This window comes from Agathobaculum sp. TL06 (assembly GCF_054658635.1).
Genome location: NZ_BAAGGY010000010.1, coordinates 56293 through 113963, shown reverse-complemented (window position 1 = coordinate 113963; position 57671 = coordinate 56293). Strand labels below are relative to the sequence as shown.

Annotated in this window: 54 protein-coding genes and 1 other annotated feature (2 of these 55 only partly in view); of the genes, 42 read left to right on the top strand and 12 right to left on the bottom strand. The window is 60.2% G+C overall.

Translation table 11 applies throughout. The features are described 5' to 3' along the window. From ACYQ3S_RS07770 to ACYQ3S_RS07760, 3 genes are all read right to left on the bottom strand, one after another. A protein-coding gene (locus tag ACYQ3S_RS07770) for an S-layer homology domain-containing protein (protein ID WP_459688314.1) crosses the window boundary here: on the bottom strand, positions 1–3044 show its 5' portion. 2434 nt of this gene lie to the left of the window's left edge; only the first 3044 of its 5478 coding nucleotides appear in the window; its start codon is at positions 3042–3044; its stop codon lies beyond the left edge, outside the window. 15 nt (positions 3045–3059) lie between these two features. Next, positions 3060–3347, bottom strand: coding sequence for a hypothetical protein (locus ACYQ3S_RS07765; protein ID WP_459688312.1), 288 nt, complete (start codon positions 3345–3347; stop codon positions 3060–3062). 491 nt (positions 3348–3838) lie between these two features. After that, complete coding sequence (locus tag ACYQ3S_RS07760) at positions 3839–4684, bottom strand: tyrosine-type recombinase/integrase (RefSeq protein WP_459688311.1); 846 nt, start codon at positions 4682–4684, stop codon at positions 3839–3841. Positions 4685–4945: 261 nt separating this feature from the next. Between ACYQ3S_RS07760 and ACYQ3S_RS07755 the strand changes: the two genes are divergently transcribed. From ACYQ3S_RS07755 to ACYQ3S_RS07745, 3 genes are all read left to right on the top strand, one after another. Continuing rightward, entirely contained in the window at positions 4946–5257 is a 312-nt protein-coding gene (locus ACYQ3S_RS07755) for a helix-turn-helix domain-containing protein (protein ID WP_459688309.1), read from the top strand. Between the two features lie 4 nt (positions 5258–5261). Continuing rightward, on the top strand, positions 5262–5819 hold the full coding sequence (locus tag ACYQ3S_RS07750; protein ID WP_459688308.1) for an ImmA/IrrE family metallo-endopeptidase: 558 nt from the start codon (positions 5262–5264) through the stop codon (positions 5817–5819). A gap of 382 nt (positions 5820–6201) precedes the next feature. Further along, positions 6202–6474, top strand: coding sequence for a DUF2188 domain-containing protein (locus ACYQ3S_RS07745; RefSeq protein ID WP_459688321.1), 273 nt, complete (start codon positions 6202–6204; stop codon positions 6472–6474). A gap of 371 nt (positions 6475–6845) precedes the next feature. Here ACYQ3S_RS07745 and ACYQ3S_RS07740 read toward each other — a convergent pair whose 3' ends face one another. Both ACYQ3S_RS07740 and uxuA read right to left on the bottom strand, forming a co-directional pair. Further along, a complete protein-coding gene (locus ACYQ3S_RS07740; RefSeq protein ID WP_459688306.1) occupies positions 6846–8438 on the bottom strand; it encodes a mannitol dehydrogenase family protein in 1593 nt (530 codons plus the stop codon). Between the two features lie 3 nt (positions 8439–8441). After that, positions 8442–9518, bottom strand: a complete 1077-nt coding sequence (gene uxuA, locus ACYQ3S_RS07735; RefSeq protein WP_459688305.1) for a mannonate dehydratase — start codon at positions 9516–9518, stop codon at positions 8442–8444. Positions 9519–10399: 881 nt separating this feature from the next. On the opposite strand from uxuA, the gene ACYQ3S_RS07730 reads away from it, so the two are divergent. The 19 genes from ACYQ3S_RS07730 to ACYQ3S_RS07640 all read left to right on the top strand — a co-directional run bounded on the left by ACYQ3S_RS07730 (position 10400) and on the right by ACYQ3S_RS07640 (position 30908). Further along, on the top strand, positions 10400–11425 hold the full coding sequence (locus ACYQ3S_RS07730) for a zinc-dependent alcohol dehydrogenase (RefSeq protein ID WP_054327276.1): 1026 nt from the start codon (positions 10400–10402) through the stop codon (positions 11423–11425). Positions 11426–11494: 69 nt separating this feature from the next. Then, positions 11495–12799, top strand: coding sequence for an acetyl-CoA hydrolase/transferase family protein (locus ACYQ3S_RS07725; RefSeq protein WP_459688303.1), 1305 nt, complete (start codon positions 11495–11497; stop codon positions 12797–12799). Between the two features lie 3 nt (positions 12800–12802). After that, on the top strand, positions 12803–13609 hold the full coding sequence (locus ACYQ3S_RS07720; RefSeq protein WP_107631963.1) for an enoyl-CoA hydratase/isomerase family protein: 807 nt from the start codon (positions 12803–12805) through the stop codon (positions 13607–13609). A 78-nt stretch (positions 13610–13687) separates the two neighbouring features. Further along, on the top strand, positions 13688–14734 hold the full coding sequence (gene dctP / locus ACYQ3S_RS07715; RefSeq protein ID WP_459688301.1) for a TRAP transporter substrate-binding protein DctP: 1047 nt from the start codon (positions 13688–13690) through the stop codon (positions 14732–14734). Between the two features lie 222 nt (positions 14735–14956). Then, entirely contained in the window at positions 14957–15469 is a 513-nt protein-coding gene (locus ACYQ3S_RS07710) for a TRAP transporter small permease (protein WP_459688300.1), read from the top strand. Positions 15470–15508: 39 nt separating this feature from the next. Then, the gene (locus ACYQ3S_RS07705) at positions 15509–16801 is read left to right on the top strand and encodes a TRAP transporter large permease (RefSeq protein WP_459688298.1); all 1293 of its coding nucleotides are present in this window, start codon (positions 15509–15511) and stop codon (positions 16799–16801) included. 155 nt (positions 16802–16956) lie between these two features. Further along, positions 16957–17472, top strand: coding sequence for a YceD family protein (locus ACYQ3S_RS07700; protein ID WP_459688297.1), 516 nt, complete (start codon positions 16957–16959; stop codon positions 17470–17472). Between the two features lie 45 nt (positions 17473–17517). Further along, positions 17518–17703 carry a 50S ribosomal protein L32 gene (rpmF, locus tag ACYQ3S_RS07695; RefSeq protein WP_054327283.1) on the top strand — a complete coding sequence of 62 codons (186 nt, stop codon included), beginning with the start codon at positions 17518–17520 and terminating at the stop codon, positions 17701–17703. Positions 17704–17817: 114 nt separating this feature from the next. Next, positions 17818–19122, top strand: a complete 1305-nt coding sequence (locus ACYQ3S_RS07690; protein ID WP_459688295.1) for a DUF512 domain-containing protein — start codon at positions 17818–17820, stop codon at positions 19120–19122. Between the two features lie 30 nt (positions 19123–19152). Then, complete coding sequence (gene der / locus ACYQ3S_RS07685) at positions 19153–20478, top strand: ribosome biogenesis GTPase Der (protein WP_459688293.1); 1326 nt, start codon at positions 19153–19155, stop codon at positions 20476–20478. 24 nt (positions 20479–20502) lie between these two features. Continuing rightward, a complete protein-coding gene (plsY, locus tag ACYQ3S_RS07680) occupies positions 20503–21147 on the top strand; it encodes a glycerol-3-phosphate 1-O-acyltransferase PlsY (RefSeq protein ID WP_459688292.1) in 645 nt (214 codons plus the stop codon). Then, the gene (locus ACYQ3S_RS07675) at positions 21144–22157 is read left to right on the top strand and encodes an NAD(P)H-dependent glycerol-3-phosphate dehydrogenase (protein WP_459688290.1); all 1014 of its coding nucleotides are present in this window, start codon (positions 21144–21146) and stop codon (positions 22155–22157) included. Before plsY ends, ACYQ3S_RS07675 begins: the two co-directional genes overlap by 4 nt. 142 nt (positions 22158–22299) lie before the next feature. Beyond that, complete coding sequence (locus ACYQ3S_RS07670) at positions 22300–22785, top strand: DUF6376 family protein (RefSeq protein WP_459688289.1); 486 nt, start codon at positions 22300–22302, stop codon at positions 22783–22785. A 118-nt stretch (positions 22786–22903) separates the two neighbouring features. After that, positions 22904–23827 carry a UDP-N-acetylmuramate dehydrogenase gene (gene murB / locus ACYQ3S_RS07665; protein ID WP_459688288.1) on the top strand — a complete coding sequence of 308 codons (924 nt, stop codon included), beginning with the start codon at positions 22904–22906 and terminating at the stop codon, positions 23825–23827. A gap of 31 nt (positions 23828–23858) precedes the next feature. Beyond that, on the top strand, positions 23859–24716 hold the full coding sequence (gene rapZ / locus ACYQ3S_RS07660; protein WP_459688287.1) for an RNase adapter RapZ: 858 nt from the start codon (positions 23859–23861) through the stop codon (positions 24714–24716). Positions 24717–24738: 22 nt separating this feature from the next. After that, the gene (gene whiA, locus ACYQ3S_RS07655) at positions 24739–25632 is read left to right on the top strand and encodes a DNA-binding protein WhiA (RefSeq protein WP_459688285.1); all 894 of its coding nucleotides are present in this window, start codon (positions 24739–24741) and stop codon (positions 25630–25632) included. After that, a complete protein-coding gene (locus ACYQ3S_RS07650) occupies positions 25633–29148 on the top strand; it encodes a DNA polymerase III subunit alpha (protein ID WP_459688284.1) in 3516 nt (1171 codons plus the stop codon). 70 nt (positions 29149–29218) lie between these two features. Beyond that, positions 29219–30193 carry a 6-phosphofructokinase gene (pfkA, locus tag ACYQ3S_RS07645; protein WP_459688283.1) on the top strand — a complete coding sequence of 325 codons (975 nt, stop codon included), beginning with the start codon at positions 29219–29221 and terminating at the stop codon, positions 30191–30193. A gap of 1 nt (position 30194) precedes the next feature. Beyond that, the gene (locus ACYQ3S_RS07640; protein WP_459688281.1) at positions 30195–30908 is read left to right on the top strand and encodes an SDR family NAD(P)-dependent oxidoreductase; all 714 of its coding nucleotides are present in this window, start codon (positions 30195–30197) and stop codon (positions 30906–30908) included. A gap of 53 nt (positions 30909–30961) precedes the next feature. Here ACYQ3S_RS07640 and ACYQ3S_RS07635 read toward each other — a convergent pair whose 3' ends face one another. The 7 genes from ACYQ3S_RS07635 to aroF form a co-directional block, all read right to left on the bottom strand. Beyond that, a complete protein-coding gene (locus tag ACYQ3S_RS07635; RefSeq protein WP_459688280.1) occupies positions 30962–33964 on the bottom strand; it encodes a phosphodiester glycosidase family protein in 3003 nt (1000 codons plus the stop codon). Positions 33965–34250: 286 nt separating this feature from the next. Then, positions 34251–35636 (bottom strand): shikimate kinase, encoded by a 1386-nt coding sequence (locus ACYQ3S_RS07630; protein ID WP_459688278.1) that lies wholly within the window; start codon positions 35634–35636, stop codon positions 34251–34253. Positions 35637–35640: 4 nt separating this feature from the next. Next, a complete protein-coding gene (gene aroA, locus ACYQ3S_RS07625; RefSeq protein WP_459688276.1) occupies positions 35641–36912 on the bottom strand; it encodes a 3-phosphoshikimate 1-carboxyvinyltransferase in 1272 nt (423 codons plus the stop codon). Between the two features lie 6 nt (positions 36913–36918). Further along, positions 36919–38058 (bottom strand): prephenate dehydratase, encoded by a 1140-nt coding sequence (gene pheA / locus ACYQ3S_RS07620; protein WP_459688274.1) that lies wholly within the window; start codon positions 38056–38058, stop codon positions 36919–36921. Then, complete coding sequence (gene aroC / locus ACYQ3S_RS07615) at positions 38051–39142, bottom strand: chorismate synthase (protein ID WP_459688272.1); 1092 nt, start codon at positions 39140–39142, stop codon at positions 38051–38053. The genes pheA and aroC overlap by 8 nt, the downstream gene beginning before the upstream one ends. A gap of 14 nt (positions 39143–39156) precedes the next feature. Beyond that, entirely contained in the window at positions 39157–40197 is a 1041-nt protein-coding gene (gene aroB / locus ACYQ3S_RS07610) for a 3-dehydroquinate synthase (RefSeq protein ID WP_459688271.1), read from the bottom strand. 164 nt (positions 40198–40361) lie between these two features. Beyond that, complete coding sequence (aroF, locus tag ACYQ3S_RS07605) at positions 40362–41378, bottom strand: 3-deoxy-7-phosphoheptulonate synthase (protein WP_459688269.1); 1017 nt, start codon at positions 41376–41378, stop codon at positions 40362–40364. 80 nt (positions 41379–41458) lie between these two features. Beyond that, positions 41459–41713, bottom strand: a binding site (T-box leader). Positions 41714–41859: 146 nt separating this feature from the next. Between aroF and ACYQ3S_RS07600 the strand changes: the two genes are divergently transcribed. The 20 genes from ACYQ3S_RS07600 to recN all read left to right on the top strand — a co-directional run. After that, positions 41860–42765: a stage III sporulation protein AB gene (locus ACYQ3S_RS07600; protein ID WP_459688267.1), complete on the top strand. Its 906-nt coding sequence runs from the start codon at positions 41860–41862 to the stop codon at positions 42763–42765. Beyond that, entirely contained in the window at positions 42753–43271 is a 519-nt protein-coding gene (locus ACYQ3S_RS07595; protein ID WP_459688266.1) for a stage III sporulation protein AB, read from the top strand. Before ACYQ3S_RS07600 ends, ACYQ3S_RS07595 begins: the two co-directional genes overlap by 13 nt. 14 nt (positions 43272–43285) lie before the next feature. After that, entirely contained in the window at positions 43286–43480 is a 195-nt protein-coding gene (gene spoIIIAC, locus ACYQ3S_RS07590) for a stage III sporulation protein AC (RefSeq protein ID WP_107631977.1), read from the top strand. Beyond that, positions 43477–43866, top strand: a complete 390-nt coding sequence (locus ACYQ3S_RS07585) for a SpoIIIAC/SpoIIIAD family protein (protein WP_459688264.1) — start codon at positions 43477–43479, stop codon at positions 43864–43866. The genes spoIIIAC and ACYQ3S_RS07585 overlap by 4 nt, the downstream gene beginning before the upstream one ends. Before the next feature lie 14 nt (positions 43867–43880). Then, a complete protein-coding gene (locus tag ACYQ3S_RS07580; protein WP_459688262.1) occupies positions 43881–44984 on the top strand; it encodes a stage III sporulation protein AE in 1104 nt (367 codons plus the stop codon). Beyond that, on the top strand, positions 44981–45457 hold the full coding sequence (locus tag ACYQ3S_RS07575) for a stage III sporulation protein AF (RefSeq protein WP_459688260.1): 477 nt from the start codon (positions 44981–44983) through the stop codon (positions 45455–45457). The genes ACYQ3S_RS07580 and ACYQ3S_RS07575 overlap by 4 nt, the downstream gene beginning before the upstream one ends. Continuing rightward, positions 45454–46005: a hypothetical protein gene (locus ACYQ3S_RS07570; protein ID WP_459688259.1), complete on the top strand. Its 552-nt coding sequence runs from the start codon at positions 45454–45456 to the stop codon at positions 46003–46005. The genes ACYQ3S_RS07575 and ACYQ3S_RS07570 overlap by 4 nt, the downstream gene beginning before the upstream one ends. A 34-nt stretch (positions 46006–46039) precedes the next feature. Then, positions 46040–46561, top strand: a complete 522-nt coding sequence (locus tag ACYQ3S_RS07565) for a SpoIIIAH-like family protein (RefSeq protein ID WP_459688257.1) — start codon at positions 46040–46042, stop codon at positions 46559–46561. A gap of 65 nt (positions 46562–46626) precedes the next feature. Next, positions 46627–47040, top strand: a complete 414-nt coding sequence (locus tag ACYQ3S_RS07560) for an Asp23/Gls24 family envelope stress response protein (RefSeq protein WP_459688255.1) — start codon at positions 46627–46629, stop codon at positions 47038–47040. Between the two features lie 145 nt (positions 47041–47185). Then, on the top strand, positions 47186–47662 hold the full coding sequence (nusB, locus tag ACYQ3S_RS07555; protein WP_459688254.1) for a transcription antitermination factor NusB: 477 nt from the start codon (positions 47186–47188) through the stop codon (positions 47660–47662). Continuing rightward, complete coding sequence (locus ACYQ3S_RS07550) at positions 47655–48593, top strand: tRNA (adenosine(37)-N6)-threonylcarbamoyltransferase complex transferase subunit TsaD (RefSeq protein ID WP_459688252.1); 939 nt, start codon at positions 47655–47657, stop codon at positions 48591–48593. Before nusB ends, ACYQ3S_RS07550 begins: the two co-directional genes overlap by 8 nt. Further along, complete coding sequence (gene xseA / locus ACYQ3S_RS07545; protein ID WP_459688250.1) at positions 48590–49864, top strand: exodeoxyribonuclease VII large subunit; 1275 nt, start codon at positions 48590–48592, stop codon at positions 49862–49864. Before ACYQ3S_RS07550 ends, xseA begins: the two co-directional genes overlap by 4 nt. A gap of 1 nt (position 49865) precedes the next feature. Beyond that, positions 49866–50102 (top strand): exodeoxyribonuclease VII small subunit, encoded by a 237-nt coding sequence (gene xseB / locus ACYQ3S_RS07540; protein WP_459688249.1) that lies wholly within the window; start codon positions 49866–49868, stop codon positions 50100–50102. Then, positions 50099–50983: a polyprenyl synthetase family protein gene (locus ACYQ3S_RS07535; protein ID WP_459688247.1), complete on the top strand. Its 885-nt coding sequence runs from the start codon at positions 50099–50101 to the stop codon at positions 50981–50983. The genes xseB and ACYQ3S_RS07535 overlap by 4 nt, the downstream gene beginning before the upstream one ends. Positions 50984–51761: 778 nt before the next feature. Continuing rightward, entirely contained in the window at positions 51762–52355 is a 594-nt protein-coding gene (locus tag ACYQ3S_RS07530) for a hypothetical protein (protein ID WP_459688245.1), read from the top strand. 25 nt (positions 52356–52380) lie between these two features. Continuing rightward, positions 52381–54249 carry a 1-deoxy-D-xylulose-5-phosphate synthase gene (dxs, locus tag ACYQ3S_RS07525; RefSeq protein WP_459688243.1) on the top strand — a complete coding sequence of 623 codons (1869 nt, stop codon included), beginning with the start codon at positions 52381–52383 and terminating at the stop codon, positions 54247–54249. Continuing rightward, positions 54242–55039 (top strand): TlyA family RNA methyltransferase, encoded by a 798-nt coding sequence (locus ACYQ3S_RS07520; RefSeq protein WP_459688242.1) that lies wholly within the window; start codon positions 54242–54244, stop codon positions 55037–55039. Before dxs ends, ACYQ3S_RS07520 begins: the two co-directional genes overlap by 8 nt. After that, a complete protein-coding gene (locus ACYQ3S_RS07515) occupies positions 55032–55895 on the top strand; it encodes an NAD(+)/NADH kinase (RefSeq protein WP_459688240.1) in 864 nt (287 codons plus the stop codon). Before ACYQ3S_RS07520 ends, ACYQ3S_RS07515 begins: the two co-directional genes overlap by 8 nt. A gap of 24 nt (positions 55896–55919) precedes the next feature. Further along, positions 55920–56375: an arginine repressor gene (locus tag ACYQ3S_RS07510; protein WP_054327316.1), complete on the top strand. Its 456-nt coding sequence runs from the start codon at positions 55920–55922 to the stop codon at positions 56373–56375. Between the two features lie 15 nt (positions 56376–56390). Continuing rightward, positions 56391–57671, top strand: the 5' portion of a protein-coding gene (gene recN, locus ACYQ3S_RS07505) for a DNA repair protein RecN (protein ID WP_459688239.1). Its footprint extends 405 nt past the window's final position; the window shows 1281 of its 1686 coding nt (coding positions 1–1281); the start codon lies at positions 56391–56393; its stop codon lies off the right edge, out of view.

Below are 57671 nucleotides of genomic sequence, written 5' to 3'. Positions count from 1 at the left end.
CCAAGTGCATAAGTGCCGCTGTCAGATGGCAGCATGTCTGTAATCTCTTTGCTCGGGCTTGCCCCTCTGGTACCGTATTTGAACTCATATAGAACACCATAGGTTTCCGGCGTTGGGTCTTTCGCCACCTGCCACATGTCGTAGCCACGTTTTACAGACTCCGCCCTTGCGTCGGTGAGTTTCTTGAAATAATACCCGCCTGCTTTGGCATTTTGATTTGCAAGTTTGAACACATCGTCGCTGCTGCTCTGAGCATTGATATAGTTATGCCCCTCAACTGGCTGCCCTTCTGTTGTGAAGTCGCCGGACTTCTGCACCAGAGTGACCTGCGTTTCGCCGGAGGCCGTCCCGCCGATCTCCAAAGGAATGAACTTGTCCGGGTAATTTTCGTCTGCGGAGAACGCGGGCAGGCTTATGGTCGTGCCGCCCTTGTTGTTGTAATTGCCCCAAATGGACAGGTTGTCCATCAAGACCAGCCTCGTGTTACTAAACTCGGCGTTCCCGCGGACGAAGTAGTAAACATCGGTATCTTTTTCAGTGTCCGCCACCTTATTGTCCGTGATGGTCACCGTGTCGCCGGTGCTGGACCACATCGTATTGCTTGTGGCTACAGCGGGTCCTGTAACATTCTGGCCGAATTTGAACGACCGGTCAAACCGGAACGTCGTATTGGAAGAGGTCACTTCGTCGCCCACAAAGAACTTCAGGTCGGAGGTCAGTGTGCTGTCGCTGATGGTCATGCTGCCCTTGATATTGAACTGCTTGCCCTCGGCGGCCGCTTCCGTTGTCACTTCACCGTTGCCCGTAATTGTGCTGCTGCTAGAAACGGTGAGGTCGCCGTCCACAGTGCTGGAGGTATTCTCATTTTTCCAAGTGCTGCTCGTAACAGACATATCGTCATAGGTTCTGAAACTGCCTGTCTGGTTCAGCTCCGCACCGTTTTGCAGGGTCACGGGGCCGTACACATATGCGGATTTTTGGTCATTCCATGTGCTGTTATCAAAACTGGCGCTCGTGTATGTGCCACTTTGTCCGATAATCACCTGCCCTTTGGAGGTAAACGTGCTGCCGTCCTGAGCTGTGAATGTACCATTCACATTGACATTGGCGTCGGCAATCCAAGTACCATTGTTCATATTCACGTTTCCCAAAAGGGTCGCCTTATTTGTACTTTGCGTGTGCAAGCTTCCACCGGACAAGACAGAAAGGTTCTTTGTGTCATAAAATGGAGAGTGATTTGTCTCGAACATTGCAGAGTCTATGATAACATCCGCATTGTCCTGCACTGTTACCTGATCAAACCAGCGCACATAGCGGGTTTTGCTTTCGCCGTTCCCGGTGAAAACGACCGCTACCGTATCGCTACCCTCGCTGTCCTCATAATTTCTCTTATGACCGTAGATCGTCCGGACGCTGCTGTTTGTAATCTGGATGGTGCTGTCCCCGTTCAAACTGGCATAGCCGCCAGCGCCATTGGTCGTTGTGCCGCCAATGGTAGCCTGATAGACCTCGCTGTCGATGATCTCCACCAGCACATTGCCGTTTATCACATCGTCGTAACTCTGAGAACCGTAGCCCTGTCCCAAAGCGTCCAAGAACTCGATCTCCGCGTTTTTCACAACGAGATGGACGGCGTTTTCCTGTTCATCCTCATTGAGCACCTGGTTGCGGTGGCCGCCAATTAGAATTGGGTCGTTCAAGCCTTCAAGACCTATGCCATAGAGTCCGCTGATGTTGCCGCCGTCTACCAAGATCTCAATGGTCCCTTTGATGGTGTCGTTGTAACCCGCGCCTGCAATGTCAAGTGTGGGAACATAACTCCCCTCAAGGAGTTTCATCACCACATTCCCGACCGTCGAGTTTTCGGACCCCGCGCCGCTTCCATCGGCATTACTCAGTTTCATGGACTCATCGGGCGCACCCTCATACCCAGTGGTGAGGTAGACCGTGCCAGTCACGCTGGCGGGCGTCCGATCCGTTGTCGGAGAATAAGCGTTTTTTCCGCCGCCCAAAAGGCTGCCGATGGTGCCGCTTTTCAACTCCAGATAGACGTCGCCGCCCACGGTGCCACTGGCAGTATCCTTGGCGTGGCCGCCGCCGTAGAAGTTGCCGACAGAGGCTCCATCCATAGCGACATGGACGTCGCTTGTTACGGCGCTGTCGTAACCGCCGCCATAGACATTTTCAAATCGCCCGCCGTTGAGCACCAGATCGGTGCTCTCCACGTCGTTTCCACTGGAACCGCCGCCGTACAGGGTATGGATCAAGCCGGTATCCTTGTCTGTCAGAAAATTCTCTGTGGTTTCAAAACGGTGGCCGTTGGCGTACACCGGACTGCGTTCGCCGGTCTGTACGGACACATTGTCCAGCGTGATGTCGCCCTCTAACTCTTGGCCCAAAGAGATGGAGTATGGGCCGCCGTCGTTGCTCTTCAGCGTGATGTGCTTGTCCTCAACACCTACAAACGAAACTCCAGAAATGTTGGCTTCCAAGGTTATCACAAACTCGGTCTGGTTCGATTGTGCTCCAATGGCTGTAATCACATTGTTAAAATCTTGAGTTGTGCCCGCGCTGTACTCGGTTGCCGCCAGCAACGATACACCGTTCGCCGGTGTGCTGGGACCTGCTTCCTCTATGGGCTGTGCCGGGGCCAGTTCGGTCCAGGGGATCGTCGAACTGCCCTCTGTCCCGTTCGCGTTGTCCAGTTCTGTGTACCCGCAGTCCGCAAAGGCCTCCGCACAGACAGGGCAGTCGGTGTTGACATTTCCCTCCTCACAGAGTTCCGTGCAGATACAGGACGGTTCTTCGGGATCGCCATCTGTACCGCCATCGTTTGGCTCCGTGTACGCGCAGGCCATAAAGTCCCCAGCGCAGACGGGGCAGTCAGGGTCGGCGTTTCCTTCCTCACAACGCGATGTGCAGACGCACTGCACATCCTGCGGTATGCCGTTTAAGTCCGGTTCGTCCACGGCAAACGCTGCTGTGGGCAGCATGGACACGACCATGACAGCCACCAGCAGAGTTGACAATATTCGTTTTCTCATGTCATTCGTTTCCTTCTATGGTTGATTTTTTCTCGCGTAGTCATTTAGCCTCTCTGCCAGCATGGCAAGAAGTTGCTCACGGGCGGCCTGGGCCGTTTCTTCCGGCGGTGCCTGTACCAGATAGTCCAGCGCGTCGTTCCAGTCGTGGAGGCTGGCAGCTTCCGGCGGGATCTTCTCCAGCGCCCGCACCATCCGTACCCGCTGCCAGCCGGTGGCGTGGGGCAGGTCGGAGAGGTATTCACACCTCGCCTGATAGGCCAGAAAATCCAGCAGCGGCAGGGCAAGGGCATTTGTCGTGCTCACTGGTCGTTCACCTCCTCCCAGCCGGTGATCTACACCTGTTCCGGTAACCGTTTATAGGCTTGCTCCAACAGAGCGCAATGGTGCCGCAGATTTCTCCTGTACAGGTGATGGCTTGTTCTTCCCGTAATTCTGCCGTATACAACATGTGGATCACCTCCATTCCTCGCTCTGCCAGCGACAAACTTCACAATTTGTCGTGTGCGCCATGCCAGCTTGACTGTGACAAATTCACAATTCGTCCATAATAGCAGCATTATTCCCCGGCAAGGGCTGCGGTGGAGGGTATAAAAAGGCCCCATGCGGTGCATGGGACAGTAAAGCGGGCGCGCAAAACAAGGCCAATCAAAAAAGAGGCTTGATTGGCCTGCTTTGCTATGCCCAAAACCGGCAAATCCCTTGCACATTCGAGGCTTTCATGCTAAAATACCTTTATCAATATGTACTCTGCCGGTTGGTTTTCTGCCGGTCCGGGACAAACTGTGAAGTTTGTCCTATACGACTAAGCCCAGGCGGTCTAACTGTTTTTCATGCTCCGCGCCAGTGGAGATCAGGTAGATCCGGGTGGTTTCTATGCTGGAGTGGCCCAACACATCTGCCAATTTCGCCACGTCCCGGCAGACCTTGTAAAATGTCCGGGCGAACAGGTGGCGCAGATTGTGGGGGAACACCTTGGAAGGGGACACCCCTGCCGCCTTGCAGATGGCCTTCATTTCCGCCCAAATCTGTTTCCGACTTAGCCCTTTTCCGTTTCTGGTGAGAAAGATCTCGCCGGAGGCGGTTTTATTTTTTCGGGCGAATTTGAGCAGTTTCTTCCGCAGTTTGCTGGGGATGAGGATGGTGCGTATCTTCCCCTTGAGGGTGATTTCCGCCTTGCCTTGCTCTGCGGCTTTCACAGTGAGATATTGCACCTCGCTGACGCGGATACCCGTGGCACAGATGGTTTCCATCAGCAGCGCCAGCCGCTCCCGGCCTTGGGCGCGGGCGGTGTTCAGCAGGCGGTCGTACTCCTCACGGGTCAATTCCCGGCTGTCATCCCGGAATAAGCGACGCTGGAGCCGCAAGGCTTTGACCTGGCACTCCCGCCAGCCTGCAAAGGAAAAGAAACGGTTTAGTCCGCCCAGCATGGCGTTTATGGTAGCCGGGGCGTAGCCCGCAGATAGGAGGTGTGCTTTCCATTCCGCCGCCGCCTCTTTTGAAACAGTCCTACCGCCCAGCCACGCGGCAAAGGTTTGGACATGCCGCAGGTAATTCTCTATGGTGCCGCTGCTCCGTTCCATTTGGCGCAGGTGCTTGGCAAAAGCCCTGATTTGTTCCGTCAAGATTTTTCTTTCTGCCATCTTAAGGCCTCCAGTTCGATTGATATAGATATTGTACCTGAACGCAAGGTCCTTATGCGGAAGGCCAAAACACGATCATCTTTACTGGAATGAAATCAGGACGAAAAAAAAAGTCCAGCAGCGAAACCTGCTGGACTTAATAAAAGACATGGATCAACTATGTTCTCAGAAAGATATCGGAAATTATACTTGACAATTTGGTAAGAATGGGGTATGATGTTTTTACAAGCTCGGACATCGGGCATTAAAGGAGGACTCCATATGGGCAAAGAACTAGGGGTACGAATATCAGAACAACTAAAAGCAAGGGGCATGCAGCAGAAGGAATTGGCAGAACGCATTGGTTTGACAGAGGCCACACTGTCCAGGTACATCTCCGGAGACCGAGACCCAAAACCGGAGGTGATTGCTAATATGGCAACGGCACTCCATACCACCTCTGATTATCTCTTGGGGATTGAACATGACGATTTTGATTATCCAAGAATTCGTCGTATGATTGCCCGCAACGCATCAGCGATGTCAGACCAGGATAAGAAGGATCTGATCAACGCATTATTCGGGGGTGAATAAGGTTTTGGGTATTAAGCTATCCGACAGTAGGTATGAGGAAATCAAACAGGCCGTCGTCAAGATGTTTGCAGACTATGAGGTCTCCTGTGTACCCATCAGCGGATTTGAGATTGCCAAGAAGATGGGTGTCAAAGTAATCCCCTACTCTGCACGACCAGAAAGTGTCCAACAGCTAATGCGCAAGGAGAGCATGGACGGCTTTTCGATAGAGAGGGAAGATGGCGGGTGGTATATTTTCTATAACGACGATGATGAACACGACTACGGACGAATCAACAATACGATCATGCATGAGGTCGGTCACATTGTTTTGGATCATTCAGAGGACAGCGAGTTAGCTGAAAAGGAAGTCAAGTTCTTTGCCAAGTATGCTCTGGCACCTCCCGCTCTCATTCATAAACTGAAGCTCGATGATGCCCAGGATATAGCGGACATCTTCGAGATCAGCTACGAGGCTGCCGGGTATGCTTTGAACTACTACAACAAGTGGCTGAATTATGGCGGTGTCTACTACAAGGACTATGAACTTCGGATGTTGCAGTTATTCGCTGCTGTAGGTTAAGGGGGTGGCCGACTTGGATGTTCAAAGAAAAACGCATTGAAAAGCTGTTTGCGGCAGCAATCCAATGCGTTTCGGAGTTAAATCTGCTGTGCAAATTCAACCCTTTAACCGAGGTAAGCATAGCAGATTCCTGGTAAAAATGCAATAGGCAAATACTATAAAACTGTCTATTGTCAATCTGTTTCCCTGATTGGGTAGAAAGGACCTGTTATGAAACATTATTACATTAACAACAATTCGACTTGCAATCCCGGACTTCACCATGAAGTTCATACCCAGGAGCACGCGCAACAGCTGAGAATCGCCAATACGACATACCTCGGTATGTTCTCCAGTGAGACAGAAGCTGTGCAAGCAGGCAAGCAATACTACAGCGACGCAGATGGATGTGCCGTCTGCTGCCCGAAAGCGCACAAGGGGTAAGAACATGGCAAGACAAACTCATCATGTTGTCCACAACAGCAAGGGTGGCTGGGATGTTAAGCGGGGTGGAGCTCGACGTGCCAGTGGACACTACACCACAAAAGAAGCCGGTGTCAAAGCAGGGAGAACTATTAGTAGGAACCAGAGGACCGAGTTCCTGATCCACGGAAAAAATGGGCGTATTCAATCTGCTGATAGCCATGGGGGAGACCCGTTCCCGCCGAAAGGGTGATATAAATACGAAAGGTGTAGCCTGTAGCCTACAGGTTACACCTTTTTACTTTTGCAAATTCGTTCTCCCATTGAATAATATTTAGTTAAAACCACACACTGGCTTGTTTTTTCCCCCGCTCATAATGAGTTCAGCACAACTTGATTCTATATGCAGTTGTTGGTTAAGTCCATAGTACCTAGTCAATCACATCTATCTATAGATAAGCAAAGGCTGGCAATCGGAGTTGATTGCCAGCCTTTAACTATGCTCTGAACGATAATTTTGTTGTTGTCCTTATGCGGGGTAGGCGTTCAGCGCCCGCGTTTTTTTTATGGCTACGGATAGCAAAAGCTCCCGCACATCTGGGCGGGAGCTTTTGATTATTTCTTTTACGCGGTATATTTTTTGAGCGTTGCACGGATTGCGCCGGGGCCGGCCATCATTTCCTTCCAGTAGCCGATGACCTTATCCGCAAGGCCGCAGGCGTACAGGTCGATGCCGAAGATGGACGCGTCGTGCAGGATCGGCTCCAGCTTGGCGACAGCGGCGTCGTCCGCCTTGCCCAGCTCGATGCCGGACAGCTTTTCCTGCAGGGAGGCGAGCAGCGGGTCAGCGCTGCACTGGAACGCATTGCCCTCGTCGTCAACCGCGAGCAGGTAGCGCAGCCAGCCGGCCAGAACCAGCGGGATATACTTCAGCTCGGCAGCCTTGCCGGGACCCATCGCGTCGTAATTCTTGATCGCGTTGCCGAAGCGGATCGAAACCTTCTGGGAAGTATCGGTTGCGATACGCTGCGGGGTGTCCGGAATGAACGGGTTGGGCAGGCGGGTCTCGAACACTTCGTCGAGGAACGCCTTCGGGCTGAGCACGCCCGGGTCAACCACAACAGGCATGCCCTCGATGTGGCACATACGGTCGATCAGGGTGTACAGTTCGTGATCCTGTACTTCCTTGGCGATCGAGGTATAGCCGAGCATGCAGCCGTAAACCGCCAGCGCGGTCTGGGGCGGGTTGAGGCAGGTGCAGACTTTCATCATTTCCACCTTGTTGACCGTGTCGCGGTCGGTGAAGATAACGCCGGCCTTGTCCAGCGCCGGACGGCCGTTCGGGAAGTCGTTTTCGATAACCAGGTACTGCGGGCGCTCGGCGTTGACGAACGGCGCGATATAGGTGTTCTTGCTGGTTACGAACGGGTGCATATCCTCCAGACCGTCGGCCTCGAGCTGGTCCGCGATCTCCGGAGCCGGACGGGGGGTGATCTTGTCGATCATCGACCACGGGAACGAAACCTTTTCGGTCAGGTAAGCATACTCTTCATCAGAGATCTGGCCGTTCTTCTTCCAGGCGTCGACAAACTCCATGATCGCACCCTGGAGCTTCGCGCCGTTGTGCGAGCAGTTATCCATCGAAACCATGGCGAGCGGCTTGCCGCAGGTATGCATGCGGTGCAGCAGCAGGGTGGCGAGCTGCGCCATGAAAGACTTGCAGGCGGAGGGACCGTTCTTCATGTCCTCCACAGCAGCCGGAACAAGCTCCTGCTTGGCGTTGCGCAGGGAGTAGCCCTTTTCCGTGATGGTGAACGAAACCATCTGCAGGGACGGGGCGGCAAAAATCTCCTTGACGCGGTCAAGGTCATGCAGCAGGGTGGTGGTTTCCGCAACCGAGCCGATGATTTCCTTTTCGATGCGGCCGTCGGCCTCGAGGGTAACGGCAACCGTAAGGTTGTCTACCTGGTGGAAGCACTTGGTCACGATCTCGTCGTCGTAGCTCTCGCAGGTGATGATGCCGGTGTCCATGTCGCCGCTTCCGATCAGGTGCTGGGCCACAGCCGCCTGGAACGCGCGGAACAGGTTGCCTGCGCCGAAATGCAGCCAGGTCGGCGCAGCCTTGGTCTTGGCCGCGACAGCCTCAATGTCAAACGCCGGCAGCGTATAGCCCTTCCAGGCTTCCTTGTCTTTCAAAGATGCAATAGAAAGTTTCATTGCTTAATGAGCTCCTTCCAGTTTCTCCTTCTCCAGCATATCCCAAACGCCCCACAGATACATGATGCCGAGCGCGCGGTCGTACAGGCCGTAGCCGGGGCGGCATTTCTCGTTCCAGATGTGGCGGCCGTGGTCGGGACGCATGTAACCGTCGAAACCGCAGTCGTGATAAGCCTTCATGATTTCCAGGATGCCGACGTCGCCGTCGCAGTCGCGGTGGGAAACCTCGGAGAAGTCGCCGTTTTCATAGTGCTTGACGTTGCGGACGTGCGCGAACGCGATGCGGTCGCAATAGGAGCGGATGATGTCGGCGATGTCGTTCTTCTCGTTGGCGCCGAGCGAGCCGGAGCACAGGCACAGGCAGTTGTTCGGATGGTCGACCATCTTGAGGAACTTGCCGATCGCTTCCTTGTTGACCAGCAGGCGCGGCAGGCCGAAGATGTCCCAGGGGGGATCGTCCTGATGGATGGCCATTTTGATGCCGGTCTCCTCACAGGTCGGCATGATCGCTTCGAGGAAGTACTTCAGGTTTTCCCACAGCTTCTCTTTCGTAACGGGCTTGTACTTTTCAAACAGCTCGTCGAGCTGGGCCATGCGCTCAGGCTCCCAGCCGGGCATGGTGTAGCCCTTGCAGCCCTTGAGGATATAATCGGCCATTTCCTTGGCGTCCTCGCGGATGACCGACTTTTCATAGTAAAGCGCGGTCGAACCGTCCGGCAGCGGATGGAACAGGTCGGTGCGGGTCCAGTCGAAAACAGGCATAAAGTTATAGGTAACAACCTTTACGCCGCACTGCGCCAGGTTGCGCAGGGTGATCTTGTAATTTTCGATATACTGATCACGGGTCGGCAGGCCGATCTTGATATCGTCGTGTACGTTAACCGATTCGACGACGTCGATATTGAAGCCTGCGTCCTCAATGATCTTCTTTTCATGCATGATCTCGTCGACCGTCCAGATTTCACCGGCCTGCTTATGGTGCAGAGCCCATACGATGCCGGTAACGCCGGGGATTTGCTTGATGTCGGCCAGGGAAACACTGTCGTTGCCTTCGCCGTACCAGCGGAATGTCATTTGCATAGCAAAACCTCCTTAAAATATTGAACTTTCTGTGTCCACAGGCAGGGAGATCGCTTGTATCGCAGCCCGCGGTACCAGATTGGGCGGAAACGTTCCCACCTAACTTGAAAACACCCCCCATACATAATAGGATGGAGGGCGTCGGCGGCCGCGCCGCCGGATCAGAACGTGGAATGAAACCACCACTCATTGACATTATAATACATACCGGAAAGTTGTCAAGCAAACGGTTTTTTTTAAGATTAAAATTCGGAAACAAAAATAAATTTTTTTGACGAGTAGTTTCACCGAATTATGAAATATCTTGCGATAAAATTGTGAAAAATAAACAAGAATGAAATGATAAATTTGTAACAATGAACATTGAAATTGGCGCTCTCTGAAAATGTTAACAAAAAATTAAAGGAATATTCTGCACGCTCTACAAAAACCGGAAATGCGCGGTGAATTCTTTTGTGGGGTATTGACAATCGTTGCCTGGACAATTATAGTATTACTGTGCTGTAGAAAACTACTGTATTGTGTGTTGCTGCGCGAAAAAACAAAAGCAGGCACCTGTTTTTGTGGTTCGCATGCGCGGCGGCGGAACGGCGGTGCCGTGAGGGATGGACAACCATTGTTGCGCGATAAGAACCTTGGTAAAGGATATGGCGGACAGCGTGGTGTCTATTTTATTGTAGGGGGTGTGAAACCGCTCCCGAAACCGTGGCCGAAGATTTTCCGTTTTTCGACAACAAGGGGTACCCCTTGTTGTGTTGGAAGCGACGCTTCCAACACAACAGAATAACGGAGCCTGAAGACAGGGAAGCGGCGCGCCGGTTCGGGCGAAGCAGAAATATGGTAGCTGGGAACAGACGTCAAGTTGAGGAGGATACTTGATTATGAAAAAGCTTTTGTTAACCGATTTCTTCAAGGTCGAAACGGTGGAGTCGCCGATTCCGGAGCCCGGCCCCGGACAGGCGGTGGTCCGCATCAAGTATGCGGGCATCTGCGGTTCTGACTTACATATTTTCGCGGGCCAGCACCCGACGGCCAAGCCGCCCCTTGTGATGGGCCATGAGGCCTGCGGCGAGGTTTACGCCATTAACTCCGAGCGCACCGACATCAAGGTCGGCGACAAGGTCTGCTCCCACACCATCGAGCCCTGCAACGCCTGCGTGGGCTGCCACGAGGGCCGCGAGAACCTGTGTACCAACGTTAAGATCATGGGTACCTCGATGGACGGCGTGTTCACCCAGTATATGCTGGTAAACGCCGACCGCCTGATCAAGTTCAACGACGACGTTGATATGAAGATCGCCGCGCTGGTCGAGCCGCTCACCGTTGCGGTACACGACACCCGCCGCGCGGGCGTCCGTCCGGGCGACGACGTATTCATCGCCGGCGCCGGCACGATCGGCGTACTGATCGGCATGATGTGCAAATTCTCCGGCGCGGGGCATGTTGTTCTGGCCGAGATCAACCAGGACCGCATCCGCATCGCCAAGGAGCTTGGCTTTGACGTGGTCGATATTTCCGCTCCGGACTTCGTGGATCAGTGCATCGCGATCGCCGGCGGCAAGTTCGATATCCTGTTTGAAGCCACCGGCTTCCAGGGCGGTTATGACGCCTGCTTCAACCTGATCAAGCAGGGCAGCACGATGGTCCAGGTCGGCATGCCGCCCAAGGGTACCATCTTCAACACGGACATCAACACCATTATCTATAACGAGGCTTCGATGCTCGGCGTGCGTCACCACACGATGACCAGCATGGAGGGCGCGGCCAAGATCATCAACTCCGGCGCGATGAACGAGCAGCTCGCCAAGGTCGTTTCCGCGGTTTATCCGGTCGACCAGGCGATGGATGCGTTCGAAAAAGCGAGCAAGGATAAGTCCATGCTCAAGGTATTGATCGACTTTACCTGATCGCCGTTCGAATTTGGCCTTTTGAGAGAGGGCTTGAGGGGTTCGAGTGGCGGTTGGAGGTCGAACTAAATGAAAGACTGGAGAGCGATCTATCAGTCGAAGCTCACGACCGCGGAGGAAGCGGTCAAGCACATCCCGAACCATTGCCGGGTATTCTTCGGCCATGGCGCAAACGAACCGTTGGTACTGACCGACGCGCTGGTAGCAAACTACGAGCAGTATGAGGACGTGGAGATCTGCCACTGGGTACCGATGGGGAAGGGCGAGTACACCCAGCCCAAGATGAAGGGCCATCTCAATTACAACGGCCTGTTCCTTGGTCCGGTGACACGCGCTTCCGTCAATGAGGGACGTGCGGATTACACCCCGTTTTATTTCCATCAGTCGCCGCGCTTTTTCACCGACGGGACGTTCCCGATCGATGTCGCGTTGGTATCACTGACCCCACCGGATGAACACGGCTTCTGCTCGTTCGGCGTATCGGTCGGCGGCACAAAGCCGGCTGCGCTTTCGGCCAAAATGGTGATTGCGCAGATCAACGACCAGATGCCCCGCACGATGGGCGATTCGTTCATCCATGTGTCCCAGATCACCTATGCCGTGGAGGCTTCGCGGCCTCTGCCCGAGCTGGGCGGCGGCAAGATCGGTCCGGTCGAAGAGGCGATCGGCCGCAACTGCGCCAGCCTGATCGAGGACGGCTCCACGCTGCAGCTTGGTATCGGCTCCATACCGGACGCCGTGCTCAAGTTCCTGGGCGACAAGAAAGACCTCGGTATCCATTCCGAAATGTTCTCCGACGGCGTCGTCGACCTGTATGAGCAGGGCGTCATCACCGGCGCGGCCAAGACCGAAAACAAGGGCAAGATGGTCGCGGCGTTCCTGATGGGCAGCAAAAAGCTGTACGACTTCGTTGACAATAACCCTGACGTTATGATGCTCACGGTGGACTATGTAAACGACCCCGTGGTTGTCTCGCGCCAGAACAAGATGGTTTCCATCAACTCCTGCCTGCAGGTCGATTTCAACGGCCAGGTCAACTCCGAGTCCATGGGCGTCAACCAGTTCTCGGGGATCGGCGGCCAGCTCGACTATGTGCGCGGCGCGTCCATGTGTCCGAACGGCAAGTCCATCCTGGCGATGCCGTCCACGGCCAAGCATGGCACGATCTCCCGTATCGTACCGGTGTTCGAGCCGGGTACGACGGTCACGACGACCCGCACCGACGTGCATTACATCGTGACGGAATACGGCGTGGCGAATCTGCGCGGCAAGAGCCTGCGCGAGCGCGCAAGGCTGCTGATCAACATTGCGCATCCGGATTTCCGAGACGAACTCTGGGCCGCATATCATGAGCGCTATGGCGAGGAGGGCTGAAGCATGGCAACGAGAACGGTAGAAATGGTCGGGGAGCATAAGCTGGAGCAGGTTTTCCTGACAGTAGAAGATCATATTGGTATTTTGACGCTGCACAACCCGCCGGTCAACGCGGCCAGCGGCACGGTGCAGGAAGAGATCATCATGCTGTGCGATTATATCAACCATGATGACGATATATGGGTGTGCATCATGCATTCCGACCTCAAGACGTTTTGTGTAGGCGTTGACATTAAGCGCTTCAAAAAGAGCATTGATGACAAGGACGTTACCAATACGCAGGAGGTATATTACGACGGTGCGCTCGCGCTGTACGAGCTGCGCGTGCCGCTGATCTGCGCAGTGCATGGCCACTGCCTGGGCGGCGGCCTGTGCTATCCGGCCGGCGCGGACATCACGATCGCGGTCAAGGGTACGGTATTCGGCGCGCCGGAGGCAAAGCTTTCGGTCGTCGGCGGCTCGGGCCATCTGGCCCGCATCCTGCCGCCGCAGATCCAGCGCGACATGTGCTACTGCGGCACGTTTATCACCGCGGAGGAGCTGACCAAGTACGGCGGCGTGACCAAGGTTGTCGATACGCTGGATGAGCTGATGCCCGCGGCGATGGACAAGGCGCGTGAGATCTGCAAGCGCGGACCGCTCGTGCTGCGTTACCTCAAGGCGTGCATGAACGCACAGGAGGATTTCCAGATGAAACGCAAGAACGATCTGGAGGTCACCTACACGCGGTATATGGCGCGGCATAAGGACTTCAACGAGGGCGTTACTGCGTTCCTCGAGAAGCGCGAGCCGCAGTATACCGGCGAATAAAATCGTATATCAGGCTGGCACCCCCCCAGCCTGCATATAAATCTCACTTTTAAGAAAGCGAAGAAAAGAGGTTGTAACATGAAGAAAAGATTACTCGCGGCGCTTCTGGCGTCTGCCATGGCTCTGTCTCTGGCTGCTTGTGGCAACACCGACACCGGTGCAGACAATGGCGGCGATGCAGCGGCTGACGCTGGCTCCACCAATGAGCCGGTCGTTCTGAAGATGAACTCCATCAAGACCACTTCCGACCCGATGTACGAAGCTTGGTCGAACTTCTGCGACCGTATCAACGAGGCTGCCAACGGCACGCTGGACGTTCAGATTTATCCGTCTGAGTCCCTGGGCGCCACCACCGACGTAATCGAATCCATTTCCAAGGGCGCTGCCGCTATTCAGGACTGCGACTTCTCCCACCTGGCTGACTACGTTCCGGACTACTCCGCGTTCATGATGCCTTACCTGCTCCAGAAGCCGGAAGACGTTGGTAACCTGTGGCTGTCCGACCTGGGCCAGGAGCTTGAGGCTCAGCTCCATGAGCAGGGCATGCGCATCATCACCGCCGTTTACTTCGGCGAGCGTAACTGGCTGACCAAGTCCCCGATGCCGGACCGCGCTGCTGCTTCCACCATGAAGCTCCGCTGCGCTCCGACCAAGATGTGGACCGAAATGGTTAACGTCATGGGCGGCAACGCCACCACCTGCACCTGGTCCGAAACCTATCAGGCTATCAGCCAGGGCGTTGCGGACGGCGCTGAGTCCCCGATCCACATCCTGTACTCCGCGAAGCTGCACGAGGTTGCTAAGTACCTGAACTACACCCGTCACCTGTATGCTCCGACCATCATGGTTATGTCGGAAGAAGTATACCAGTCCCTGCCGGAAGAGGGCAAGAAGGCCATCGACGAGGTAGGCCAGGCTTACCCGGCGCAGGCTATCGAAGAGGTTGAGTCCGTTGTTGGCCCGATGCTCGAAGAGATGCTCAACGAGGGCGTTCAGGAAGTTTACCCGACCGACGAGGCTATCCAGGAGTGGCGCGACTATTCGTTCGAGCACGTTCCGGAAGCTTTCCCGGAGTGGAGCGAGAACCTGGTAGGCCGCATCCAGGAAGCGATCGGCGCTGCCTAAGCTCTGATTCAAGCTTTCAATCTACTTAATTACGACAAGAATCTAATGATGTAGAACGGTTATATGCCACGCCGTTAAAACGGGGGGAACTGGTTTGACGGCGTGGGTATGACTGTTTCATACCCACCTCATGTTGACTCTGACTCTTTTTTGCTACATCTCATTTTTGCTACATTCCATTTCGCAAATAGCTTTTTGTGAAAGAAAGGCGTGAATTAATCTGTGAACGAGAATAAACAAGGCTTTTTCAAAAAGTTTATTAACGATTGGGAAATGTACATTGCAAGCGTAGGTTTCGTTGTAATGTGCGTGGCGATTATCATTAACGTATTTTCGCGTTTTGTTATCTCCAAGTCCTTTGCATGGGCGGAAGAGGTATCGTATCTGGGCTTTGCCTATACCGTGTTCTTCGGTGTTTGTACTTTGTATAAGAACCAGGGCATGATCGCGATTGACGTTATTGTGGACCGTCTTCCCAAGCTCCCGAAGCGTATTATCTACATCATCAACTTTGCTGTTTTGACGGTTGGCTGTGCGGTTCTGACTTACTACAGCTACATCCTCACCGTGGAGGCGTGGGTTCGTCCTACGGCTGCGCTGCGTATTCCGTATACCTTTATGGACCTTCCGGCGCTGATCGGCTTCTTTGTCATGTGCCTGTACTCGATCCGTTTCCTGTACTGGTCCATCATCGGCAAGGAGTTCTCGGAAACTTCGCTGGAAAACCGCGCATAAGGAAGAATACACGTTTACTTTGGAAGGAGGTAAAGAGAAATGCCGTTTACAGTATGGTTTCCGCTTCTCCTGCTGTTCCTGTTTCTCTTCATGAAAATACCGGTGGCGTTTTCGCTCGCATTCTCCACACTGGTATACTTTATCTTTAACTCTTCGTCTCAGCCGACGGATATTATGGTTCAGAACATGTTGTCCGGTACAACATCGTTCACCTACCTGGCAATCCCGTTCTTTACGGCTGCCGGTGTTATCTTTAACTACTCTGGCATCACAGAACGACTGATGAACCTTGCTGAGCTGCTCGTTGGTAAATTCAGCGGCGGCCTTGCGCAGGTTAACATCGTTCTTTCCGCTCTGATGGGCGGTCTGTCCGGTTCCGCGAACGCGGACGCAGCGATGCAGTCCAAAATGCTGGTTCCGGAAATGGAACGCCTGGGCTATTCCAAGGAGTTCTCGACCGTTGTAACGGTTGCGTCCTCCTGTATCACCCCGATCATCCCGCCCGGAATCGTTCTGATTCTGTATGCAACCGCGTCGGGCGTTTCCATTCAGGAAATGTTCTATGCCGGTTACCTGCCGGGCCTCATCATCATGCTTGCCGAAATGGCGCTGGCAGGATACCAGTCCCGCAAGCGCGGCTACAAGCCCACCCGTGAGCGCATTGGTACCGCGAAGGAGTTCGCGGAGAACATTAAGCAGTCCATCTGGGCGCTGTTCCTGCCGTTCGGCCTGGTTATGGGCCTGCGTTTCGGCGTGTTCACCCCGACCGAAGCTGGTGCTATGTGCATCGTTTACGCTCTGCTGGTTGGCGCACTGATTTACCGCACGATTCATGTTAAGACGCTGCTCCCGATCCTGCGTGAGTCCGTTGAGTCCACCTCCGGCATCATGCTGATTATCTGTGCGTCCATCGCGTTCGGCAAGTTCCTGACCTGGGAACGTATCCCGATGATTATTTCCGAAGCGATCCTGGCGATCTGCCACACGGATTGGCAGTTCCTGCTGCTGGTCAACATCCTGCTCGCTATCGTTGGTATGTTCTTCGAGGGCGGTGCTGCAATGATCCTGCTCGCCCCGCTGCTCGTACCGGCTGCGCAGAGCCTGGATGTAAACCTGATCCACTTCGGTATCGTTATGGCGATCAACCTGACGCTGGCCGGCGTTACCCCGCCGTTCGGCGCGATGATGTTCGTTTCCACCTCGATTACAGGATGTACGTTCTCCGGCTACTGCAGAGAGGTGTGGCCGTGGATCATACTGCTGTTCGCGGTATTGCTGATATTCACCTATGTACCCGGCATTATTCTGTTGGTGCCGAACCTGCTTATGTGATCCCGCTCAGCAAAAATCAGAGACAAAAGGTTCCGTCCATCCGGACGGAACCTTTTATCATTAAAATGCGCCGCTGCGCCGATGATAAAGTCGTTTTTTGCTTGACAAAGGGCAAAAGGGTGTAGTATACTATCTTAGTACCATGTGAGGTTGACATGAAGATTGATTTGCGAAAACTGACCGGCTCGAATACCGTCAGCATCCCGTTTTCCGAAACGCTTGATTTGCGGGAGGAAACACTGTATGGCGCGAAGCCGTTCCAAAGCCCAGTCCAGATCAGCGGGGAGGTCTCGAACGAGAGCGGCGTCCTGCGGCTGAAAGGGACGATCAAAACGATTTACTCCACCGCCTGCGCCCGCTGCCTGAAGCCGTTGGATATCCTGCTGACAGCCGAGGCGGATATGATTTTGTCGGACGACCCCGAGGCGGAGGAAGAGGACGATCTTTTCGTGCTGACCGGTGACAGCGTGGATCCTGCGGACGTATTGGTGCCGGCATTGATCCTGCAGGTACAGATGACATATCTGTGCAAGGAGGACTGCAAAGGCCTCTGTCCGCACTGCGGCGCCGACCGCAACGAGGTTGACTGCGACTGCGACAAAAAGCAGATCGACCCGCGTTTTGCCGCGCTGCGCGCCCTGCTCGACTCTGATGAGGACAAGAGCACATAAAACAGTCAAACAAATTGAGAAGATAGAGTAGGAGGTGTATCCACCATGGCAGTACCGAAGAGAAAGGTTTCGAAAGCCCGTCGCGACAAGCGCCGTAACTCCCACTGGAAGCTCTCTTTGCCCGGCATGTCCAAATGCCCGAAGTGCGGCGAGATGAAGCTGGCTCACAGAATGTGCAAGGCTTGCGGCTATTACAACGGCCGTGAGGTTGTCGCCGTTAAGGAAGCGTAAGGCTGAAAACAGAACAAAGGATGGAGAAGGCGGCAACGGCTTCTCCATTTTTTTCGCCCTCGATCGGATTCACGGTTTCGGTCGGGCGCGATAATGCCGAAAGGAGGGCGCTGGATGGCGTCAAAAATCGTCAGCGTGGATGCGGGCAGTCCGGCGGCGCGCGCGGGTCTGCGGGCGGGGGAGACTCTGCTGCAGATCGATGGGACCGCGATCCGCGATGTGCTGGATTACAAATTTTACAGCTATGACGCGCGGCTGACGCTCCGCGTGCTGGAAGCGGATGGGGAAAGCGTCCGCGAGGTGTGCGTGCGCAAGCGCGAGGGCGAGCCGCTCGGCCTGAATTTCGAGCATTACCTGATGGACGGGATGAAGCAGTGCTCGAACAAGTGCGTGTTCTGCTTCATCGACCAGCTGCCCCGCGGGATGCGCAAGACGCTCTATGTAAAGGACGACGACGCGCGCATGTCCTTCCTGATGGGGAATTATATCTCCATGACCAACCTGTCGGACGCGGATGTGGACCGTATCCTGCGGATGCATATTTCGCCGGTCAATATCTCGGTGCAGACCACCAATCCGGAGCTGCGCGTCAAAATGCTGCAGAACCGCCGCGCGGGCGAAGCGCTTCGGATCATGGAGCGCTTCGCGGAGGGCGGCATCACGATGAACTGCCAGCTCGTTGTATGCAAGGGGCTGAACGACGGGGAGGAGCTGCGCCGCTCGCTGAACGACCTGAAGCAGCTCTATCCCGCGGTGAATACGATCTCGGTCGTGCCGTTCGGCATGACGCGCCACCGCGAGGGGCTGTATCCGCTGGAGGCGACGGACAAGCCCTGCGCGCAGGCGATTCTGGATATCGTCGAGCCGTTCGCCCAGGAATGCCTGCGCGAGCTTGGCACGCGCCTGGTCTGGTGCGGGGACGAGCTGTACCTCAAGGCGGAGCGCCCGCTGCCGGATACGGCGTATTACGAGGAGTTTACCCAGTTTGAAAACGGCATCGGCATGCTGCCGCTGTTTATGGAGGAGTTCCGGCTGGCGCTGCCGGATTACGAGGGGCGCGCGGCGCGGCCGTTTACCATTGCGACCGGCACGGCCGCCGCGCCTTCTCTGGCGGTCCTGCTTGACGAGGCGGCCGCAAAATGCGATAATTTAAGCGGCAGAGTCGTGGCGATCCGCAACGACTTCTTTGGGCCGCTGGTTTCGGTTGCCGGACTGATTACCGGCCAGGACCTGATCGCCCAGTTGAAAGGGCGGGACCTGGGCGAGCGCGTGCTGATCTCCGCCAATATGCTGCGGGATGGGGGAGACGTGTTCCTGGACGATTACACGCCGGAACAGGTGTCGGACGCGATCGGCGTACCCATCGTGCCGGTCGAGATCGACGGCGCGGACCTGCTCGCCAAGATTTTTGAAGATTGACCCCCGAAAAGCAAAGAGGAGGGAAAGAATATGCCAAAGCCGATTATGGCGATTGTCGGCCGGCCGAACGTCGGCAAATCACAGCTGTTTAACCGCTTGGCGGGCAAGCGCCTGTCCATTGTGGAGGATACGCCGGGCGTAACACGCGACCGACTGTATGCGGAAAGCGACTGGCGCGGACGTGATTTTACCATCATCGACACCGGCGGCATCGAGCCGTCAAATGACAACGAAATTCTGCAGTTCATGCGTTTTCAGGCGGAAACCGCGATCTCCCATGCGGATGTGATCGTGCTCATCACCGACCTGCGTACCGGCGTGACCGCGGCGGATCAGGATGTGGCGGCGATGTTGCTGCGTTCGGGCAAGCCGATCGTGCTGGCGGTCAACAAATGCGATAAGCCGGGCGATCCGCCGGCGGAGTTTTATGAGTTTTATAACCTCGGCCTGGGGGAGCCTTACGGCATTTCCGCCCTGCACGGTTACGGCGTGGGCGAGCTGCTGGACGCGGCTTACGAGCATTTCCCGCCCGAGGAGGAGAGCGAGGAAGCGTCGGATCGCATCCGCGTCGCGCTGATCGGCAAGCCGAACGTGGGCAAGTCCAGCCTGCTCAACCGCGTGCTGGGCGAGGAGCGCGTGATCGTTTCCAATGTGGCGGGTACGACGCGCGACAGCGTGGACGCCGATCTGGACAACGCGCACGGCAGGTTCACCTTTATCGACACGGCGGGCATCCGCAAAAAAAGCAGGGTGGACGAGAAGATCGAGAAATATTCGGTCATGCGCTCCCTGCTCGCGGTTGAGCGCGCGGACGTGTGCGTCATTATGATCGACGCGACCGAGGGCGTGACCGAACAGGACACCAAGGTCGCGGGTGAGGCGCATAACGCCGGAAAGGCCTGCATCATCGTGGTAAACAAGTGGGACCTGGTGGAAAAGGACGGCTCCACGATGAAGGAATACACGCTGCGCGTGCGCGAGGGGCTGGCATACATGCCCTATGCGCCGGTGCTGTTTATTTCCGCGCAGACCGGACAGCGCGTGGATAAGCTGTTCGCATTGATTAAAGAGGTATACGAGCAGAACCATATGCGCATCCCGACCGGCCGCCTGAACTCCATCCTGGCCGAGGCGACCGCGCGCGTGCAGCCGCCGACCGATAAGGGACGCCGCCTGCGCATCTTCTATATGACGCAGGCCTCCACCTGCCCGCCGACGTTTGTCTGCTTCTGCAACGACGCGCGCCTGTTCCACTTCTCCTATCAGCGGTATCTGGAAAATCAGATCCGCGAGGTGTTCGGCCTGACAGGCACGCCCGTGCGCATGGTGATCCGTGAGCGCGGGGACAAGGATTAAATTGATTTCTTGGGGGACGACAACATGACATTGACGCAATTTGCCATCATCGCGGTGTGCGGCTACCTGCTGGGTTCGCTGAGCTTTGCGATCATCGTCAGCAAGGTAACGCTCGGCAAGGATATCCGCAACTATGGCAGCGGCAACGCCGGACTGACCAACGCCTACCGCACAATGGGGGCGCGCAAAACACTGTTCGTGCTGCTGGGGGATATTGCAAAGGGCGCGGCGGCGATCTCGATCGGCGCGCTTCTGGTCGGGCCGGTCGGCAAGCTGGTGGCCGGTATTTTCGTGATACTGGGGCATATGTTTCCCGTGTACTTTGGCTTCCGCGGGGGAAAGGGCGTGCTGGTCGGCGCGGTCATGCTGCTCCTGTTCGACTGGCGTATTTTCCTGATCGCGTTCGTGCTGTTTTTCCTGGCGGTCGCGGTGACGCGCTGGATCTCGCTTGGCTCGATTCTGGGCGCGGTCAGCTTTCCCATCACGACCCTGCTGTTCTACCGCGATTCGGTTTTGACCGCGATGGCGTTCGGTATGGCGGTGGCGGTCATCTTCATGCACCGGAGCAATATCATGCGCATGCTGCATGGGGAAGAGAACAGGTTTTCCTTCAAAAGCAAAAAGACCATTGAAAAAACGGCTTCCGATGGAGAGGAGAGCGGAAAATGAAGGTTTTTGTATTGGGTACCGGCGGTTGGGGCATTGCGCTGGCCATGCTGCTGCACCATAACGGCCATGCGGTGACCTCCTGGACCTTTTTTCAGGAGGAATGCGACCTGCTGCACCGCGAGCGGGCAAACGAAAAGCTGCTGCCGGGGGTGAGGATTCCGGAGGGGATCACAGTCACGACCGATATGTCGGGTGCGGCGGAAGCGGACCTGGTGGTGATGGCCGTCCCGTCCTTTGCCGTGGCTTCGACTGCGGAGCAGCTCTCCCGCATCGTTCCTGCGGGGACGGTGATCGTCAATGTGGGCAAGGGGCTGGATTCCCAGCACGGCTACTGCCGCTTCTCGGAAACGATCGATCGGGCGATGGACGGCCGCAACCCCGTGGTGGCGCTGACCGGCCCGACCCACGCGGAGGAGGTGGCCCGCGGGGTGCCGACTGCAATTGTCGCCGCATCGGCGAGCCGGGCGGCGGCTGAGCTGACGCAGGCCGCGTTTATGAACGATACCTTTTTTCGCGTGTACACCTCGTCCGATCTGGTCGGCTGCGAGCTGGGCGGCGCGTTCAAAAACATTATCGCCCTTGGCGCGGGCATTTCGGATGGTTTGGGCCTGGGGGATAACTCCAAAGCCGCGTTTATGACGCGCGGCCTGACCGAGATCGCCCGTTTGGGGATTACGCTCGGCGCCAAGCAGGAGACCTTCGCGGGGCTGTCCGGCGTGGGGGACCTGATTGTTACCTGCTGCTCGATGCATTCGCGCAACCGACGCGCGGGCATCCTGATCGGGCAGGGCAAGACCGCGCAGGAGGCGATGCAGGAGGTCGGCGCGACCGTGGAGGGCTATTACGCGACCGAAGCCGGCTACCGCCTGGCCCAGCAGCAGGGGGTGTCCATGCCGATCACCGAGGCAATGTATGAGGTGCTGTATAACGGCCTGTCCGCCAAGGAAGCCATACGCATGCTCCTGGGGCGCCCGCGGCGCGGGGAGCATGAGGAAGTCTGGTTCCACTAAAAATTAATAGGTAGAATAAACGATAAGAAAAGTATTTCCTGTTGCATTTTTTGCCACAAAAAGTCTTTACTTTTTCACGCTCTTTTTGTATAATCGTACCATAGCTTATGCTAAAATCTGTAAGGTCATAAGGAGAAAGAGTATGAAAAAGAACATGACGAAGCGTTTGCTGGCCGTGCTGCTGGCGGCGGTAATGGCGTTGTCGCTGGCTGCGTGCAGCGGCGGGGACAACGGCGGCAGCGGGGATCAGGCGGCGCCGGCCGCGCTGACCGAGGAGGAATACCAGCAGGCGGTAGAGGATCTGGGCGCGGAGATGACCGAGATCCAGAACAATGCCAGCACCGCGATGACCGATCCGGAGTCTGCGAAAGAGGTTCTGGAGTCCATGAAGGCACCGCTTAACGACTTTATCGCAATCACCCCGCCGGAAGCCTACGCGGCGGGACACGAGAAGATGCAGTCCGGCTGCCAGTCGATGATCGATTTTATCGATACAGTCGTGGCAATGACGGAGGAGACCGACCAGACCAAGCTGACGGAACTGGTATCCCAGATGGATGAGCAGCTGCGTACCGCTGTCAACGATATGGCGGAAGGCGCGAGCCTGCTGGAAGAGGCAAGCAATTAACCGGCTGCCGGAAATCGTTCACCAAAAAGGCACCCCTACGGGGTGCCTTTCGTTTGCACTTTACCTTGCGATTTGGTATAATATTATATATTGCTTTTACTTTGTTTGGAGGAAAAGGATGGAGCACCGTATCAACATCAACGAATGCGCGGCGGCCCTGCGCAAAGCCGCGCCAGAGATAGATATTGCGATTAATGAACCCATGAGCCGCCACACCACCTTTGCGATCGGCGGACCGGCGGACCTGTTTGTCATGCCGAAAACCATCGCGGAGCTGACGACCGCCCTTTCCGTGGTGCGCGAACATGAGCTGCCGCTGCTGGTGCTGGGGAACGGGTCGAATATGCTGGTTTCGGACAATGGCGTGCGCGGCACGGTTATCTGTACGATCGGGCTGGACGAGGTGCGCGTCGGCGAGGACTGTCAGGTCACCGCGGAAGCGGGCGCGCTGCTCAGCCGTGTGGCACGGCGCGCACAGCGCGCGGGGCTGACCGGAGCGGAGTTTTCCGCCGGCATCCCGGGCAGCCTGGGCGGCGCGGTATTTATGAACGCCGGCGCGTATGACGGGCAGATGGCGGGCATCGTGGAAAAGACTGAATATCTCGACGGAGAGGGCGCGCGGCATGTGCTGGAGGGAGAAGCGCACGGCTTCGGCTACCGGCGCAGCGCCTTTCGCGCCCATCCGGAATGGACGGTGCTGCGTTCAACGCTTCGGCTGCGGCCGGGCGACCCCACCGCGATCCAGCTCAAAATGGCCGACCTTGCGCAGCGGCGGCGGGATAAGCAGCCGCTTAACTATCCGTCGGCGGGTTCGACATTCAAGCGGCCGGAAGGGTATTTTGCCGGACGGCTGATCGAGGACGCGGGGCTGAAAGGGGTTTCCGTCGGCGGGGCGCAGGTATCGGAAAAGCATGCGGGCTTTCTGATCAACCGCGGCGGTGCAAGCTGCGACGATATGCTGCGCCTGATCGAGCTGGTGCAGAGCCGTGTGCGGGAGGCGTTCGGCGTGGAATTGGAATGCGAGGTCCGGATCATCCGGTAAGCATGGACGAATGGGCAAGGGGGATGAATCGATGTATTTTTTGATTGTTTCGGGCATGTCGGGCGCGGGCAAGAGCCGCGCGGTCGCCACGTTTGAGGACCTGGGGTATTATTGCGTGGATAACCTGCCCATCGCGCTCATCCCGCGCTTTGCCGAGATATGCCTTGCCGCGACCGAGCGGTACGAGCGCGTCGCGCTTGTGACCGATGTGCGCGCGGGCGGGGATTTCCAGCAGCTGTTCGATTCGCTGGACTCGATCAAGAGCATGGGCTGCGACTACCGGATCCTGTTCCTGGATACGGATACGCCGACGCTGATCCGGCGCTTTAAGGAGACCCGCCGCAAGCATCCCCTGATGGAGAAGGGCATCGGCATGACGGCTGCGATCGAAAAGGAGCGCAGCATGCTGGCCGCGCTGCAGAGCCGCGCGGATTTTGTGGTCGATACGACCGGCCTGTCCGCGGCGGGGCTGCGTGAGCGCCTGCTCGCGCTGTTCGCGGGGACGGATGGCGGCGGCGCGTTTGAGGTGATTGTGCAGTCGTTCGGCTTCAAATACGGCATCCCGCCCGAGTCCGACCTGGTGTTTGACGTGCGGTTCCTGCCCAACCCCTATTATGAGATGAGCCTGCGCGAGAAAAACGGCACCGATCCGGATGTGCGCGACTATGTGTTCCAGGGCGGCATGGCGGATGAACTGATGCAGCATTTGACCTCGACGATCGATTTTCTGCTGCCGCGGTATGTGGCGGAGGGCAAAGCGAACGTAATCATCAGCATCGGCTGCACCGGCGGGAAACATCGCTCGGTCGCGATTGCAGAGGCGCTTTCCGAGCATCTGCGCGGTCGCGACTACGGTGTGGTCACCATGCACCGCGATTACCAGCGCTGATTGACAGATAAAGGAGCGGTCCATGTCCTTTTCAACCGAAGTAAAGGCCGAATTGTGCCGCGTTTCCATGCAGCGGGCGTGCTGCACGCGGGCGGAGGCTTACGGCGCGCTGCTGCACGCGTCGGTGTTTTCCCATAAAGAGATACGGCTGTCCACGGAAAACGCATTTGTGGCGCGCCGGCTGCAGGCGCTGCTGCAGCGTGCGTTTTCCGTGGACTGCGCGCCGCAGCGGGCGGGGCGCAAGCTGCAGCATACCGTCGGGGAACCCGCGCAGATCGCGCGGATCTTCGATGTGCTGGGATATGACCTGAAAAGCCACCTCGTCTACCATCTCAACCGGAACGTGCTGGAAAACGACTGCTGCGTCGCTGCTTTCCTGCGCGGCGCGTTCCTGATGGCGGGTACGGTGGCGGGGCCGGATAAAAAAAGCCATCTGGAGCTGAAAACCGGCCGGCAGAGCCTCGCGGGGGAGGAGACAAGCCTGCTGCTCGATTTGGGGCTGTCGCCCAAGCAGGCGCGCCGCGGCAATTCCTGCCTTCTGTACTTTAAGGAGGGCGCGAGCGTGGAGGATTTCCTGACCCGTATCGGCGCGCCGCGCGCGGCAATGGAGCTGATGCAGGCCAAGGTGGAAAAGAATATCCGCAACACGATCAACCGGCAGGTCAATTGCGAGACCGCGAACCTGATGAAAGCGGCGGACGCTTCCGCGCGCCAGGTCGCCGCGATCCGCGCGGTGCTCGACCGGCGCGGGGAGGAAGCCTTTCCGGAGGCGCTGCGCGAAACCGTCCGCTTGCGGCTGTCCTATCCGACCGACAGCCTGGCCGAGCTTGCACAGCGCTTCGACCCGCCGATCTCCAAGCCGGGGCTGAGCCACCGGCTGAAAAAAATAACGGAATTTGCGTCAAAGGAGGACTAAATGGTACCGTTTGCGCATCTGCATGTGCATAGTGAATACAGCCTGCTGGACGGCGCGTGCCGGATCGAGGGGCTGGTGGAGCGCGTGGCCGAACTGGGGCAGACCTCATGCGCGCTGACCGATCACGGCGTGATGTACGGCGTGATCGATTTTTACCGCGCCTGCAAGGCCAAGGGCATCCATCCGGTGATTGGCTGCGAGGTATATCTGGCGCCGCATTCGCGTTTGGAGCGCAGCTATGTGAATGGCGAATGGCACAGCCATCTGATTTTGCTGTGCGAGAATATGACCGGCTACCGCAACCTCATCCATATGGTGTCGCTCGGCTTTTCCGAGGGCTTTTATATGAAGCCGCGCATCGATATGGATCTGCTCCGGCAGCACAGCGAGGGCCTGATCTGCCTGTCCGCGTGTCTGGCGGGCGTGATTCCGCGCGCGCTGGCCGAGGGCGATATGGACGGCGCCTATGAGCTGTGCGAGCAGTTTTTGGATATTTTTGACCGCGACCATTTCTATCTCGAAGTGCAGGATCACGGCATCGAGGTGCAGAAAAAGGTAAACGAGGGGCTGTATCAGCTTGCAAAAGAGCTGGATATCGGCCTGGTCGCCACGAACGACGCGCACTATCTGACCAAACAGGACGCAAAAATACAGGACGTGCTCATGTCCATCCAGATGGGCAAGACGGTGGACGACCCCACCCGCATGAAGTTTGAGACGCAGGAGTTTTACATCAAGGATGCGGACGAAATGGCCGCGCTGTTCCCCGAGCATCCGGAAGCGCTTGCGAACACCGTCAGGATCGCGGAGCGCTGCCAGGTCGAGTTTGAGTTCGGCAAGTACCATCTGCCGGAATTCGATGTGCCGGAGGGGTACAGCGCCCTGCAGTACCTGCAGAAGCTGTGCGACGAGGGCTTTGCCAAGCGCTATCCGGATGACGACGGCACGGTGCGCGCCCGCCTGCAGTATGAGATCGATATGATCGCGCAGATGGGCTTTGTGGATTATTTCCTGATCGTTTCCGACTTCATTGGCTATGCCAAGCGCAACGGTATTCCCGTCGGGCCGGGGCGCGGCTCGGCGGCGGGCTCGATCGTTTCCTACTGCCTGGGCATCACCGACCTGGACCCTATCCACTATTCGCTGTATTTTGAACGCTTCCTCAATCCGGAGCGCGTGTCCATGCCGGATATCGACGTGGATTTCTGCTATGTGCGCCGGCCGGAGGTGATCGAGTACGTCACCGAAAAGTACGGCAAGGACCGCGTGGCGCAGATCGTCACGTTCGGCACCATGGCCGCGCGCGGCGCGATCCGCGACGTGGGACGCGCGCTGTCGATCCCGTATAACGAGGTGGACGCGGTTGCCAAGCAGGTGCCAAACGAGCTGCACATCACGATCAACAAGGCGCTGGCGGTTAATCCAGAGCTGAAAAAGATGTATGACGAAAAGCCGCAGGTGCGCGAGCTGATCGATACCGCCCGCGCGCTCGAGGGAATGCCGCGGCACGCTTCGACTCACGCGGCGGGCGTGGTCATTACCAAGGATCCGGTGGATACCTATGTGCCGCTTGCGCGCAACGACGAGCAGATGGTCACCCAGTTCACCATGACCACGCTCGAGGAGCTGGGGCTGCTCAAAATGGACTTCCTCGGCCTTCGCAACCTGACGGTGATCGCGGACGCGGAAAAGATGATCCGCCGCCATGTGCCGGATTTCAACATCGAAACCGTGGATATGAACGACAAGGCCACTTATGAGATGCTCGGCCGCGGCTCGACGATGGGGGTGTTCCAGCTGGAAAGCGCGGGCATCACCAACGTCGTCACCGGCCTGCGCCCCGCGTCCATTGAGGATATCACCGCGGTCGTGGCGCTGTACCGGCCGGGGCCGATGCAGTCCATCCCGCGCTATATCGAGTGCCGCCACCATCCGGAAAAGGTGACCTATAAGCACCCGCTGCTTGAACCGATCCTGAAAGTCACCTACGGCTGCATGATCTATCAGGAGCAGGTCATGCAGGTGTTTCAGAGCCTGGCGGGTTACTCGCTCGGCAAGGCGGACATGGTGCGCCGCGCGATGAGCAAAAAGAAGATGAAGGAGCTTGAAAAGGAGCGCGTCAATTTCATCCACGGCAATGAGGCGCTTGGCATCGACGGCGCGGTCAAACGCGGCGTGCCGGAGCATATCGCGGCGGGGCTGTTCGACGAGATCATGGACTTTGCCAACTATGCGTTCAACAAGGCCCACGCGGTGTGCTATGCGGTTGTTTCCTTCCGCACGGCGTACCTCAAGTGCCATTATCCGCGCGAATATATGGCGGCGCTGCTCACCTCCGTGCTGGACTGGTCGGACAAGATTTCCGAGTATATCCAGGCCGCGCGCGAAATGGGGATTCGGGTGCTGCCGCCGGATGTGAACGAGTCGTTCGACGGGTTTTCGGTTTCCGGACGGGACATCCGGTTCGGCCTTGCCGCGGTCAAGGGCGTCGGTCGGTCGTTTATGAAGCAGCTTGTGGAGGAGCGCGAGGCGGGAGGGCTGTTCTCGTCGTTCCAGGATTTTTGCGAGCGCATGTACGATCGGGAGCTGAACCGGCGCGCACTCGAAAGCCTGATCAAAGCCGGCTCATTTGATTCCATGGGGTACCGGCGCAGCCAGCTGCTGCAGATCGTAGGCCCAGTGGTGGACGCGATCGCGCAGAGCCGCAAGAAAAACATTGAGGGGCAAATGGACCTGTTCGGCATGGGGAACGACGAGGTGCAGGATACGCAGATCGCCCTGCCTGACATCCCCGAGGCGGACAAGCGGGAGCTGCTGGCGATGGAGAAGGAAACGACCGGCCTGTACCTGTCCGGTCATCCGATGGACGAGTATCGGGAGCTGGCGAAAAAAGCGGACGCGGCCTCCATACGGAAGATCATCGACGATCTTTCGGGGGAAAGCGCCCAGCCCGCCTATAAAGATGGAATGACTGTGCGGCTGGCGTGCGTTATCACCTCCGTGCGGCTCAAATCCACCAAAAACGGCTCGATGATGGCATATGTGACGGTGGAGGATGAATCCGCGTCGATCGAGCTGATCGTGTTCCCGCGCTCGCTGCAGCAGTGCGGCGCTTATTTGACCGAGGACAGCGCGGTACTGCTCACCGGCAAGATCGACGCGCGCGAGGATGAAGCGCCCAAGGTGCTGCTGAACGAAGCGCAGCCGCTGACCGAAAGCGCGGTGAACAGCATGCTCGCGCAGCAGAATCCGCAGCGGTCGGTATATACCGACCAGCAGGCGGCGCGGCTTGCGCCGCAGAAGCTGTTCCTGCGCATTGACAGCATGGGCAGCGACGAATGGCCGCAGATCAAGGCCATACTGCTGGCGCAGCCGGGCGATACGCCGGTTTATCTCTATCCCACGGACACCAGGAAAAAAACGCTGGCCAAGCGGGAATACTGGTGTCAACCGGATGTGCCGCTTTTGGAAAAATTACGCTTCCTCTTGGGCGAGGAAGATGTTATAATGCAGTAGGGAACCGGACAAGGCCCCGCCATGTAAGGCAAATATTATTTTGGGAAGCAACCGATACAGGAGGCTTATTATGGACAAACAGATTCGCAGAATTGGCGTGCTCACCAGCGGCGGCGACGCGCCGGGCATGAATGCATTGATCCGTGCGGTCGTCCGCACCGCTTCGGCGCACGATATCTCCGTGCTTGGCATCCGCCGCGGCTACAGCGGCCTGATTAACGGCGATATCATCGAGATGGCGGCGCGCAGCGTGGACGGGATCATCCGCAAGGGCGGCACGATGCTGTATACCGCCCGCTGCAAGGAGATGATGACCGAGGAAGGGCTGCAGAAGGCGGCGGATACCTGCCGTTATCTGGGGATCGACGGACTGATCTGCTGCGGCGGCGACGGTACGTTCCGCGGGGCGCAGGCGCTGTCCCGCAAGGGCGTACCCTGCATCGGCGTGCCGGGTACGATCGATAACGATATCGTGTGTACCGATTACACGATCGGCTTTGACACGGCCTGCAATACTGCGATCGAATGTATCGATAAGCTGCGCGACACCATGCAGTCGCATGAGCGCTGCTCGGTCGTTGAGGTCATGGGCCGCCGGGCGGGCCATTTGGCGCTGCACGTTGGCTGCGCGGTCGGCGCTACCGCGATCTGTCTGCCGGAGCGCGAGCTGAACTTTGATGTGGATATCATCGAGAAGATGCGCGTCGGGCGCATCAAGGGCCGCAACCACCATATCATTATCGTTGCGGAGGGCTATGGCGCCGCGCAGGATGTTGCCGACCGGATTCATGAGGCGACCGGCATCGATACGCGCGTAACCATCCTCGGCCATATCCAGCGCGGCGGCTCCCCGTCCGCGCGCGACCGTGTGATGGCGACCCGCATGGGCTATGAGGCGGTGATGGCGCTGGAGGCGGGCAAGACCAACCGCGTGATCGTGTTCGATGATAACCGCGTCACCGACCTGGACATCGAGGAAGGGCTCGCGCGCCAGAAGGATCTGGAGCAGGATCTGTTTGTGGCGCAGCAGACGGTAGCGATTTGACATGCCGCAGACAGTCTTGATTACCGGCGGTTCGCGTGGTATCGGCGCCGCCTGTGTGCAGGTATTTGCCGATGCGGGCTGGAATGTGGCCTTCACCTACCGCGCCAGCCGTGCAGCCGCGGGCGCGCTGGCGGAAAAGACCGGCGCGCTGGCGCTTTGTGCCGACCTGACGGATGCGCGTGCGGTCGGACGCGCGGCGGGGGAGGCGGTAAGCTATTTCGGCGGGTTGGATGCGGTGGTGTGCAACGCGGGCGTGGCGGAGCAGAAGCTGTTCCAGGACATTACGGAGCAGGAATGGCAGCATATGCTGGATGTCAACCTGCTGGGCGCGGTGCGGACCATCCGTTCCGCGCTGCCGGGCATGCTGCATAGAAAGCAGGGCAGCATCGTGACCGTGTCCTCCGTGTGGGGGCAGGTTGGCGCATCCTGCGAAAGCCACTATGCGGCGAGCAAGGCGGCGCTGATCGGTCTGACCAGATCGCTCGCGCTGGAGCTGGGGCCGTCCGGCATTCGGGTCAATTGTGTCGCGCCCGGCGTGATCGATACGGATATGAATGCGGTGCATAGTGCGGAAACCATGCGCGGGCTGGCGGAGCAAACACCGCTGGGGCGCATTGGCACCGCGCGCGAGGTTGCGGAGAGTATCCTGTACTTATGCTCGGACAAAGCGGCCTTTGTCACCGGACAGGTGCTCGGTGTGACCGGCGGCTTTTAACAGGTAATAAAACCCCCTCTGTCGAATGACAGAGGGGGTTTTTGTCGTCCATTTCAGAACAGCGCGAGGATTTTGGCGATCTCGCCACGGGTGATCTTGCCCAGGGGCTGCAGCGTATTGTCGCTGTAGCCGCCGATGATGCCGGCGGCAACGCAGGTCTTAACCTGATCGACCGCCCAGGAGGGGACGGAGGACGAATCCTTATAGGAAAGGCTTGCCGCCGCATAGCCGCGCGGCAGGCAGCGTCCGATCACGGTCATGACCTCGGCGCGCGTCATATCCGCGTCCGGAGAGAAATACAGCTTGCCGTTTCGTGTTTCGCCGTTCATGATGCCCGCCTGCGAAACCGCGTAGACCGCGCCGCGCGCCCAATCCGGTATGGAGGCATCGTCGGCAAAGTCCAGCGCGCCGGTATACGAGGTGTCCAGGCCGAGCAGGCGCGCCATCGTGACCGCAAATTCCTTGCGCGTCAGATTGCGCTCCGGACGGAAATAGGTTTTCCCGTCGCTGCCGGTTTCGCCCTTCATGATGCCGTTGGTATTCAGCAGGGAAGCGTAGCCGCGCGCCCAGTGGGAAGCGGTATCGGCAAACGCGTTGCTGGCGCTGCCTGCTGTGACGGTTGCGGAAACACGGGTGCGGTTGCCCGCGTCGTCCGATACGTCGATCGTGACGCAATGCGTACCCGCGGACAGCGCACCGGTTGTGACGGTCAGGGTGGAGCCGCTCATGCTGGCCGCGCCGTCAACCGCTTTCCCATCCACCTTGACTGTAATATTGGAGGAACGGGCGGGATATTTGCCATTTTCCATCGTAGCGGTGCCGCTGATCGTGGCCGCCGCGCCGGCGTCCACGGTCAGGGCGGTGCTGTTCAGCTTGACCGAGGGGGCGTCCGTATTGGTGACCGCGTGGTCGGCGGAAACGACGATCTGGTCGAGGTAGAGCGCGGAATCCGCAGCCCCGCTGCCGCTGCGCTCAAAGCGGATGCCAGTCAGCCTGGACGCGCCCTCCGGAACGGCGGCGGTAAGCTGCTTCCACGAGGCCGTGGTGGCCGCGGACAGGGCTGCGGTCAGCTCATTGCCCTCGGCGTCGGCGAAGACCGCGGTAAGCGTACCCTGCGTCCCTTCGCCGCGCGTCCACAGCGTCAGGTGCTTCCGGCCGGAAACATCGGCCTGCGGGAGCGAGATCGTCGCGGCCGCGACCTTGGTGCCGTCATAGGCGGCTTTGAGCGAGCCTTCGCCGCGCGCGACCGCTGTATATCCGGTCACGCGGGTGAGCGTCATGCCCTCGGTGGCCGTGCAGCCGTCCGTGCCGGCCTCAAAATCAGCAACGGTTTCCGCATCCTGCGGGTCGCCCATGCCGACATTCACCGTTATGGATTTGCTGGTCGCGCCATACGAGCAGGTGAGCGTACCGCTCGCCATGCTGTCGCCCGCGGTGAACACGCCCTTTTCGTCGATCGAGCCGATGTCGCTGGAAACGCTCCAGTGAAAAGCGGTGTCGATCGAGGCCATCTTCTGACCGAGGTGGTAGGCGATCCCGTCCACATCGACACTCTGGCCGGGCTTGACCGAGATCGAGCTGATGTCCTTGCCGGCGCTCTGCAGGCCGATCGAATTGACGTCGCCCGTGATGCAGATATCCATTGAGCCTTCGACCGAACCGTTGGAAGCGGTGATGGTGGCGGTGCCGGTTGCCGTACCGGCGGTGAAGGTCTGGTTTTCGACCGTACCCAGCTCACCGGATACGGTGTAGGTCATGCCGGAGGGGTCCGGCGCGGGACCGTAGGAAGCGTCCGCGCCCTTGACCGAGAACCAGGTAGAGGCGCCCGGCAGCACATAGCGGTAGCTTGGCGTGAGGAACGAATAGGCGGTGACGTTGTCGGATGCGACATGGTTGATAAAGAAAATATAGTTGGCGCAGGCGCGCTGGGAACCGTCCGAGGGGCTGGTAATCAGGGAAGCGGTGGATTCGCCGGGCCTGCGCAGCGCCATGGCGGAGGAGCCGCCGCCGTCCAGACAGATGGCGCGGACACAGCCCAGCGATACCAGCTCTTCCCCAAGCTGGGCGGCGGTCAGTCCTACACTGTGCGAGGACTGGTTCCCGTCAACCTCGTACAGCACGACCGTACCGTCCGACCGGACGCCGATCGCGCTGCGCGCGCGGTTGGAAGAGCCTCCGTCTATCCCTGCGGTGGTGACCGAGCCGTTATCGATCAGCAGCTTGCCGCCGACCGCGTAATCCACATCCGCCCAGTTGGTATCGTTCGCCGTAACCTTGAGCGTGACCTCCTCGCCGATCGGGAAGTCCACCCAGGAGGGGACGTTCGCACCGTCCGACTTGGTCAGCACCATCTGGTCGTCCGTGATGGTGAGCGGGCTGTTGCCCGTTCCCTTGTTGATGACTTTCATTTTGACCGTGCCGTTTACCGTGACCGGCGTATCGTCCACGCGCTCGAGGATGATGTTGGTGCCGTTCGCCGTAAAGTGGGTCGAATCGTCATAGTTGCGGTCGAGCAGATATGCGCCCGCGGTGGTACGGGTTTTATTGAAATAGGAGACAGAAACCGTGCCGCTTGCGCCGGAGACCGTCATGCTCATGGTCGGACGGCCCATCACGGCCGTGCCGTCCGCCTTGAAGCCGACCGCATACTGCCATGCGTCGGATGAGATCAGCTCGCCCTCGTCGATCACCAGTCCGATCGGGACGCCGCTGGACATGACGAAGAAGTCGGCGTTTGTGCCGCCAATGACCGATTTGCCCTGGCTCTCCAGATATTTGACCGCGTTCGTGATCGTGGCGCTGCTGCCGTAAAGCTGCTCGTCCGCATACACCATGATCGGCGAGACGCCTGTGTTCGGCCGGTATGTCAGGATGTTTGCACGCTGCACGCCGGCGCTGTTTTTGCCCTCCGAGCGGGTATAGGTCAAGCCCTCGCCCACCGGATAGGAATAGGTGAAGCCGTTGCTGAACGCGGCGCCGGCCGCAGCCGTAAAGAGCTGCACTGCGGCAAGGGAAGCCGCCAGCAGGCGGCCGGATACTTTTGCGAAGTGTTTCATGGTCCTCCTCATTTTCTCAGGATAGTGGAAGCCTTGCTGCCGCGCCGCGCCCCCACTTCGCACGCAGCGCCGTCCCGCGCGACTCTATCCCGCGCGCGGGGTCAATTAAAATTGGTTTGCAGCGGTGAAACCGCTGCAAATCATAAAAACCCGCGGCGTGTACGTGGGTTTTTATACAAGTGCGAAAAAAGTTTCGCTTTGCGGAACTTTTTGCAGCTTTGGACGCATCCGTGCGCCGCACGGTGCGTCCTCTTCGATTGGAAGCGTGGTTCCAATCGAGCAATTTTTATATGCTCTTTACCACCTTTTCCAGCACCTCGGATATCTTGGGACTGCGCACCGAGATATCCGCCGCATGGTGGTAAACCGCCTTACGCGCGTTATACAGACGGCGCGTTTCGGCCTGCTTGTCAGGGCCGGCAAGCAACGGGCGGGTGTTGGAATAGGAAAGGTTTTTCAGGATGCGGTAATAGGGCGTGTCCAGATGGATGAGCAGGCCGGTCTCTCGGACTGCTTTCACATTTTCCGGCCGGAGCACCGCGCCGCCGCCAAGGGAAAGCACGATTCCTTCCCGCTGGGAAAGCTCTCGGATGTAGGCGCACTCCCGCTCGCGGAAATACGCTTCTCCCTGTTCCGCAAAAATGTCGGAAATTTTTTTGCCCTCCCGCGCCTCTAAATACTGGTCCGCGTCGATAAATTCCAATCCGGTCAGGCGGGCGAGCTTGCGGCCGATGGTGGTTTTGCCGCTGCCCATGAAGCCGCACAGCACGATGTTGCGCTTTCCGTGCTTTTCATGCAGGCGCTTGACCGCCATTTTGCCATAGGTGCGGCGCAGAATGGTTTCGCAGGCCTGCGGCTCGAACCGCACGCCCGACCAGACCGTCTGCGCGTAGGCCGCCTGCATGACCAGCATGAACAGGCCGTCGCGCACGCGGGCTTTTTTGGGATTGGCCAGCCGCATGGTGGCGGTTACGGGTGGGTTGTAAATCGCGTCGAACACATATTCGGCCTTGTGCGGCAGGTAGTGCAGGGGAGCGGCGTTTTCCCTGGGGTACATGCCGACCGGCGTGGAATTCAGGACGATTTGGATATCGCGGGGGATATGCCGGCGGTTATAGACCGCAATATGCGCGCCGGGTACGGCCGCGCAGAGCTGCTGCCGCAGGGCTTCCGCCTTGTCCAGGTTGCGGCCGGTGATGGTCAGGTACGCGCCCTGCGTCACACAGTGGTAGGCCATGACCGAAGCCGCGCCGCCATAGCCCAGCAGCAGGACCTTTTTCCCGCGCAGGCTGACCCCGTCCCTTGTAAGGGATTCGGCAAAGCCCAGGATATCCGTGTTGTAGCCGACCGCTTTCCCGTTCCGGAACGCCACGGTGTTGACCGAGTGCAGGTCGCGCGCGGCGGTGTCCACTTCGTCCAGCAGGGGGATGATCGCTCTTTTGTGCGGAATGGTGCAGTTGATGCCGCCCAGCTTACGCTTTGCCAGCTCGAATGCTTCCGGCAGGTCTTCCGGCGGCACGGCGACGCCGATATAATCCGCGTCCTGGCCGGAGGCCGCGAACAGCTGTGCGTGCAGCTCCGGACTCATGGTATGGCCGAGCGGCCAGCCGAACAGCGCGTAGGTCGGCTTTTCCGGCTGGAACGCGCGGAACTGTTCCATGGATAGCAGCATGGTATCAGCCCCCCAACCGTTCCAGGGTATGGAAAAAGTCGGGATAGGAGATCGCGACGACCTCCGGCTCGTCGATGCGGCAGGCGCTGCGCGCGGCGAGCGCCAGCACGGCGAGGCTCATGGCGATGCGGTGGTCCTTGTAGGTTTCAAAGGCGGCGCCGTGCGGACGCTTGCCGCCGCGGATAATCATGCCGTCGTCGGTTTCTTCCACGTCCACGCCTGCCTTTTTCAGCTCGGTGACCATGGCGGCGATACGGTTGGATTCCTTTACCTTCAGCTCCTGCGCGTCGCGGATGACCGTCTCGCCCTCGGCGTAAGCCGCCGCGACCGCGATGACCGGCAGTTCGTCGATCAGGCGGGGAATGATCGAGCCGCCGATCTCCACACCGCGCAGCATACTATGTTTGACGGTCAGATCGCATACGGGTTCCGCGTCGTCGTGAAAATTCGATATGGAAATATCTGCCCCCATCTCGCGCAGCACGTCCAGAATGCCGGTGCGCGTCGGATTGACGCCGACGTTCCGGATCGTCAGCTCCGAGCCCTCGACGATCGCGCCCGCGACCAGGAAAAACGCCGCGGAAGAAATGTCGCCCGGCACGCGGATATCCACGGCGTGCAGGTCCTCCGGCGGCTCGAGCGTGATGGTGCTGCCGTGTGTTTCAACCTCCACGCCCAGCGCGCGGAACATGCGCTCGGTATGGTCGCGCGAGGGCGCAGGCTCGATAACCGTGGTCTGCCCCTCGGCATAGAGGCCGGCAAGCAGGATGGCGCTTTTGAGCTGCGCGGAAGCGACCGGCAGGCGGTATTCGATGCCGTACAGCTCGCTCGGATACAGGGTGAGCGGGCAGTAATTATCGTTTTTGCCCTCAATAGACGCGCCCATCTCGCGCAGCGGCTTGATAACGCGGCCCATCGGGCGCTTCTGGATGGAGGCGTCGCCGTTTAAGGTGGCGGTGAACGGCTGTCCGGCCAGGATGCCGCACAGCAGGCGGGTGGTCGTGCCGGAGTTGCCGGTGTACAGTGTCTCCTCCGGCGCGCACAGGCCGTGCAGGCCCACACCCTCCACGATGACCTCGCTGTCCGTGATCTCGATTTCCACCCCCATTTTGCGGAAGCAGTCGATGGTGGAAAGGCAGTCCTCGCCCATCAGAAAGCCGGTGATGTGGGTCGTGCCGTTTGCCAGCGCGCCCAGCATGACCGCGCGGTGCGAAATGGATTTGTCGCCCGGCACGGTGATCTCGCCGCGCAGCGGGCCGCAGGGTTGGATTTGCATTTGTTTTTACTCCTCCGTCGCATCGGACACCTGATAGCTGCCGATGACCTTGATGTAGGGAAGCTCCTCATGGAGCTGGTATAGCAGGGACTGCACGGCATGGTCGCGCATATTGCCGGTGAAGTCCAGATAAAACACATAGCACCAGGGGCTGTCTTTCAGCGGTCGGGAATAGATGCTGGTCATGTCGATGCCGTAGTGCGCGATCGTATCCAGCACGGTGTTGAGCGAGCCCGCGACATTCGGGATGTGGAACGCGATTTCGATGCGGTTGTCCTCCGGCTGGCTGGTGAGCGTCCGGCTGACCGCGATAAAGCGCGTTTCGTTGTGCTTGAGGTCGTTGATGCCTTCCTCCAGAATGTGCAGGCCGTACCGCTCGGCCGCTTCGCGCGAGCAGATGGCGGCAAGCCGCCTGTCGCCCTTATCGCGGACGTTCTGCGCCGCGATCGCGGTGTTGGCCACTTCGATCGCTTCAAGATTATGCGCGGCAATAAACGCGTGACACTGGGGCAGGGCGTGCGGGTGGGAGCATACGCTTTGAATATCCGCAAGCCGCGCGCCCGGCACCGCGGCAAGGCAATGCGAGATTTTCCGGATATACGAGCGGTTGATGCACAGGCCGTATTCCAGAAGCAGGTCGTAGACCTCGCTGACCGTGCCGGCGGTCGTGTTTTCGACTGGAACCACGCCCACATCCGCAGCGCCGTCGCGCACGGAGCGGAACACCTGCTCCCACGTCGGCACGTTGATCGGCTCGCACTGCGGGAACAGCGCGCGCGCCGCCAGCTCCTGGTATGCGCCCGGCACGCCCTGGTAGTAGACGGTTTTCGGGTCAAGCGCAGCCCCCGCCGGATGGAACGGGAAACGCGCCGGCTCCTCCCGAAGCTGCTCGCTGTATTGATATTCGCGGCTTGCGCGGATCATGCTTTGCAGCAGCGCGGTATATTTGAGCCGGATTTCCCCGTCCATGCCCGCGGTGCGCTGTTCAATGATTTCCGCTTCCCGATCGGGCTTATAGACGCTGTCGTTCGTTTCGGCCTTGGCATGCGCCACCTCAAGCGCGAGCGACATGCGCTTGAGAAACAGCGCGCGCATCTGTTCGTCCACCTCGTTGATATCCCGGCGGATTGCGGGTAATTCACGCATAGCCGTTCGCCTCCCGCAGCAGATCTGCCAGCGCGACGGCGCACGCCGCCTCGACGACGGGCGCGGCGCGCGTGACGATGCAGGGATCGTGCCGCCCGTGGATGGAAAGCGGCTCGACCCGACCGGTCTGAAGATTGAGCGTCTGCTGTAACGAAGAGATGGAGGGGGTCGGCTTGATGCACACGCGGAACACGAGCGGCATGCCGTTTGTGATGCCGCCGTTGACGCCGCCGTTGTTGTTGGTTTCGGTTTTGACCGTGCCGTCCTCCTGATACAGCGTGTCGTTCGCGTGCGAACCGCGCAGCGCGGCAAAGGCAAAGCCCGCGCCGAACTCCACGCCCTTGACCGCGGGTACGCCGAACAGCAGGGAGGACAGGCGGCCCTCCACCGTATCCAGCATGGGGCTGCCAAGGCCGGCGGGCAGGCCGATGGCCGCGCATTCGATCACGCCGCCGACCGAATCCTGCGCTTCGCGCGCCTCCTCGATCGCGGCAAGCATGGCATCCAGCGCGCGCGGGTTGTTGACCGGATAGTCCGCCTCACGCAGCGCGTCGAGCTGCTCGGGGCGCACATCCACATCGTCAAACGGCATATCCTGGATCTGCGCGATGGACTGGATATGGGAGCCGACCGTCACGCCCTGCGTTTTCAGCCACAGCTTGCACATCGCACCCGCGAACACAAGCGGCGCGGTCAGCCGGCCGGAAAAATGGCCGCCGCCGCGCGGGTCGTTGCAGCCCTGATAGCGCACCATGCCGGTATAGTCCGCGTGGCCCGGGCGGGGCTGCGCGGACAGCGCGGCATAATCGCCCGAGCGCTGGTTGGTATTCTGAATCAGGGCGCAGAGGGGCGTGCCGGTGGTTTTGCCGTTGTAGACGCCGGACTGGATGACCGGCAGATCGGCCTCCCTGCGCTGGGTGGACTGCTTGTTGCGCCCGGGGGCGCGGCGCTCCATCTCGCGCAGGATAAAGGCTTCGTCATATGCGACGCCGGACGGAAACCCGTCGATCACCACGCCGATGCCGGCCCCGTGCGATTCGCCGAAGAGCGACAGCTTGATGGCGTTTCCCCAAATGGAACCCATTGGGCATTGCCTCCTTACAGTTTGAGAATGTATTCGTGCAGCGTTTCCGCGTCGATCGGGGTGATCTCCGCGCGGCCCGCCTCGCGGACCAGGATGAAATTGACCGTCGCGCCGAACTTCTTTTTATCCGACAGCAGGGCGGTGTAAATCGCCTCACGGTCATAGGTCAGCGCGGTCGGTAGGCCGATGTGCTGCAAAAGCTTTATGAGCGGCGCGGTCAGGTCCTGGTTGCCAAGCAGGGCGCTCAGCCGCATGGCCGCCACCATGCCGATGGCGACCGCCCGGCCGTGGGTCAGGTCGGTATAATGGCCGAGCTTCTCCGCCGCGTGGCCGATCGTATGGCCGAAGTTCAGAATCATGCGCAGGCCGGTATCGTGCTCATCGATCGCGACCACGTCGCGCTTGATCTTGACGCATTCGTAGATGATATCCCCGATGCGCGCCTTGTAATCCGGCAGGGCAACCAGGTCCAGAATGTCCTTATTGGCGATATAGCCATATTTGACCACCTCGGCCATCCCGTCAGCGAAGGTCGCGTCCGGCAGGGTAGCAAGCACCGCCGGATCAATCAGCACCAGACGCGGCTGGTAAAACGCGCCGACCAGGTTTTTGCCCTCCGCGAGGTCCACGCCGGTCTTGCCGCCGACCGAGGAATCCACCTGCGCGAGCAGAGTGGTTGGGATCTGGCACAGGGCTACGCCGCGCAGGAAGGTTGCGGCGGCAAAGCCGGTGATATCGCCCACCACGCCCCCGCCGAGCGCGATTACAAGATCCTTGCGGGTCATGCCGGCGGCGAGCATGTCATGATAGACGGCCTCGACCGTTGCCAGCCGCTTATGCTCCTCCCCTGCGGGGATGACTGTGTGGGAAACCGGAAAGGAAAACTGGCGTTCCAGCGCGTCCAGATACAGCGGCGCGACCGTCGAATCCGTGACGATATGCGCGCGGCTGGGGGAAAAAACATCGAGCATGGCCGCCGCCGCGCGGCCGAGCAGGCCGGTTTCAATATGGATATCGGACACGCCGTTCGCGCCCGTCAGGCTTAGGGTCTGCACTACTGAAGCACTCCTTTGATGATAAACTGCACATTTGTGCCGCGCCGTCAGGCGCAGTTAAGATGGGAAATCGAGCGATGCGGCGCGCGAAGCCGCGCCTTGGACGCACCCGCGGCAAAGCCGCGTCACGCCCCGTTTGCCGGAAACGGCAGCTTCAAACGAAATCAGATTTCGCGCCCCACCGCCTGCGCCACCGCGCGCAGATTGGTCATGGCCTCGTGGAACGAATCGTAGGTGAGCGACTGCGCGCCGTCCGACAGGGCGTGCGCGGGGTCGTTGTGGACCTCGATCATCAGTCCGTCCGCGCCCGCGGCGATCGCGGCCTTGGCCAGCGGCTCAACCATCCAGTAAATGCCGCCCGCGTGGGACGGATCGACGATGACCGGCAGGTGGCTCATGCGCTTGAGCACCGGCACTGCGGAGATATCCAGCGTGTTGCGGGTGTAGGTTTCGTAGGTGCGGATGCCGCGCTCGCACAGGATGACGTTTTCGTTGCCGCCCGCCATGATGTATTCGGCGGACATGAGGAATTCCTCCATCGTATTGGCGAAGCCGCGCTTGAGCAGCACGGGCTTTTTGGTCTGTCCCAGCTCCTTGAGCAGCTCGAAGTTCTGCATATTGCGCGCGCCCACCTGGAAGCAGTCGCATTTATCCAGGAACAGCTCGATATGCGCGGGGTTGGTGATCTCGGTCACGACCGGCAGGCCGGTCGCCTCATGCGCCTTGTGGAGCAGTTCGAGGCCTTCCGCCTTGAGGCCCTGGAACGAATACGGGGAGGAGCGCGGCTTCCACGCGCCGCCGCGCAGCACGGCGGCGCCGTCCGCCTGCACATGGCGCGCCACGTCGATGATCTGCTCCTCGCTTTCGACCGAGCAGGGGCCGGCCATCACGACCAGCTTTTTGCCGCCCACGACCACGCCCGGCGCGATCTCGACCTGGGAATTATCCGGATGGAACTTGCGGTTGGCCAGCTTGAACGGCTCCTGCACCTTGATGATGTTTTCCACCTGGGGGTCGCGCAGCAGCGCGTCCTTATCCACCGCGCCCGTGTCGCCGACGAGACCGATGACGATTGTACCCGCGCCGTAGATCGGGTTGGCCTTGACGTTCCAGCGCTCGATGTGTCTGGAAAGCTCCTCAACGTGTTCGCGGGTCGCACCCTGCTTCATAATGATAATCATGTGTTTTCTCTCCTTGTCATATTGGGGTGAATTGCGTTTGTCCGGCGGAGAAAAAGCATAAAAAAAGCCTTCCATCCACAAAGAGGGACGAAAGACAAACATTCCGCGGTACCACCCACATTCGGCATGGAAACCATGCCGCACTTTTTCGGATACAGAAAATATCCTATCCCTGTAACGGAGGAGTTCCGTCGGCGCCTACTGCAAGGTTTTTTCAGCACCGCAGCTCAAGAGGGAACTTCATCGTGCCGGCGTCTGCGTCCGTTTCCAGTCATGCCGGACACTCCCTGAAAGCCGCGCTTGGAACAACTACTTTCCTCTGTCATCGCTTTGTGCAATATTTGTACTTATTATATTACCGATGCCTCGGGTTGTCAATGCAAAAATTGTTACGGTTTTGTTTCAGGAGGAATTGCGGTCAAGCGCGCCGGACAGTCATATTCCGCGGGCGGCACTCATAGAGTAGGACAGGTGATGCAATATGGAAGTGAAACAGGACAAAGCCTACCAGCAGGCGGCCGGATGCCTGCCGCCGCTGCGCGCGGCGCAGCTCGCAGCGCTGGAGGGGCAGGAGGAGGTCGAGGAGCTGCGGTTTCGGGCGGGACGGCCGCCGGCGGTCAAAACGGCCCGCGGTGAGCGGGAGCTGGAGCTTGCCGCCGTCACCGCGCAGGAGCTGCGGGAGATCCTCAGCCGCGCCGCGCGGTATTCGGTACACAGCTATACGGAAAGCCTGAAAAACGGGTTTGTCACGCTTACGGGCGGCCACCGGCTGGGCGTCTGCGGCACCGCGGCGGAGGAAAACGGAAAGATCGTCGGCATACGCGGTCTGTCCTCCGTCAATCTGCGCATCGCGCGGCAGGCGCGGGGGCTGGATGCCGTGATCGCGCCCTGGGTCGGGGAGGGGACGCCGCAATCCATGCTGCTGCTGTCGCCGCCCGGCTTTGGGAAAACCACGCTGCTGCGGGAATGGGTGCGCGCGGTGTCGGACAAGGGGCATACGGTCGCTGTGGCGGACGAGCGCGGCGAGGTGGCGGCGCTGGCGGACGGCGTGCCGCAGTTCGCGGTCGGGCGCTGCACCGATGTGCTGGAAAACTGCTCGAAAAAGCGGGCGGCGCTCATGCTGCTCAAAACCATGTCGCCCGCGCTGCTGGCGTTCGACGAGATCACCGCGCCCGAGGATGTGGAGGCGGTCTCGCTCTGTGCGCACTGCGGCACGGCGGTGCTCGCGACCGCGCACGCGGCGGGAACGGACGACCTGCGGCGCAGGCCGCTTTACCGCTCCCTGCTGGAACTGGGCGTTTTCAGGCGGGCGGTCGTGATCGGCCGGAGGGACGGAAAGCGGGAATACCGCATGGAACGATTGGAGGAACGGACATGCTCAAGCTGATAGGTGCGGTGATGATATTCGGCTCCTGCGCGGCGCTTGGATTGTCCGCCCGCCAGGGCCTGCGGAAGCGGGTCGCGGCGGCGGACGCGATGCTGCTGGCGCTCTCGCTGATCTGCAGCGAGATATCCTGCCGCCGCGCGCCGCTGCCCGAAATCATCGGTACGCTGGCGGAAAACGAAAACCCGACCGTCCGGCTGGTGTTCGGCGGCCTGCAGCGCCGCCTGCGCGAGCAGAACGGGCTTTCGCTCAGCTATCTGTGGCGCGTCAATCTGCGGGACAACCGCGCGGAAGCCGGACTCGGCACGCCGGAATGCGATATCCTCTGCGACGCCGCGAACTACCTGGGGCGCTACGACGCCGCCGAACAGGCGGCGGGGCTGGACCAGATCGGCCGGCGCCTGTCCGCCGCGCGCGCAGCGGCGTCCGAGGAACTGCAAAGCAAGGGGAATTTGTACCGCACCTGCGGCATCGCGCTCGGGATACTGGTCGTTTTGGTGCTGATCTGACAACGGAGGGAAGTATGGATGTTGATCTGATTTTCCGGATCGCGGCCGTTGGCATCCTGGTGGCTGTCCTCGGACAGCTCCTGACGCGTTCCGGACGGGAGGAGCAGGCGTTGATGACCACGCTCGCGGGGCTTATCGTCGTGCTGATGCTGATTGTGCAGGAGATCAGCCAGCTCTTTTCGATGATGAAAAGCGTGTTCGGCTTTTGAACGGGCTGACCGCGGCCTGCGGGCTGGCACTGCTGACGCTGGTGCTTTCGCTCGTGCTGAAAAAGGACGCGCCCGCCATCGCTTTCCTGCTGACGCTGACCGCGGGCGTGCTGATCCTGCTGCAGGCGTTCCGGACGATCGGCGGCACGGCACAGCGTTTTTCCGCGCTGCTGGCGCAGGGCGGCATTACGGGCAGCCTGTATCTGCCGGTGTGCAAGGCGCTGGGCGTGGCGGTCGTGGTGCGCGTCATGAGCGCGCTGTGCAAGGATGCGGGGCAGTCCGCGCTTGCCGCCAAGCTGGAGATTGCCGGCGCGGTGCTTGCACTTTCCCTGTGCCTGCCGCTGCTGGAGCAGGTGCTCGGCCTGGTGGCCGACTGGACGGTATGAAAGGAAACGGATGAATGAAAAAACTGGTCGCTGTATGGCTCGTCCTGCTGGCCTGCCTTGTACCCGCCGGAGCGGCGGCATCGGGTGGGGATATCGGGCAGACGGGCGGGGAATCGCTTCTCGGCGCGGTGCCGGAGGAGCGGCGGGGGTATCTGGACGGCATCCAGCCGGAAACCGCCGACGAGCTGGCAGGTTCGCTCGCGCGCCTGCTGGACAACGTATCGGAGGACAGCCGCAGCGCGCTGCGGAACGCGGTACATAGCCTGGCGCGGGCAGCGGTCGTGATCCTGCTCACCGCGATGGCGCGCGGCTTTTCCGCGGCGGCGGGCGGCGAAGCGGACGCATGGATCGATATGGCGGGCGCCCTCGGCTGCGCCGCCGTGCTGCTGCAGGACTTTTCCGGCGTGCTGTCGCTCTGCCGCGATACGCTGGAGCAGATCAGCCTGTTTTCCGGCACGCTGCAGCCGGTGCTGGCGGCGGCGTTGTCGGTGGGCGGCAGCGCCGCGACCGCCACCGTGCTGCAGGTGGCGACGATGGTGGTGTTCGACCTTGTTATCCGCCTGATCCATACGCTGATGGTGCCGGCGGCCTGTGCGTACCTTGCGATCACCGCGGTGGACGCGGCGACCGGCAACGGCATGCTGCGCGGCCTTGCGGACGGGATCAAGAGCCTGACCTCGGGCGCGCTCAAGCTCATTTTGACGCTGTTTACCGCATACCTTACCATAGCGGGGGGCGTTTCGGGCAGCGTGGACCGGATGGCGCTGAAAACAGCGAAGTTTGCCGTGTCGGGCGCGGTGCCTGTGGTGGGGGGCGTGATCTCGGACGCGACCGAGACCGTGCTGTCCGGCGCGTCGCTGCTCAAAAATTCGATCGGCGTGTTCGGGATGCTGTGCGTCACGGCGATCTGCCTGGTGCCGTTCCTGCGCGCCGGCGCGAGCTACCTGTGCTATAAGGCGGGGGCGGCCGTGCTGTCGCCGCTGTGCTCGGGCAGCCTGCGGCAGCTTTTGGAGGGGGTAGGCACAGGCTTCGGCCTGCTGCTCGGCATGCTCAGCACCTGCTGCCTGATCTTGTATTTGGAGCTGGTATATGTGGTTGCGATGGTGAAGCCGATATGACCGAATTATTTCAGACAATTTTGCTGCGCGTCACACTGGCGGGCGTGGCCTCGGCGGTTGCGCTGCGCATGGTGGGCGGCGGGGCGCTGCGGGAGATCATCAAGGTTGCGGCGGGTCTGCTGATGCTGCTGGCGCTGCTGCAGCCGCTCTCCGGCCTGCGCACCGCTGCGTGGGATGGCTGGAGCGTGCCGTCGCAGGAGGATATCGATGCGATCCAGGAGAAAAACACCCAGACCACCATGAGCACGGTCGCGGCCAGCATCGCGGAGATGGTGGAGCAGCGCACGGAAAAAGAGGGCTTCGACTGTACGGTCGATGTGACCATGGCAAACGATGAAAACGGGATTTTGCAGGTGGACCGCGTGACCGTATATTACGGCGGGCGGGACGCGGCGCGCCTGGAAGAGCTGCGCGCGATTCTGACCGAGGAGTGTGGGGTGCCGGAGGAAAGGCAGGAGATGATTGCAAGATGAAAAAGCCAGAACTGGCATGGCTGAAAGACCTGGGGGAGAAGCTGCGGCCGCTGGCGCACCGGTATCGGGCGGTTCTGATCGTGCTGCTGGCGGGGATGCTGCTGCTTGCCTCCGGCGGGTGGTTCGGCGGGGGAAAGGAACAGGCCGCGGCGCAGACCGGACAGCCGGAGACGGCGGGGTTCGACCTGGCCGCGTTTGAGCAGGACCTGAACGAAAAGCTTGCGGCGATCGAGGGCGTGGGACGGGTGGAGCTGATGCTGTCGCTCGACCAGACCGAGGAGGCGGTATATGCCGTGAACACCCGCCAGACGAGGAACGGCGACGCAGGGCAAAGCTATGAAAGCGATCTGACCGTCGTATCAGACGGAAGCTACGGCGAAAAGCCGGTGACGGTAAAAAGCCTGCTGCCGACGTTCCGCGGCGCGGTCGTGCTGTGCGACGGCGCGGACAACGCGCAGGTGCGCCTTGCCGTGACGCAGGCGGTCGGCACCGTATGCGGCATCGGCTCGGACAAAGTTACGGTTCTGAAAATGGCGGCGGGAACATAAAACATAATAACCATGTACAGGAGGGCGAGCAGTCATGAAAAAAATCAAGAAACGCGGGGCAATATACGGAGTGATCGCGCTGCTGCTTTGCGTTGCGGTCTACCTCAACTGGAGCTACATCGACGCGCCGGAGGACCTGCTGGTCGCGGAACAGACCGATCCGGAGGATGCGGCGGCAAGCGCGCAGGACGCGGCGGACGGGGCGGATTACTTCGCGGCCTCGCGCCTGACCCGCGAGCAGGCGAGGGATGAGGCGGTCAGTACGCTCAAGGAGCTGAGCGAGAGCGAGGAAGCCGACCAGACCGCGAAGGACGAGGCGGCGGCGCAGATCTCCGCGCTGGCCGAGGACTCCGTGGCCGAGGCGAACATCGAGAGCCTGATCCGCGCGAAAGGGTACGAGGATGCGGTCGTGATGATCGGGGACGACAGCGTAAACGCGGTCGTCGCACCGCCGGAGGGCGGCCTGCAGGCCGAGGACGTTACGGTCATCAAGGACATCATTATCTCCGAGACCGGCATGTCGGCCGGCCAGATCAAGATTGTCGAGGCGGCCTGATCGGTATTTTCTCTTTCTTTTTTGCCAAAACTGTGTTATAATCCGTAAAAAGGAGAGTGAACAGTATGGCGGATCATAAGGAGTACTGGTCAACCGAGGACGACCAGGGCTGCATTCGTATCTCTGAAGACGTTGTCGCTTCGATCGCCGCGTTTGCCGCCTCGGAAACGGAAGGCGTGAGCGGACTGTATTCCAGCCTGACAAGCGATATCGTCAGCTTTTTGAGCAAGAAAAACATTTCCAAGGGCGTTCGCATCGAGATCGGCGAGGAAGGGACGGTCCGGATTGAGATCGGCTTCCTTGCGCTGTTCGGCCACAACATCTGCGATGTGGCAAAGCAGGTGCAGCAGCACGTCAAGGCTTCGGTGGAATCCATGACCGGCCTCAAAGTTACCGAGGTCAATATTCACGTCGGCGGCGTGACGTTCGCGCCCGCGCCGGCGGCGGAGGAGCCGGCGGCAGGACAGGAGCAGGACTGAAACGGAGAGGGAGAGCGGCATGGCGGCGGCCATGCCGCTTTTGTTTTGCCAAATCCTCCCGCTTTTCATGGAATATCGGCTTGAAATTTTGGCGAAAATAGGATAAAATAGGTCGTATTCAGAAATATAGGAGGAGCTTGCCGCCGTGAGCAGAACAAAAGCGAGAGAGATTGCCCTGCATCTGATTTTTGAGATGGGGTTTCAGCAGTTTGAGGATGAAAATCTGAACGACCGCCTGGACGAGAGCATCATGGCCTCGATCAGCGGGGATATCGCGCTGTATGCGGGCAAGCTGTCCGACCAGCAGACGCAGTACATCCGGTCGGTGGTCAAGGGCGTTGCCGGCCGTCTGGAGGAGCTGGACCGCACGATCGAAGCCTATTCCAAGGGATGGAAGCTGAACCGCCTGTCGCGCATGACCGCGGCGGTGCTGCGCCTGGCGATCTATGAGATGCGCTATGTGGACGATGTGCCGGTCGGCGCGGCGATCAACGAAGCGGTCGAGCTGGCGAAGGTGTACGATACGGACGAAGCGGCCGCATTCATTAACGGTGTGCTCGGCTCGGTGGCGCGCGCGGAGTTTCCGGATAAGCCCGCGGCATCGGAGACAGCCGATGCCTGAGCGCTTCCTGGGGATCGACACCTCGAATTACCGCACCTCGGCGGCGGTTTATGATGCGTCGTCGGGCGCGTGGCGCAACGAGGGCGGCCTGCTGTCCGTGCCGGAGGGCGCGATCGGCCTGCGCCAGTCGGACGCGCTGTTCCAGCACACCGTGCGCCTGCATGAGAAGATCAGGTCCCTGCCGGCAGGAGAGGTGCGCGCCATCGGCGTGAGCACCTGCCCACGCGCGGTCGAGGGCTCGTATATGCCCTGCTTTCTGGCGGGGGAGAGCGTCGCGCGCAGCGCGGCGCATTTGCTATCTGTGCCGCTTTTTGCAGTCTCGCATCAGCAGGGGCATATCGCGGCGGCCGCGCTGAGCGCGGGCAGGCTCGACCTGTTGGAGGGAAGCCTGCTCGCATGGCACCTGTCCGGCGGGACGAGCGAGCTGCTGCTGGTGCGGCCGGGGGAGGATGGACTGCCGGACTGCACCTGCGTCGGCGGCACGACCGACCTTGCCGCCGGCCAGCTCATCGACCGGACCGGCGCGCTGCTCGGCCTGCCGTTCCCGTCGGGTGCGGCGCTGGACAAGCTGGCGCTGCAGGCGCGGCCGGAAAAGGGTTTTGCGCCAAAGGTGGCGGACAGCCGCTTTTCCCTTTCCGGCATGCAGAACCAGGTGGAAAACCGGCAAAAGGCCGCGGCGCCTGCGCAGCTTGCGCGCTTTGCGCTGGAAACGGTTGCAAACGCGGTCGTCAAAGCGTCCGACCAGGCGGTGCGGAGGTACGGCGGCCCGCTTTTGTGCGCGGGCGGCGTGATGGCGAGCGAGGTCATCCGCGCGCGAATGCGGGAGGCGTTCGGGGACGCGGTATATTTCGCTGAGCCGGCATTGTCGGGCGACAACGCGGTCGGCGCGGCCGTACTCGCCGCGCGGCTGTATGAAAGGATGAAACCGTGAGCACCATCTATTCCGTAACCCAACTGAATAACGAGATCAAGGAGCTGCTCGACGCGGTACCCGGCTACCGCAGCCTGCTGGTGCAGGGCGAGATCTCCAACTATAAAGCGCATTCCTCCGGCCATCATTACCTGACGCTCAAGGACGAGGGCGCGTCCATCAACGCGGTGTTGTTCCGGTCGGACGCGGCGCGGCTCAAGTTCCGCCTGCAGAATGGGATGAAGGTTATTGTGCGGGCGCGCGTCAGCTCGTTCCCGCGCACGGGCGCGGTGCAGCTCTATCTTTCCGAGGTTATACCGGACGGGGCGGGCGCGCTGAATCTGGCCTTTGAGCAGCTGAAAAACAAGCTGTATGCGGAAGGGCTGTTTGACGAGAGCCGCAAAAAGCCCATTCCGTCCTGCCCGCGGCACATCGCGCTGGTCACCTCTCCGACCGGCGCGGCCGTGCGCGATATGATCCGCATTCTGGGACGGCGCTGGCCGCTCGCCAAGGTCACGCTCTATCCCGCGCAGGTGCAGGGGCAGGGCGCGGCGGAAAGCATCGCCCGCGCGCTGGGGCTTGCCAACGCGGTGGGGGAGGCCGACGTTATCCTGTGCGGCCGCGGCGGCGGCTCGATGGAGGACCTGTGGGCGTTTAATGAAGAGGTCGTCGTGCGGGCGATCTTTTCCTCGGAAATACCCGTGATCTCGGCGGTCGGCCACGAGCCGGACGTGACGATCGCGGACTTCGTGGCCGACCTGCGCGCGCCGACGCCATCGGGCGCGGCCGAGCTTGCGGTCCCCGACCGGACAGAGTATGCGCTTTCGGTCCGCGCGCTGCATACGCGGCTGCATACGGCTGCGCATAAGCTGCTGCAGGTAAAGGGGCAGCGCCTGGCGGGGCTGCAGGAGCGGCTCGCGCTGCGCACCCCCGCGCACTATATCGCGGAAAAGCGCCTGCTGCTCGACCAGATGGCCGACCGGCTGGGCGCCGCGCTGCCCGCGCGCCTGGGACGCGAGTCGCAGAAGCTGGCCGTGCTGCGGCAGCGTCTGGCCGCGGCGGGACAGGGCGGCCTGCACCGGCGGCGCCTGCGTTTTACGCAGGCTGTGGCGACGCTCGACGCGATCAGTCCGCTGCGCGTGCTGGCGCGCGGCTATGCGGTTGCGACGAAAGGGGCGCGCGGCGCGGTCGTCAGCGACGCGCGCACGCTCAAAGCAGGCGATACGCTGCGTATCCGGTTTGCCAAAGGCGCGGCGGACTGCCGCGTGACCGATATCAGGGAGGAATCATAGCATGGCTGAAAAAACGTTTGAAAACCAGATGGAACGGCTGGAGGAGATCGTCCGCCTGCTGGAAAAGGGCGAAGCGCCGCTGAACGAGAGCATGAAGCTGTTCGAGGAGGGGACGAAGCTGTCCGCCGCGTTGGGCAGGCTGTTGGACAAGGCGGAACAGAAAGTGACCGTGATGCAGGAGACCGCGCAGGGCGAGCTGACCGAACACCCCTTTGACGCGGAGGAGGCGGCAAAATGACGTTTTCCGAACAGATGAAGGCGGATATCGCGCAGATCGAAGCCGCGCTGGCGCAATACCTTTCCCGCGAAACGGGCGAGGGCTACGACCGTATTTTCGAGGCCGCGAAATATTCGGCGCTGGCGGGCGGCAAGCGCCTGCGGCCGGTGATTGTGCTGGCATTCTGCCGCCTGTGCGGCGGAGAAGCGGACAAGGCGATGCCGTTTGCCTGCGCGCTTGAGATGATCCACACCTATTCGCTCATCCACGACGATCTGCCCTGCATGGACGACGACGACCTGCGCCGCGGGCGCCCGACCTGCCATAAGGCGTTTGACGAGGCGACCGCCGTCCTTGCGGGCGACGGGCTGTTGACCGCTGCGTTTGAAACCGCCGCCGCCGCGGAGGGGCTGGACGCGGAAGCCGTGCTGCGGTGCGTGCGCATCCTGGGGCGCGAGGCGGGCATGAACGGCATGATCGCGGGACAGGTGCTCGACCTGGGGGCGGAGCACCGCCGGATATCGCTTGACGCGCTGCGCCTGCTGCAAAGCCTCAAGACAGGGTGCCTGCTGCGCGCCGCGTGCGAGCTGGGCTGCACGGCGGCGGGCTGCACCGACGCGCGTACGCTGGAAGCGGCGCGCGAATACGGCGAAAAGCTCGGGCTGGCGTTCCAGATTCAGGACGATATCCTGGATATCGAGGGGGACGCGCGGACGCTCGGTAAAACGACCGGCAAGGACGCGCGGGATGAAAAATCGACCTTTCCCGCCCTGCTTGGGCTGGAGGCGTGCCGCGCGCTTGCGGACCGGCTGACCGGAGAAGCGGTGGCGGCGCTCGACGGGCTTTCGGGCAACGGCTTTTTGACCGAGCTTGCGCGAAGCCTGACGGGCAGGGCAAACTAAATGTGAATTTTTATGCGGTTTTCTTGAATAAGAGCCGTGTATGTGTTAAAATAACAAATAAGTGGCGCAGTATCCTAGTCAGCGCATACGATTCCCAGGACGGGCCTAAAAATCCGTAGAAGGGCATATCGATGAAGTCTCTGGTGTTTGCTTCTTACGCCCAGTTTGGGGTGGATGCTGGAGGTTAAGGCTTGCGGGCGCGCTTCAATGGCATGAAGTACCGACCCTCTCGCCGTGGAGACCTGTATGCGTGGGACACCTATAGCATCGCTTTGATTGATGGATGTTCTACGGTACAGGATGAAACCTGTATTGCGGTGCGGCGTGACTGTGCGTGTTCTCCCGCCCGCCCTCTTTTGGGGGCGGGAAAATGGGCGGCGCACACGAGCAAAACGCTGTGTGCAGTGTAGCCTGCCTTGCGTGGCCATGGTGGATAGCGTATCCGCCCGCGGTTTCCCGGCCAGGAACGCCGCGGGAATTGACGGTTGAAACCATGTCTGCAAAAGAGGCTAAGAATCGTGTTGCCTGCAGTGGAAATCACCTAGGCTGTTCGCAAAGAGGCAGATCGAGGATTGCAGTGCGGACTCAGTGGCAATTCGGTCCCGGTGATGGCAACATCCCGGCACGGACTTTAATGGGAAACCCCCACGACGGCGACGCGTGGCAGTCCGCGGGGAAAGCCAACCGAACCTCAAGCCGCAAGATTTACTCGGTCTGCTGCCACTTTTATCAAACAAGCTGCAAGCCGGAACCGGCTTTTTATTAAGGAGTAGTGGGATTGGAAGCGTCCGATAAACAGAAGAAAAAAGCGCAGCCGCAGCAGAAGCCGCGGCTGATCAATACGCGCTGGGTGGCGACGATCACCTGCGCCAGCTTCCTGCTGTCCGTGGTGATGTCCTACGCGTCGAACGAAGCGCTCAGCAATGCGAATACGGTTTTGTCGTTTGCCGTGCTGTTTTTGTTTATCGCGCTGGGCATTCTGTTTGATATGATCGGCGTTGCCGCAACCTCGGCGACCGAAAAGGAATTTCATTCCATGGCCGCGCACAAGGTGCGGGGCGCGCGGGAGGCGGTTTGGATGTCGCGCAACGCGGAAAAGGTGTCGAGCATCTGCAACGACGTGGTCGGCGATATCTGCGGCATCATTTCAGGCGCGACCGGCGCGCTGATTGTGGCCAATATCACCGTGGGGATGCATGCGGCAATGGTCGTGGTGGTCTCCCTGCTGGTCACCGGCATGATCTCGGCCATGACGATCGGCGGCAAGGCGGCGGGCAAGGGCGTCGCGATTGCGTTCAGCAGCAAGGTGCTGGCGCTTTGCGGCCGCGTGCTGTCGCTGCTGCCGGTTTCATTCGACAGCAAAAAATCATAAGACCTTCACAATGGGAGAAGGATGGATGAAGCGATACGGAATTTTAGATACCATCACAGGCCCGGCCGATCTGCGCGGGCTTTCCTATGACTCGCTGAGTGTGCTCTGCGCCTCCCTGCGGGAATTCATCGTGGACTCGGTTTCCAAAACGGGCGGGCATCTGGCGTCCAACCTGGGCGTGGTCGAGCTGGCGGTGGCGCTGGAGCGCGAGTTTGATTCCTCGCGCGACCGTATCATCTATGATGTGGGCCACCAGAGTTATGTCCATAAGATACTGACCGGCCGGCGGGACCGTTTTGACACCCTGCGGCAGTACGGCGGGCTCAGCGGCTTTATGCGGCCGGAGGAAAGCGATACCGACCCCTGCGTGACCGGACACGCCTCCAACTCGGTTTCTGTCGCGCTCGGCATGGCGCACGCGCGCACGATCAGAAACCAGAAGTACCATGTGGTCGCGGTGATCGGTGACGGCGCGATGACCGGCGGCATGGCGTACGAAGCGCTTAACAGCGCCGGAACGTCGGGCGAGCCGCTTCTGGTGGTGCTCAACGATAACAATATGTCCATTGCGCAGAATGTCGGCGGGCTCAGCCGGCATTTGTCGCGTCTGCGCGTCAGCCCGCGGTACCTGCACGCCAAGGCCCGTGTGAAAGAACGGCTGGCGCGGATTCCGGGCGGCGCGGCGGTGTCTCGGGCGATCTCGCGTGCGAAGGCGCGCGTCAAGCGCTTTGTGCTGCCCACCTCGCTGTTTGAACAGATGGGGTTTACCTATCTCGGTCCGGTGGACGGACACGACCTGAAAAGCGTGTGCGAGCTGCTCGCACAGGCGAAAAAGATGAAAAAACCCGTGCTGCTGCATGTGATGACGCAAAAGGGGCGCGGCTACGCGCCGAGCGAGCAGGAGCCGGAAAAATATCACGGCGTTTCCAGCTTTGACCCGCTGACCGGCCGCTTCGAAGCGGCCGGGGAAATGGATTTTTCCACCTTTTTCGGAAAGGAGCTTTGCTCCTTTGCGGAAAAGGACGGACGCATCTGCGCGATCACGGCGGCAATGCCTTCGGGTACCGGCCTGGGGCCGTTCGCGTTCCGGTTTCCGACGCGCTTTTTCGACGTAGGCATTGCGGAGGAGCATGCGGCGGCGATGGCGGCCGGCATGGCGGCGCAGGGGCTGCTGCCGGTCGTTGCGATATACTCCACGTTCCTGCAGCGCGCGTATGACCAGTTGGTTCACGATGTGGCGATCTCCGGCCTGCATGTGGTGTTCTGCGTGGACCGCGCGGGCATTGTGGGCGCGGACGGCGCGACCCATAACGGCGTGCTGGACGTCGCGTTCCTGCGGGCCATCCCGGGGGTGAAGATATTCTGCCCCTCGAATTTCGCCGAGCTGCGCAGCATGCTTTCGGACGCGCTCTACCATGAGGAAGGGCCGGTCGCCATCCGCTACCCGCGCGGCGCGGAGGGGACGTTCCAGAAGGATACGGCGGCGGAGCCGGCGGCGTGCGTGCGCGAGGCGGAGCGGCCGGACGCCGTGCTGCTGACCCATGGCATCCTGGTGAACGAGGCGCTGGCGGCGGCGCGGCTGCTGGAGGAACGCGGACTCCGCACGCAGGTATGGAAGGTCAACCGGATCGACGGGGCGCTCAAGGAACAGCTCGGCCGCATCTCCGAACAGGCGGACTGGTGCGTCGTGCTGGAGGACGTTGTGCAGAGCGGCGGCCTTGGGGAAACGATGGCGCAGGTTCACAGGGGGCGGCTGGATCTGCTCAATACGGGCGACCGCTTTCTGCCGCATGGAAGCGTGCCTGATATTTACCGCGCCTGCGGCATCGACGCGGAGAGCGTGGCGGACTATATGACGGAAAAGAGGAAAGCAGGGGAGAACGGGCTTGGCTAAGAAACGACTGGACGTACTGCTGTTTGAAAAGGGGCTTTGCCCCTCGCGCGAGCGCGCAAAAACGGCGGTCATGGAGGGCATCGTCTATATCGCGGGCCAGAAGGCCGGCAAGGCGGGCGACATGGTGGACGAAAACGCCGTGATCGAGGTGCGCGGCAATGAGAACGCATTCGTGTCGCGCGGCGGGAAAAAGATTGAAAAGGCGCTGGCGCATTTTCAAATCGATCCGGCGGGGCTGACCGTGATGGACGTGGGAGCGTCGACCGGCGGCTTCACCGACTGCCTGCTGCGGCGCGGGGCCGCCAAGGTGTATTCGATCGACGTGGGCTATGGCCAGCTGGCCTGGAGCCTGCGGCAGGACCCGCGCGTTAAGTGCATGGAGCGGACGAATATTCGATATGTCACGCCGGACATGCTGGAGGAGGCTCCGGCGCTCTGCGTGATCGACGTTTCGTTCATTTCGCTGAAGCTGGTCCTGCCCGTGGTCGCCGGCCTGCTGACAGAGGACGGGCGCGTCGCCTGCCTGATTAAGCCGCAGTTCGAGGCGGGGCGGGGCAAGGTCGGGAAAAAGGGCGTTGTGCGCGAGCCGGAAATCCATCTTGAGGTGCTGGAACGGTTTGTGGAAAACGCGCGCGAGGCGGGCTTTGCGGTGCAGGATGTGACGTTTTCCCCGATTAAGGGGCCGGAAGGGAACATCGAGTTTTTGGGGTATCTGGCGAAGCGGGGCGCGGAAAGCGTACCCGATCTGAAGGAAGTCGTGCGCCAGGCGCACGCGGAATTGGATGGCTGATACGATCATGAAAAGTTTTTTCATCTATCCCAATATGCGCAAGGAAGGGGCGCACGTCCTGCTGCCCAAGGTCTGCGGACAGCTCCGGCGCGACGGGGTCCACCTGATGCTGCCGCTCCAGATGCGGTCGGCGCCGCTGGGGCTGGACGATGTGGAATACGTTGAAACGGATGCGGGCGTCCGGCTGGCGGAGCTGGCGGTCGTTCTGGGCGGCGACGGCACCATGCTGCGCCTGGCGCGCGCCGCGGCGCAGCAGGCGCTGCCGCTGCTGGGCGTCAACGTCGGCCATATCGGGTTCATGACCGAGCTGGAGCCGAACGAGCTGGGCCGGATGGAAAAGCTTTTCACAGGCGAGTATTCGATCGACAGCCGCATGATGCTGCACGCCGTGGTGCGCCGCGGCGGCCGCGCGGTGTATGAGGACGACGCGCTCAACGACATCGTGGTCGCCAAGGGAACCGCGTTTCGGGTGGTTCGGGTGTGCATCGCGGCGGATGAGGAGGACGTTACCGGCTTCAGCGGGGACGGCGTGATCGTGGCCACGCCGACCGGCTCGACCGCGTACGGCCTGTCTGCAGGCGGGCCGGTGATCGAACCGAGCGCGGAAAATATGGCGGTCATTCCGATCTGCGCCCACGCGCTGGCGGCCAAGTCGTTTGTATTCGCGCCCGAACGCCGCATCTCCATCCGCGCGGCCTGCGAGGGCGGCAGCGAGGTGTTCCTTTCGGTCGACGGCGGGCAGGGCTTTGCCATCCGGCCGGACGATGTGGTGGAGATCACGCGCTCCCCGCTGCGCAGCCGGCTGGTGCGGCTCAAGGGAGACAGCTTTTACAAGATATTGCAGCAAAAACTCTGAATTCTGAACAGGGAGGCGCGGAGCATGAAGTTTCAAAGACAGGCGAAAATACTCGACCTGATCGACCGGTTCGATATCGAGACGCAGGAGGAGCTGACCGACCACCTGCGCGCATTGGGTTACAGCACGACACAGGCCACCGTGTCCCGCGATATCAAGGAGCTGCGCCTGATCAAGACCCTGTCCGCGGAAACGGGGAAATACAAGTATTCGGCCGCGGCCGCCGGCGCGGCGGACAGCTTCACAACCCGACTGCGCAATATTTTCCGCGAATGTGTGACCGAGATCAACGCGGCGCAGAATATGGTGGTTATCAAGACGCTGCCCGGCCTGGGGCAGGCGGCGGCCATGGCGATCGACGCGATGCGCGCCTCGGATGTGATCGGCACGCTCGGCGGCGACGACACGGTGTTCGTCGTCATGCGCGACAACGACAGCGCCGACCGGTTCTGCCGGCAGGCGCACGACATCCTGAAGTGACGGAGGGAAGCGGCGATGCTGCAGTTGCTCCACATTGAGAATATAGCGGTCATCGAGCAGGCGGATATTGAGCTGGAGGACGGGCTGACCGTGCTGTCCGGCGAGACGGGCGCGGGCAAGTCGATTGTGATCGATTCGATCGGCGCGGTGCTCGGCCGGCGCGTCAGCCGCGACCTGGTGCGCACCGGCGCGCAGAAGGGCTTTGTCAGCGCTGTGTTCACCGGCCTGTCGCCGGCGCTGCGCGGGCTGCTGGACGAGCTTGCCCTGACCGGCGAGGAACCGGATACGCTGCATATCCAGCGCCAGCTGACAGCGGATGGGAAAAGCACCTGCAGGGTGAACATGAAGCCGGTCGCGGCCGCGGTGCTGCGCCAGCTCGCGCCGTACCTGATCGATATTCACGGGCAGAACGACGGCCAGAAGTTGCTGGACGAGCAGTATCACATCGATTATCTGGACGGATATGCGGGGAACGGCGCCCTGCTGGAGCAATACCGCCCGCGGTATCAGGCGCTGCTCGCGCTGCGGCGCGAGATCACCGCGCTGGAGACCGGCGAGCAGGAGCGCCTGCAGCGCATCGATATGCTCACGTTCCACAAGGAGGAGATCGAACAGGCCGCGCTCCGGCCGGACGAGGAGGAGACGCTCGCGCAGCGCAAGGCGTATTTCGACCATGCGGGGAAAATCGCGGGCGCGCTGGAGCAGGCGCGGCTCGCCCTGAACGGGGATGACGACGCTGGCGGCGCGTGCGCGCTGCTCGACCAGGCGGCGGGGGCGCTTGCCGGCCTGCGCGAGGTGTCGGAGGCGTTCGACGGGCTGGCCGAACAGGCGGAGGAGGTGCGGCTGCTCGCGGCGGACCTGCGCGACAGCGTTTCCGGACGAAGCGATACCCTTGATTTTTCACCGGCAGAGCGGGAATGGGTGGAGCAGCGGCTCGACCTGATCTACCGCCTGAAACAGAAGTACGGCGGTACGGCCGCCGAGGTGCTGGCATACCGCGACCGGATTGCGGCGGAGCTGGAAACGCTGCAGGATTCGGACAACCGGCGCGAGGGACTGCGCGCGCAGTACAAGGAAGAACTGGCGGAAGCAAAGGCGCTCGCCGCCCAGTTGAGCGAGGCGCGCCGCGCCGCGGCAAAGCGGCTGGAGGCAGAGATCGTTCGCGAACTGGCGGCGCTCGATATGGAAAAGGTGAAGCTGCGCATCGCGGTGCATACGGGGGCCAAGCTCTCCGCGCACGGGTTCGACACGGTGACGTTTGAGATATCGGTCAACCCCGGCGAGCCGGAAAAGCTG

Bases quoted from the DNA above. Each gene is read 5' to 3' on its own strand.
- ACYQ3S_RS07600 (WP_459688267.1), top strand. From the start codon at position 41,860: ATGGAAGTGAAACAGGACAAAGCCTACCAGCAGGCGGCCGGATGCCTG.
- aroC (WP_459688272.1), bottom strand. From the start codon at position 39,142: ATGGGTTCCATTTGGGGAAACGCCATCAAGCTGTCGCTCTTCGGCGAA.
- pfkA (WP_459688283.1), top strand. From the start codon at position 29,219: ATGGACAAACAGATTCGCAGAATTGGCGTGCTCACCAGCGGCGGCGAC.
- dxs (WP_459688243.1), top strand. From the start codon at position 52,381: ATGAAGCGATACGGAATTTTAGATACCATCACAGGCCCGGCCGATCTG.
- ACYQ3S_RS07570 (WP_459688259.1), top strand. From the start codon at position 45,454: ATGAAAAAGCCAGAACTGGCATGGCTGAAAGACCTGGGGGAGAAGCTG.
- ACYQ3S_RS07720 (WP_107631963.1), top strand. From the start codon at position 12,803: ATGGCAACGAGAACGGTAGAAATGGTCGGGGAGCATAAGCTGGAGCAG.
- ACYQ3S_RS07535 (WP_459688247.1), top strand. From the start codon at position 50,099: ATGACGTTTTCCGAACAGATGAAGGCGGATATCGCGCAGATCGAAGCC.
- ACYQ3S_RS07725 (WP_459688303.1), top strand. From the start codon at position 11,495: ATGAAAGACTGGAGAGCGATCTATCAGTCGAAGCTCACGACCGCGGAG.
- ACYQ3S_RS07760 (WP_459688311.1), bottom strand. From the start codon at position 4,684: ATGGCAGAAAGAAAAATCTTGACGGAACAAATCAGGGCTTTTGCCAAG.
- ACYQ3S_RS07700 (WP_459688297.1), top strand. From the start codon at position 16,957: ATGAAGATTGATTTGCGAAAACTGACCGGCTCGAATACCGTCAGCATC.
- ACYQ3S_RS07630 (WP_459688278.1), bottom strand. From the start codon at position 35,636: ATGCTGCTATCCATGGAACAGTTCCGCGCGTTCCAGCCGGAAAAGCCG.
- ACYQ3S_RS07575 (WP_459688260.1), top strand. From the start codon at position 44,981: ATGACCGAATTATTTCAGACAATTTTGCTGCGCGTCACACTGGCGGGC.
- rapZ (WP_459688287.1), top strand. From the start codon at position 23,859: ATGTATTTTTTGATTGTTTCGGGCATGTCGGGCGCGGGCAAGAGCCGC.
- uxuA (WP_459688305.1), bottom strand. From the start codon at position 9,518: ATGCAAATGACATTCCGCTGGTACGGCGAAGGCAACGACAGTGTTTCC.
- ACYQ3S_RS07635 (WP_459688280.1), bottom strand. From the start codon at position 33,964: ATGAAACACTTCGCAAAAGTATCCGGCCGCCTGCTGGCGGCTTCCCTT.
- spoIIIAC (WP_107631977.1), top strand. From the start codon at position 43,286: ATGGATGTTGATCTGATTTTCCGGATCGCGGCCGTTGGCATCCTGGTG.
- ACYQ3S_RS07550 (WP_459688252.1), top strand. From the start codon at position 47,655: ATGCCTGAGCGCTTCCTGGGGATCGACACCTCGAATTACCGCACCTCG.
- ACYQ3S_RS07675 (WP_459688290.1), top strand. From the start codon at position 21,144: ATGAAGGTTTTTGTATTGGGTACCGGCGGTTGGGGCATTGCGCTGGCC.
- plsY (WP_459688292.1), top strand. From the start codon at position 20,503: ATGACATTGACGCAATTTGCCATCATCGCGGTGTGCGGCTACCTGCTG.
- xseB (WP_459688249.1), top strand. From the start codon at position 49,866: ATGGCTGAAAAAACGTTTGAAAACCAGATGGAACGGCTGGAGGAGATC.
- pheA (WP_459688274.1), bottom strand. From the start codon at position 38,058: ATGCGTGAATTACCCGCAATCCGCCGGGATATCAACGAGGTGGACGAA.
- ACYQ3S_RS07730 (WP_054327276.1), top strand. From the start codon at position 10,400: ATGAAAAAGCTTTTGTTAACCGATTTCTTCAAGGTCGAAACGGTGGAG.
- ACYQ3S_RS07670 (WP_459688289.1), top strand. From the start codon at position 22,300: ATGAAAAAGAACATGACGAAGCGTTTGCTGGCCGTGCTGCTGGCGGCG.
- ACYQ3S_RS07745 (WP_459688321.1), top strand. From the start codon at position 6,202: ATGGATGTGCCGTCTGCTGCCCGAAAGCGCACAAGGGGTAAGAACATG.
- ACYQ3S_RS07740 (WP_459688306.1), bottom strand. From the start codon at position 8,438: ATGAAACTTTCTATTGCATCTTTGAAAGACAAGGAAGCCTGGAAGGGC.
- ACYQ3S_RS07690 (WP_459688295.1), top strand. From the start codon at position 17,818: ATGGCGTCAAAAATCGTCAGCGTGGATGCGGGCAGTCCGGCGGCGCGC.
- ACYQ3S_RS07565 (WP_459688257.1), top strand. From the start codon at position 46,040: ATGAAAAAAATCAAGAAACGCGGGGCAATATACGGAGTGATCGCGCTG.
- ACYQ3S_RS07705 (WP_459688298.1), top strand. From the start codon at position 15,509: ATGCCGTTTACAGTATGGTTTCCGCTTCTCCTGCTGTTCCTGTTTCTC.
- murB (WP_459688288.1), top strand. From the start codon at position 22,904: ATGGAGCACCGTATCAACATCAACGAATGCGCGGCGGCCCTGCGCAAA.
- ACYQ3S_RS07595 (WP_459688266.1), top strand. From the start codon at position 42,753: ATGCTCAAGCTGATAGGTGCGGTGATGATATTCGGCTCCTGCGCGGCG.
- der (WP_459688293.1), top strand. From the start codon at position 19,153: ATGCCAAAGCCGATTATGGCGATTGTCGGCCGGCCGAACGTCGGCAAA.
- ACYQ3S_RS07580 (WP_459688262.1), top strand. From the start codon at position 43,881: ATGAAAAAACTGGTCGCTGTATGGCTCGTCCTGCTGGCCTGCCTTGTA.
- dctP (WP_459688301.1), top strand. From the start codon at position 13,688: ATGAAGAAAAGATTACTCGCGGCGCTTCTGGCGTCTGCCATGGCTCTG.
- rpmF (WP_054327283.1), top strand. From the start codon at position 17,518: ATGGCAGTACCGAAGAGAAAGGTTTCGAAAGCCCGTCGCGACAAGCGC.
- aroF (WP_459688269.1), bottom strand. From the start codon at position 41,378: ATGATTATCATTATGAAGCAGGGTGCGACCCGCGAACACGTTGAGGAG.
- ACYQ3S_RS07560 (WP_459688255.1), top strand. From the start codon at position 46,627: ATGGCGGATCATAAGGAGTACTGGTCAACCGAGGACGACCAGGGCTGC.
- ACYQ3S_RS07510 (WP_054327316.1), top strand. From the start codon at position 55,920: ATGAAGTTTCAAAGACAGGCGAAAATACTCGACCTGATCGACCGGTTC.
- ACYQ3S_RS07515 (WP_459688240.1), top strand. From the start codon at position 55,032: ATGGCTGATACGATCATGAAAAGTTTTTTCATCTATCCCAATATGCGC.
- ACYQ3S_RS07650 (WP_459688284.1), top strand. From the start codon at position 25,633: ATGGTACCGTTTGCGCATCTGCATGTGCATAGTGAATACAGCCTGCTG.
- whiA (WP_459688285.1), top strand. From the start codon at position 24,739: ATGTCCTTTTCAACCGAAGTAAAGGCCGAATTGTGCCGCGTTTCCATG.
- ACYQ3S_RS07640 (WP_459688281.1), top strand. From the start codon at position 30,195: ATGCCGCAGACAGTCTTGATTACCGGCGGTTCGCGTGGTATCGGCGCC.
- ACYQ3S_RS07755 (WP_459688309.1), top strand. From the start codon at position 4,946: ATGGGCAAAGAACTAGGGGTACGAATATCAGAACAACTAAAAGCAAGG.
- aroA (WP_459688276.1), bottom strand. From the start codon at position 36,912: ATGCAAATCCAACCCTGCGGCCCGCTGCGCGGCGAGATCACCGTGCCG.